Genomic DNA, 55,821 nt, shown 5'->3' on the forward strand with positions numbered 1-55,821 from the left:
GTGGTGCCGTGCTGCCTCGGGCCGGTTCGGCACCGCCGGCTCGCGCCGTCGTGGCTGATCGCCGGCGCGGCGCAGATGTGAAGTAAAGCGGCTGGGGGAAGGCGGCGCCTGCCGCGCCTGGCGCGCAACTCCGCCCGTCTCCCCGAATCCGCCGCGACGGCGACCAGCCGCGACGATGGTTCCCGGCGGTGCCGTGCTGCCTCGGGCCGGTTCGGCACCGCCGGCTCGCGCCGTTGTGGCTGATCGCCGGCGCGGCGGGATTTTTGGTGGCCGCGGTCGGCAGGGCGCGGCGGCGAGTCTTCCGGTGGGAGGGGTCGGAGGGGGCGCGACGGGTCTTTTGGTGGGCGGGGGGTGAGGGGGCGGTGTATCTCCAGGGCGGGCGGGAGGTGAGGGGCGGCGTATCCCCCCGGGCAGGTGGTGGCGTGACGAGCGTTACCCCCCTTGGGTGGGGGCTCACCCTGGACCCGTTGGCCTACCCACCGGTACCTTGAGATCTGAGCAAGCGCTTAGACATGCCGAAGTCCGTGGAGGTGGCGGCCGTGCGCCGTACGTTGTTCGACGAGGATCACGAGGCGTTCCGGGAGACCATCCGCGCCTTCATCGAGGCCGAGGTCGTACCGGTGTACGACGAGTGGTTCGCCGCTGGCCAGGCCCCCCGTGACTTCTACTACAAGCTCGCCGAGCTCGGCGTCTTCGGTATCCGCGTCGACGAGGAGTACGGCGGCGCCGGCATCGACTCCTACAAGTTCGAGGCCGTCCTGTACGAGGAGACCGCCCGTGCGGGCGTCGCCTTCGGCGGCTCGGGCGTGCACGTGCTGCTCGGCCTGCCGTACATAAAGCTGCTGGCGACCGACGAGCAGAAGAAGCGGTACCTGCCCAAGTTCGTCTCCGGCGAGGAGATGTGGGCGATCGCGATGACCGAGCCGGGCACCGGCTCCGACCTCGCGGGCATGAAGACCACCGCCAAGCTCAGCGAGGACGGCACGCACTACGTCCTCAACGGCGCCAAGACCTTCATCACGGGGGGCGTGCACGCCGACCGGATGATCGTGTGTGCCCGGACCTCCGCGCCCACGAAGGAGGACCGCCGGCACGGCATCTCCCTCTTCGTGGTGGACACGAAGGCGGCGGGGTACTCCGTCGGGCGCAAGCTCGACAAGCTCGGCCTGAAGACCTCCGACACCGCCGAGCTGGCGTTCGTCGACGTCAAGGTCCCCGTCGAGGACCTCCTCGGCGAGGAGAACAAGGGCTTCTACTACCTCGGCCACAACCTCGCCTCCGAGCGCTGGGGCATCGCCTTCGGCGCCTACGCGCAGGCCAAGGCCGCCGTCCGGTTCGCCAAGCAGTACGTGCAGGAGCGCGTCGTCTTCGGCCAGCCCGTCGCCGCCTTCCAGAACACCAAGTTCGAGCTGGCCGCCTGCCAGGCCGAGGTGGACGCCGCCGAGGCCGTCGTGGACCGTGCGACGGAGGCGCTGGACGCCGGCGAGCTGACGCCCGCCGAGGCCGCCAGCGCCAAGCTGTTCACCACCGAGGTCGCGCACCGCGTGATCGACCGCTGCCTCCAGCTGCACGGCGGCTACGGCTTCATGAACGAGTACCCGATCGCCCGCCTGTACGCGGACAACCGCGTCAACCGCATCTACGGCGGCACCAGCGAGATCATGAAGACGATCATCGCGAAGGACATGGGCCTGTAGGCCCACCGCAACAACCCGCCAGTAGAAAAGGTGCCATGAACCAGGCACTAAGTGATCTCCTCGACCTGCTCGACCTGGAGCAGATCGAGGAGAACATCTTCCGCGGCCAGTCCCGGTCCGCCGTCGTCCCGCGCGTCTTCGGCGGACAGGTCGCGGCCCAGGCGCTGGTCGCCGCCGGGCGCACCGTCCCGGCGGACCGGCACGCCCACTCGCTGCACGCGTACTTCCTGCGCCCCGGCGACCCGGGCGCGCCCATCGTCTACACCGTCGAGCGCATCCGCGACGGCCGCTCCTTCACCACCCGGCGCGCGGTCGCCGTCCAGCACGGCCGGCCGATCTTCGCCCTCTCGGCCTCCTTCCAGCTGGACGAGGACGGCCTGGAGCACCAGGCCCCGATGCCCGCCGCACCCGACCCGGCGAGCCTGCCCACCTCGGCGGACCGCCTCCGCGGCTACGGCCACCTCGACCCGGCCGTCGTGGAGAAGTTCATCGAGGCCCGCGAGGCGATCGACCTGCGCTACGTCGAGGACCCGCCGTTCGGCAGGTACGGCGAGCCGCGCGAGCCGCACAGCCAGGTGTGGTTCCGCACCAACGGCAAGCTCGACGACGACCCCCTGCTGCACGTCGTACTCGCGACCTACGTCTCCGACATGACCCTCCTCGACTCCGTCCTGCTCGCGCACGGCCGCGGCGGCTGGGCGGTCGGGGACGTGGTGGGCGCCTCGCTCGACCACGCCATGTGGTTCCACCGGCCGTTCCGCGCCGACGAGTGGCTGCTCTACGACCAGGAGTCGCCGTCCGCGCACGGCGGACGCGGGCTCGGCCAGGCCCGGATCTACACCCGGGACGGTTCACTCGCCATTTCCGTGATCCAGGAGGGTGTGGTCCGCGTCCCCCGGGCAGACTGACGGGCGTGACACAAGCGCAGGCGAAGAACGGCGGCGGCGAGAACACCTTCACGGTGATCGTCGCCGCCGTCGCCAATCTCGGGATCGCGCTGGCCAAGACGGTCGCCGGAGTCGTCAGCGGCTCCAGCGCGATGCTCTCGGAGGCGGCGCACTCGGTCGCCGACACCGTCACCGAGCTGCTGCTGCTCACCGCCCTCAAGCGCAGCGAGAAGCCGGCCGACGAGGAGCACCCGCTGGGCTACGGCCCCGAGCGGTACATCTGGGCCATGCTCGCCGCCGTAGCCACCTTCGTCGGCGGCGCGGTCTTCTCCCTCTACGACGGCGTCCACACCCTGGCCGCGGGGGAGAAGCCGGGCGACCCGCTGGTGTCGTACGTCGTGCTCGCCATCGCCTTCGTGCTGGAGGGCCTCTCGCTGCGGACCGGGCTGCGGCAGGCGCGCGGCGCGGCGGCCCGTGTCAAGGCGCCGTTCAGGCGGTACCTCCGGTACACCCCCGACACCGCGGTGAAGGCCGTGGTCATGGAGGACTCGGCCGCGCTCGCCGGACTGGTGCTCGCGGCCGGCGGACTGCTCGGCGGCCAGCTCACCGGCTCCGGCGTCTGGGACGGCCTGGCCTCCCTCCTCATCGGCCTGCTCCTGCTGTACGTCGCCTGGGTGCTGGGCCGGTCCAACGCCGAGCTCCTCATCGGGCGGCCGCTGCCGAAGCCCGTGCGGGAGCGGATCCGGGCGGAGCTGCTGGAGTCCGAGCACATCGTGGCCGTACTGGAGCTGACCACCCTGGTGCAGGGCCCGGAGGAGGCGCTGGTCGCCGCCAAGGTGGACTTCCGGGACGTGTCGACGGCGGCCGAGGTCGAGTGGGCCTGCGAGCGGGCCGAGCAGCGGCTGCGGGCCGCGTTCCCCGCGATCGGCCGGGTGTATCTGGACCCCACCCCGGGCCCGGCCGCGGAGCCTGACCCGACGCCGGCCCCGGCCTCGACCCCGGGTCCGGTTCCGGTTCCGGGCGGGTGACCTCGGCCGATGACGGGCGGTGACCGCCCGAGGTGCCGCCGTCTTTATCCCGAATTAAGCTCTATGAGTGAAATGCCGCACCATGCATGTGCCGCATAGCGGACGTGCCGCGTAGCGGACGTAAGTCCGGCAGAAAGGTATTTCCCATGCGAGTACAGCGCGCGAGGCGTCTCGCCGCGATGTCCGCCGCCGGCCTGTTGCTGGCCGGTGGTGCCGCGATCGGCGCCGCGGGTACCGCCTCGGCGGTCCCCGCCTCCACTCACCAGTCCGTCGTCACCGGTGGCAGCTTCGGCGGCTGCAACGGCTTCAGGGGCGGCGGGTTCAACAACTGCCGTTACGGATACGGCGGCTACGGCTACGGGTACTACCCCACCACTGTCGCGGTCGTCCCCGTCGCGGTCGTCCCTGTCGTCGGCGTCGGCTACACAGCCGGGTTCGGTGGCTTCGGTGGTCTCGGCTTCGGCGGACTCGGGTTCTGAGCGACCGACGACAGCAGACCAGCAACTCAGGGTCTAGGGCCAGGCCACGATGTGCGGCTCCCCGCTGCGGGGGCCGCACATCGGTGGGTCAGGACAGCCCGGCGCCGGCCAGCAGGTACGCGGTCATCGGGTCGTAGTACCGCGGGCTGAGCACATGGTCGTCGAGCGGTACGGCGACCTGGAGGGTGCCCTCCGACTCGGCGAGGAACAGCGCCGGGTCGTTGCAGTCCGCGTACCCGACCGAGTCCAGGCCCACCTGCGCCGCGTAGCCGGCCCAGCCGTGGTCGGCGACGACCAGGTCGGGCTGCGGCCGCCCCGCACGCTCCAGGCCCCCCAGGACGGCCTTCATCGGCTCCCCGGAGTGCGTGTGCCACAGCGTCGCCCCGTGTTCGAGGACGGCCACGTCGGCGAACTGCATGACGTACCCCTCGTCCGTCTGCAGCCCGTCCGGGACGACCACGATCTCGCAGCCGGCGCCGCGCAGCGCGGCCGCGGTCGCGCGGTGCACGTCCAGCAGGCCGCCCGGGTGACCGGTCGCGAACAGCACCCGCTGCCGCCCCTCGGCCGCCTTGCGCAGCCGCGCCGCGAGCCGGTCCAGGCCGTCCACGGTCAGCTCGGGGTCGATGGTGTCCTGGCCGTACCGGTACTCGGGGTCGTCGTTCACCCCGACCCGCTCGGCCATCACGGCCAGCACGTCCTGCTCGTCGGTCCAGCGGTCGCCGAGTTCCAGACCCAGCCACCAGTTGCGCTCGCCGTTTGCCAGCTTGCGGTAGTGGAGCAGGTTGTTCTCGCGGGGGGTGGCGACATCGCCCGCGATACGGGTCTTCACAAGGTGCTCTACGAGCTCGGCGCGGCTGGGCGTCCCGGATATCGGCATGGCTCCATTGTGAGGCAGGGCGCCGCGCGTTCGCCCTGCGTATCGCCCGCTGGGACGCGTGTCACTCACTCCTCCCGGAGGGCGAACCACAGCTCCATCCGCACGTCCGGGTCGTCGAGTTCGGCACCGAGGAGTGCCGCGCACCGGGCGATGCGCTGCCGCACGGTGTTGCGGTGGACGGCGAGGGCGACCGCCGTGCGGTCCCAACTGCCGTGCAGGGAGAGCCAGGTGCGCAGGGTGTCGACGAGGGCCGGGTGCGCCGCGAGGGGGCCGAGGAGGGCGAGCGCGTGGGCCTGGGCCTCTTCCCTCGGGACGAGTCCGGCCAGGCCGGGGCGGCTTTGGTGGCTCAGCAGCGGGGTGCGGGTCGCCCGGGCGCGGGCGACGGCGCGTGCCGCCTGGGTGTCGGCGAGCGCCAGCTGTTGTGCGGGTACGGGAGCGCTGACGCCGAGGGTCCAGCCGGGCTGTGGGCCGGGTTCTCGGTCGGTGGGGAGCAGGACGCGTACGACCTCCCCCGCGGGGTCGATGAGAGCTGAGCCCAGTGAGGTGCCCAGTGCGGTGGCGGCGAGGAGGTCGGGCGGCCGCGGGCTGTGGGTGGCTGGTCGCGCAGTTCCGCGCGCCCCTGGGCAGGGACGGTCGCGTCGGTCGTTCGGCGAGGCATGCACGACGAACCAGGTGTCGCCTCCGCCCAGCAGGGGGGCCACCTCCGCCGCCGTGCCGCCCAGCAGGAGTCGTACGAGGGCCGAGGTGCGGGCCGCGCCCGAGCCGCTCTGCTGTTCGCCGGTGAGGAGGGTGAGCAGGACGGTGGCGACCGAGGCGATGGTGTGGTCGCCCGGCTCGCGGGCGGGGGTGGCCACGCCGAGTGCGAAGCCGGTGCTCAGGGTGTAGGCCGCGAGGTGGGTGCCGGCGATGGCGTGGGTGGCGGAGGTGGGGGTGCCGGGGCCGGAGGGCCGGACCACCTCCGCGAGCTCGGCCAGGGACGAGGTCACCGGTGGCTCCGGGCGCCGGCCCGCCGACGCGATCTCCGTGCCCTCCGGGCCGTACAGCGCCGTCCAGCCGCCGGTCCGCTGGGCCAGCTGCCGCAGCACCGAAGGCACCGGGTCGGGGCGGGCCGCGGCGGCGGCCAGGCCCTGCTGGGCCTCCGTGACGCGGCGCAGTTCGGCCAGGCGGGCCTGGGCCAGCAGCTGCCAGACCGCCCGGGCGACGGCGGTGAAGGGGGTCTGCGGCGGGACCTCCAGGAGAGGGAGGCCGTAGCTGTCGCAGGCCTCGATCAGGGCCCGCGGGACCGTGTCGTGCACGGGGGCCAGCCCGAAGCCGAGGGCGGCGCCGCCCGCCGCGACGATCCGGGAGACGTAGTCGTCGAAGTAGTCCCGCGGTCTCGGATTCGCTCGACCGGTGGCGCCCCCGTCCGAGCCCGCCGCGTCCGGGATGTGCACGCCGGCCGTCAGCAGCAGCTCGCCGCCCAGCAGGTACGGGTACGGGTCGGCCATCTCCGAGGTGTGCGCCGCGTGGATGACGAGGGAGGGGTCGGACGGCCCGGCGATCCGGCGCAGGGCGAGGTCCTCGCGGGCCAGGAGGGCGGCGAGGGGTACGGGCGGCGTGGGCGGGGCCATCGGGTCCGGCACGATGTGCTTTTCCTCCATCAGGCACGGCTCGAATGGATGAAACGTACACTTCGCAGCCGCTTTCCGGCCACCTACTGTCGAGGCACGTCGCCCGCCGGCGAGAACCCCCAGCGAAGGAGGGCCCTGTGGCCGTCGACTACACCGTGATCGTCCTCTACCTCGCCGGCATGCTGGCCATGGGCTGGTGGGGCATGCGCCGGGCCAGGTCGAAGAGCGAGTTCCTGGTGGCCGGGCGCCGGCTCGGGCCCGCCATGTACTCCGGCACCATGGCCGCGATCGTCCTCGGCGGCGCCTCCACCATCGGCGGGGTCGGACTGGGGTACCAGTACGGACTGTCCGGCGCCTGGATGGTCTTCACCATCGGCCTCGGGCTGCTCGCCCTCTCCGTCTTCTTCTCCGCCCGGATCGCCCGCCTCAAGGTGTACACCGTCTCCGAGATGCTGGACCTGCGGTACGGCGGCCGGGCGGGCGTGATCTCCGGCGTCGTGATGTGGGCGTACACGCTCATGCTCGCCGTCACCTCGACCATCGCGTACGCCACGATCTTCGACGTCCTCTTCGACATGAACCGGACCGTCGCGATCGTCATCGGCGGCTCGATCGTCGTCGCCTACTCGACGCTCGGCGGCATGTGGTCGATCACGCTGACGGACATGGTCCAGTTCGTGGTGAAGACGATCGGCGTGCTGCTGCTCCTGCTCCCGATCGCCGTCGTGAAGGCCGGCGGCTTCAGCGAGATGAAGGCGAAGCTGCCGACCACGTACTTCGACCCGTTGGGCATCGGCGGCGAGACGATCTTCACGTACGTGCTGATCTACACCTTCGGCATGCTCATCGGGCAGGACATCTGGCAGCGGGTCTTCACGGCGCGCGGCGACCGGACGGCGAAGTGGGGCGGCACGGTGGCCGGCACGTACTGCCTGGTCTACGCCCTCGCCGGGGCGGTGATCGGGACGGCGGCCAAGGTGCTCTACCCGAAGCTGGGCAGCCCGGACGACGCCTTCGCGACCATCGTCAAGGACGAGCTCCCGGTCGGGGTGCGGGGGCTGGTGCTGGCGGCGGCCCTGGCCGCGGTGATGTCCACGTCCTCCGGGGCGCTGATCGCCTGCGCGACCGTCGCCAACAACGACATCTGGTCGCGGCTGAGGGGACGGGCCGGGTCCGGTGGAGCGGAACACGACGAGGTGCGGGGCAACCGGGTCTTCATCCTGGTCATGGGGCTCGGGGTGATCGGCACGGCCATCGCCCTCAACGACGTGGTCGAGGCGCTGACCGTCGCGTACAACCTGCTCGTCGGCGGCCTCCTGGTCCCGATCCTCGGCGGGCTGCTGTGGAAGCGCGGCACGGTCCAGGGCGCCCTCGCCGCCGTGACCGTCGGCGGCCTCGCGGTGATCGGCCTGATGGCGGGCTACGGCATCCTCGCCAACGAACCCGTCTACTACGGGCTGCTCTCCTCCCTCGTCGCGTACGTCGCCGTCTCCCTGGCGACGAGGCCGACCGACGCGGCGGTGCTGGCGAACTGGCGGGAACGGCTCGCGGGCCGCGGCGCCCCCGAACTCGTGTCCGAACCGGTTCCGGCCCACCAGTAGAGTCGTAGCAGAAGCAGTGCATAGCGGTACGTACGCGATGAAGCGTAGGAAAGAAGGCAGCATCCCATGAGCAGCAACGAGACGCCCCGCGGCCCCGTCGACTCCTCCCGCGTCCCGCGGTACGCCGGTCCCGCGACCTTCGCCCGGCTGCCCCGCCTCGACGAGGTCGGCCGCGCCGACGTCGCCGTGATGGGCGTGCCGTTCGACTCGGGCGTCTCGTACCGGCCCGGCGCCCGCTTCGGCGGCAACGCCATCCGTGAGGCGTCCCGGCTGCTGCGCCCCTACAACCCCGCGCAGGACACCTCCCCCTTCGCCCTCGCCCAGGTCGCGGACGGCGGTGACATAGCCGTCAACCCGTTCAACATCAACGAGGCGGTCGAGACGATCGAGACCGCCGCCGACGACCTTCTCGGCACCGGCGCCCGCCTGATGACCCTGGGCGGCGACCACACCATCGCGCTGCCGCTGCTGCGCAGCGTCGCCAGGAAGCACGGCCCGGTCGCGCTCCTCCACTTCGACGCCCACCTCGACACCTGGGACACCTACTTCGGCGCCGAGTACACGCACGGCACCCCGTTCCGGCGGGCGGTGGAGGAGGGCATCCTGGACACCTCGGCCCTCTCGCACGTCGGCACCCGCGGCCCGCTGTACGGCAAGCAGGACCTGACCGACGACGAGAAGATGGGCTTCGGCATCGTGACCTCGGCGGACATCTACCGCCGGGGCGCCGACGAGGTCGCCGACCAGCTCCGTCAGCGCATCGGCGACCGCCCGCTCTACATCTCGATCGACATCGACTGCCTGGACCCCGCCCACGCCCCGGGCACCGGCACGCCCGAGGCCGGTGGTATGACGTCCAGGGAACTGCTGGAGATCCTGCGCGGACTCGCCTCCTGCAACCTGGTGTCGGCCGACGTCGTCGAGGTGGCCCCCGCGTACGACCACGCGGAGATCACGTCGGTGGCGGCCTCGCACACGGCGTACGAACTGACCACGATCATGACCCGACAGATTGCCGAGGCGCGCTCCAAGTGACCCACGACCACGACCTGGTGCTCCGCCCGACCGAGGCGCAGACGGCCGCAGCCCTCAACCCGCCCGCCGGCCGCAACGGCGGGGACCTGGTCGTGGAGACCCTGGCCGGGCTCGGCGCGACCACCGTCTTCGGGCTGCCCGGCCAGCACGCCCTCGGCATGTTCGACGCCCTGCGCCGCTCCGCCCTGCGCTATGTCGGCCTGCGGGTGGAGAACAACGCGGGCTTCGCGGCCGACGCCTACGGCAGGATCACCGGCGAGGCGGCCCCGCTGCTGCTGTCCACCGGCCCCGGCGCGCTGACCTCACTGGCCGCGCTGCACGAGGCGGCCTCCGCCTCGGCGCCCGTCCTCGCGATCAGCAGCCAGGTCCCCACCGCGGGCCTCGGCGGCGGCCGCCACGGCTACCTGCACGAACTCCCGGACCAGGCGGCCTCCTTCCGGGGCGTGGTGAAGTCGGTCCACACCGTCCGCACCCAGTCCCAGATCCCGTCCGCGATCGCGGCCGCCTGGCAGTCGGCGCTGACCGCCCCGCACGGCCCGGTGTGGGTGGAGATCCCGCAGGACGTGCTCCTCGCCGAGACGTCCGTCCCGGTGGTGACGGCGGTCGACGCGACCCCCGACGAACTCCCGCCGCGCCCCGAACTGACCGCGGTGGCGGCCGACCTGCTGTCCCGGGCCGCCCGCCCGGCGGTCATCGCGGGCGGCGGGGTCGTACGGTCGGACGCCGCGGGGAAGCTGCGGCAGCTGGCGGAGACGCTGAACGCTCCGGTCGTCACCACCTACGGCGGCAAGGGCGCGTTCCCCTGGCACCACCCCCTGTCCCTCCAGTCCTGGCTGGAGGACCGCCACACCACGGACTTCCTGGAGGACGCCGACGTCCTTCTCGTGGTCGGCTCGGGCCTGGGCGAACTCTCCTCCAACTACCACACGTTCAAGCCGCGCGGCCGGGTGATCCAGATCGAGGCGGACCTCGGCAAACTGGAGTCCAACCACCCGGCGCTGGGCATCCACGCGGACGCGCGGCTCGCGCTCCAGGCGCTGCTGGAGACGGTGACCCCGCGTGAGGACGACCAGGCGGCGGACCGGGTACGAGACCTGCTCTCGTGCGTCTCGGAGCGCATCGCCGCCCAGGAACTCACCCTGGAACAGGACGTGCTGGCGTCGGTCCGCCGCGCCCTCCCGGCCGGCTCCCCGTCCTTCTGGGACATGACGATCCTGGCGTACTGGGCCTGGTCGGCCTTCGACGCCCAGGCCCCGAACCTCATGCACTCCGCGCAGGGCGCCGGCGGCCTCGGCTACGGCTTCCCGGCGGCCCTCGGCGCGGCCGCCGCCGACCCGACCCGCCCGGTCCTCGCGGTCTCCGGCGACGGTGGCGCCCTCTACTCCATCGCCGAACTGGCGACCGCCAGGCAGCACGACCTCCCGGTCACCTGGCTCATCGTCGACGACGGTGGCTACGGCATCCTCCGCGAGTACATGAGCGACGCGTTCGGCGAGCCCACCGCGACGGAACTGACCCGCCCCGACTACGTGGCCCTCGCCGAGTCCTTCGGCGTCCCGGGGGTGCGCACGTCCCCGGAGACCCTGGAGACCGACCTGGCGAAGGCGCTGGCCGCGCCGGGCCCCTCGGTGGTCGTACTCCCGGCCCTGCTGCGGATGTTCGCGCCGACGCATCTCGGCTAGGGCGGGTGTCGGAGGCGGCCTCTAGCGTGTTCGCATGACGCATTGGATACGCCGTCCGCTTCCGCCCCATGAGGAGATCAACGTCGTCTTCTTCCGGGGGATGTCGCTGGACGCGCTCACCCGGGGACTTCTCGCCGCTCAGCGCATCCCTCTCGCGTACGGCAAGGGCGCCGACTGGGGCGTGGTCATGCACGACCTGCTGGGCTGGGACAGCGACGACTACGCCCTGGTCGACTACGGGCGGCTGTGCCGGGCCGGTGGTGAACTCGCCGTCTTCGTGACGGAGCCGTGCATCGCCAAGGCGCACGGCCCCGAGTTCGACTACTACCGAGACGGACGTCTGATCAGCGGCCTCAGCTTCGAGACCCCGTCCTACGGGGTGGGCGAGCAGCCCGGCCTGCTGGCCCCCGCCCTCACGGCGGCGAACCTGGCCGGGCCGCACGCGGACTACGACGGCGACGCCGACATACGGATCGCTCGGTCGATCGCGGCCCACTTCTCACTGCCCGACCTCGACCTGCCCGACCTCGACCTGCCCGACTTCGACCTGCCGTGATTCAGCAGGCCCCCGCCCCCACCCCGTCGATCCGCCCGCCGAAGTCGCCGCGGTACTGGGAGCGCCAGTCGCCGTTGAAGACGTCGCGCTTCTCCTGCGGATCCCAGTTGACGAAGCAGGCGCGGGTGGAGGCGACGAAGGAGCCGACGTTGTCGTGGAGGTTGGCCGGCATGTCGCGGTAGCCGCTGCGGGCCGTCCACTCCCAGTAGTCGCCGCCGAAGCCCTCGCCGCTCCAGAAACAGACCGAGCCGTCGGGACAGGAGGGGGAGACGGCCGCGTGGGCGGAGGCGCTCTGGGCGGGGACGACGAGTGCGGTGAGGGCGAGGGCGGCGGCCAGGGACCAGGTGCGAAGCTTCAAGACGATCTCCGGAGAAGGGAGTCGGGGACGCCCCGGCGGAACTGCCGAGGCGCTCCCATGCTGCTCGGCGGTCACGCGGACACGCCCGAGCCCAAGATCGACTTCACCTGTGTGAGGGAAGTAGTAGGACCGGCCCGGACGGCGCCTACCAGATCGCGTCGACCCACTCGGGGTGGTCGATGAACGGGTTCCGGTTGTGCTGGTAGGTGCTGTAGATGACGTTGTTGCGGTTCTCCTCGAAGGAGTCCGGCGGGTCCTCGTCGTTCCACTGCTTGAGGACGGACAGCTTGCCGATGTACGGGTTGGAGCCGTTGCCGACCTTGTCGTCGGGCTCCAGGTTCGCGAAGCCGTCGTCGCCCTCGTAGCGGACGGCCATGTAGAGGATCATGCGGGCCACGTCGCCCTTGACCGCGTCGCGCGGCTCGAAGGAGTCCGAGTCGACCTTGCTGCCACCGCTGTTGGTGAAGGTCGAGCCGCCCTCGTCGAAGTCGAGGTTGCCGCGCTTGCCGTTGACCGCCACGTCCTCGGGACGGATGTGGTGCAGGTCCGTGCCGGGGCCGGTGGACGTGGTGAGGTCGCCGTGCGAGATCGCCCACACGTGCTCGCGGTTCCAGTCGCCGCTGTCCCCGCCGTTGAGGGTCTTGCTGCGCGAGATGCCCGAGTACAGCAGGATCACGTTGCTGTTGTTGTCCGGGTCCTGGTCGGTCTTCTTCAGGGCGTCCCACAGGGCCGAGTACGACAGCTTGGTGACGTTCGCGCTGATGATCGTGTGCAGGGACGACTTGAGGCTCGTCCCCGTCTTGCCGATCGCGTTCTTGTAGTACGTCGAGTCGTACGCGGTGGTCGTGGCGGCGGCCGGGGTCGCCGTCAGCGCCGGGGCGGTGAGGCCCACCAGGACGGCGGCGGTCGCCAGGGCCACCGACTTCCAGCGCCGGATGTGTGTCGCCAGCATAAAGAGTTTCCCATCTACGCGGGTTGACGAGGCGGCAAGAAGGAGGGTGACATGAACATGAGGACGTAGAGGTGAACGGGACGTAAAAAGAGGCCCCCGACCATGCGGTCGGGGGCCTCGGTACTGCCGGTGCGTCAGCTGACGTCCGACGGGTCCAGCCGGTAGAGCGAGGAGGTGCTGCTCTGCGAGGACGAGGAGGAGCCGGAGGACTTCGAGCCCGAACCCGCACTGTCCGTGGTGGACTTGCTGTAGGCGCTCTCCTTCACCGCCGTGCCGTTCTTCTCCACCCAGGCCGTCACCTGCGAGCTGAGCGTGTTGGTGCCGCCCATGCCCATGCCGCCGCTGCCGATCTGGATGTAGTGCAGCTTGCCCGCCTTCACCAGTTCCTTCAGCTTGGCGACCGTCATGGCCCCGTCGGACCCGGTGAAGCCCCACATGGAGATCACGGGCTCCTGCGAGCTCAGCTCGATCTGCGCCGCGGACTGCGAGTTGGAGACCGCGAGCAGCCAGGTGGCGCCGTCCAGGTGCTTCTTCAGATAGGCGATGAGGTCGCTGCTCACGCCGCCGCCCATGCCTCCGCCACCACCCATGCCGCCGCCGAAGCCGCCGCGCGTGTCGCCGGTGCCGGTGCCTCCGCCGGGCATCTCCCCGGTGCCGCCGGGCAGTTCGCCGTTGCCGGTGCCGCCGCTCGGGAGTTCGCCGGTGCCGCCGCCGGGCGTCATCTGCCCGGTGCCGCCGCCGGGGAAGCCACCGCCGTTCGTGCCACCGCCCGGGGCCTCGCCGTTCGTACCGCCCGGGAAGCCGCCGCCCTGCTGGCCGCTCTGGCCGCCCGGCATCTCGCCGCCGCCCGGGAAGCCGCCGCTGCCGCCCCGGTTGCCGCCGCTCCCGCCCGGCCCGCCGCCGAAGCCGCTGCCGGTGGAGGGCCCGGCGGTCGGGTTCGTGCCGCCGCGCATGCCGCCGCCGCTGCCGCTGCCGAACGGCAGGGTCGCCGCGTACGCCGTCGGACCCGCGAGCGCCGCGATCACGGCCGCCGTCAGCGAGGCGGCCAGCAGCCGGGTCCTGTTCCCGGACCGGAAGAGGACCAGACCCACGATGCCGGCCACCGTCAGCACGCCGACCACCGGCCACAGCCAGGTGTTCCAGCCCGAGGCCCGGCGCAGCAGCACGACGGCCCAGATGCCGGTGACGCCGAAGGCGGCCGGCAGGACCCAGACCCAGCGCTTGTCGGTGCGGAACGCCTGCAGCAGCATCGCGCCACCGCCGCCGCACAGCACCGCGATGCCCGGGGCGAGCGCGGTCGTGTAGTAGGGGTGCATGGTGCCCTGTGCGGTCGCGAAGATCACGTAGTGCAAGAGGGTCCAGCCGCCCCACAGGACCAGCGCCATCCGCCGCAGGTCCGTGCGCGGGGCCCGGCCGCACAGCACCAGGCCGCCGACCAGGGCGATGCCCGCGAAGGGGAGCAGCCAGGAGATCTGGCCGCCGAGGATGTCGTTGAACATCCGGCCCAGGCCCGCGGAGCCGGAGAAGCCGCCGCCCCCGCCCCCGCCGCCCCCGCCGTTGCCCTCGCCGCCGAAGACGCGGCCGAGACCGTCGTATCCCATGATCAGGTCCCATGCGGAGCCGTCGGTGGAGCCGCCGATGTAGGGCCGGTCCGAAGCCGGGACCAGGGAGACGGCGACCGCCCACCAGAAGCTGGAGACGGTCAGCACGACCGCCGCGAGGGCCAGGTTGACGGCGCGCTTCGGCCACGTGGCCTTCGACGCGTAGAGGTAGAGCGCGAAGACGGCCGGGAGCGCGATCCAGCCCGCGAGCAGCTTGGTGTTGAAGGCGAGACCGAAGCACGCCGCCGAGCCGAGCAGTGACAGCAGCTTCTCGTCACGGGTGGCGCGGAAGGCGAGCGCCGCGCCCGACACCATCAGGAAGACGAGGATGGTGTCCGGGTTGTTGTCGCGGTTGATGGCGACGGTGATCGGGGTCAGCGCCAGCACCAGCGCGGCGACGGTCGCCGCCCCGTGCCCCCACACCCGCTTCACGGTGGAGTGCAGGATCCAGATCGCGGCGAGCGCGAGCACGATCTCGGGCGCCATCATCTGCCAGGTGCCGAAGCCGAAGATGCGGCAGGACAGGCCCATGACCATGAGCGCGAACGGCGGTTTGTCGACGGTCAGGAAGTTGCCGGGGTCCAGCGAACCGAAGAACCAGGCCTTCCAGCTCTTCGTGCCGGCCCAGATGGCACCGCTGTAGAAGGTGTTCATGTCGGAACTGGACAGGTTCCAGGCGTAGAGCACCGCCGCCAGGACCAGGATCGCGATCAGCGCGGGAAGGGACCAGCGCGGTGCCTTGCCCGGCACGGGAGCCCCGGGGGTCGGCGCGGGGGCCGCCGTGGGCGGGCCCCAGTCGGGGGACACGGGCGGGTGGGGGGTGGGATCGGTGGCAGATGTCACCACGTCACCATGAGCGTGGCCGATGGGCGAGGGCTGTGCCGATCCTGGGCACAGGCTGTGGATGGGTGAGATGTCGGTAAGAGGGCGGCCGGTACGACCGCCCTCCGTAACCGGTGTACCGGTGTGTCAGCGCACGCGGACCGACAGCCGGTAGAACCGTGTCGTCTGGGCCGTGTTCTGGTTGTCGTCGCTGACCAGGAGGACCTTGTACGTGCCCTTCGCGCGGCCGGTGACGACCATGCCCTCGATGTTGTCGAGGAGCGGGTTGGGCTGCGGCTGCTTCGCCGTGGCGCCGAGCGAGGGGCAGGTGGCGATGTCGGTGAGCAGGGTCTTCCTGATCAGCCGCACGCCGGCCTGCCCGGTGAGGTTCTCGACGCGGCTGGTGTCCGTGGCGTGCCGCGGGTCGGCCAGGAAGAGGCGGACGGTGTTGCCGACGCCGGAGGTGAAGCCGCGCTCCAGGACGAGGAGCCGGCCGTCGGGGAGCGCCTGCACCTCGGGGACGCCGAGGATCGGGTCGTCGGTGCGGTAGGCGTACTGGGCCGACAGCCTGAAGTGGTCGCCCTTGGTGCGCTGCCAGGTCTGGAAGCGGACGATCCCGGCGGTGTCGCCGGAGAGGGCGTACTCCATGGAGGCCAGCAGGGTGCGGCCGCCGTTCAAGAGGGTCAGGCCCTCGAAGGTCTGGTTGGAGGTGGCCCGCCCGGCCGGGGAGACGAGCAGCGAGGACGGTACGGGGAGCCGGTCCAGGATTTTGCCGTCGGCCGAGTAGCGGCGGATGGACGGCTCGGTCTCGGAGGTGATCAGGCGGGTGCCGTCCCGGTCCACGACCATGCCTTCGGAGTCGAGCGCGGCGCCGTTCTCGTCGGCGAGCCCGACGACCTTCTTCGGCGCGAGGGTCCTCGCGTCCAGGTCGAAGAGGTACGACCGGTCGGCGAGGGCGGCGAGCGAGCCGTCCTTGTCCACGGCGAGCGCGGAGAGGTTGCCGACGAAATAGCCGCCGAAGGTGGTCTTGTCGAGGGCGTCGGAGAAGCTGTCGAGGGAGACCGAGGACGAACACGCGTGAGCGGAGGCGGTGTTGGTCGCGTCGGTGCCGGTCACGACGGCGTCGGCGGACCCGGCGGCGGACAGACAGGTGGCCGCCGCCAGGCCGGCGGTGACGGTGGCGAGTACGGTTCGCAGGCGCATGGCGGTCACCGTAGGGGGAACCGGTGACGGGGTGGAGACCGCCCCGTGAAGGAAAGGGTCGGTTTCCGGCCGCCGGGACCGCACTTCGGTACGCGAACCGCCGCCGCGCCTCAGGAGGCCGCGAGGTCCTTGTGGACGACCTTCGCGACGGCCTGGATGGTGTTGATGCCGTAGCTCATGGTGCTGTTGTCCTGGGTCAGCACGGTCATCTGGTAGTCGTGGCCGTGGCCGGTGAACGTGCCGAGGCTGTGCACCCGCCAGCCGTGCGTGGCGCGCTGCAGCCAGCCGTTCTTGACGTGCACGGCGACACCGGACGGGGCGCCGTACGGCGTGCCCCACCGCTGGGACGAGACGACCTGCCCCATCAGCTTCAGGATGTAGGCCCGCGAATTGTCGCTGAGCACGGTGTTCTTGGCGGTGACGAGCGCGAGCAGCCGCTGCTCGTCGTGCACGTCGATCTGGGTCAGGCCCCAGTAGCCGTTGGCGCCCGGGGTGGTCTGCGTCATCCCGGCGGCGCTCAGGAAGCCCTTGATCTTCGTCAGGCCGAGCTGCTTCCACAGCTTGGTCGTCGCGTCGTTGTCCGACTTGGTGATCATGGCCTTGGCGAGCGTCTGCTCGGTGGTGGTCAGATACCGGTTGTGCTTCTTCGCGTCCCACAGCAGCGTGGCGAGGACGGTCACCTTGACCGTGCTGGCCGAGTCGTAGTGCGTGGTGGACCGCAGGGTGCAGGTCGTCTTCGTCGAACGGTCGTACAGGCCGACGGCGATCGTCCCCTTGCGGTTCGCGATGGCCGCGGTGATGTCCTTCTTCAGCTTCGTGGCGAGCGCCGCCTTGGTCGACGTGCAGCTGACGGCGGGCGCGGCGGCCGAGGCGGGCGCGGCGACGGCCACGCCGGCTATGAGAAACCCGGTGCCGAGCGCGGTGGCGACCAGCGCTCTCCTTCGTCTGTGAGTCATACCCCCGTTGACACACGGATTCGCGCGAATGGTTGTACGAACGACCGTGGCTTTAGGGAACCGTCACCTGGACCGGGCGCCGCGCCGTCCCCTCCGTGCCCGAGTATGGGCCCCATGAGAAACCCGACCGGGCCGGCCACGGCGATATCCGCGGTCACGGCCGTACTGTTCGCCACCGGTTGCAGCGGCGGCCCCGGCCACGCCACGCCCGCCCCCGCGTCGCCCGCTCCGGCGACCTCCGCGGCCAGGACGTACGACTCCGTCACCAAGGCGCCGGTGTTCCCCGACGGCGAGGTCGTCGCCCAGGCGGCGAACGCCACCGGCGGCCGCGAGATGCAGATCAAGGGGGGCGTCGGCAGCGGCATCCTCTCGGTCCAGGTGAACTGCGAGGGCAAGGGCAGACTGACCGTCACCGTCGAACCGCTCGGCCTCGACTTCCCGTTCGGCTGCGTCGACGGTCAGGTCAACACCATCGGCAACGAGATGAACATGAACGGCGGCACGACCCGCCCCCACACACCGGGCACGATCCAGGTGGCCGCGACGACCGGCGTCCACTGGGCGATCACCGTCGGACACCGGGACGTGCCAGGCCGATCGGATTCCTAGCCGGTTCGTCGGGTCGGTGGGGTGGACGACATGGTGGGGGAGTTGGGCCACATCGCGTACCTCGCAGAGGGCCCGCCGTGAAGCTCACCGCCCAGAGATCGAGGACGATCTCGTCGGTCGGTGTGGTGCAGCAGACCAGGGTCGCGCCGGGCTCGGGGGGTTCCAGGGGTGGGGTGGTGCAGGTGACGTCGCCGGTGAGGAGGGGGGTGACGCAGGTGTGGCAGACGCCGGTGCGGCAGGACCAGCGGGTGGGGACGTCGCAGGCCTCGGCGACTTCGAGGAGCGAGGCGTGGGCGGGGGACCACGGGGTGGTGATGGCGCTGCGGGTGAAGGTGACCAGGGGGCCGGTGCCCGGCGGGCCGGGCGGCTGGTGCGGGCGGACCGGTGCGGTGGGGGTGATCCGGGGTTGACGGCGCCGAGCGCCTCGAACCGCTCCGTGCGGATCCGCTCGGGGCGCAGGCCGAGCTCGCGCAGGTGACCGGAGAGGTCGTTCATGAAGGCGGTCGGCCCGCAGAGGTAGGCGTCGGCGTCGGCGGGCACACCCAGCGCGGTGAGCGAGGCGACGGTCGGGCGGCCCCGGGTGATCCGGTCGTCGCCGGGCGGCGGTGCCTGCGAGGTGCAGTGGATGTGCTCATGGCCATGGCGGGTTCGCCCAGCCGCATGCCGACGCGGTAGCAGGTGACGCGGGGCTGGGTCACCTCGAACTCGGCTTCGCCGACGCGGTACCGGTCGCCGATGCACACCTCGTCGTCGGGCAGGCCGTCGACGGTGAAGTTCTCCCCGAACATCCCGAGGGCGAGGTCGTCGCGGCCGAGCTGCTCGCGTCAGTACCGGTAGGACTCCAGCTGGTGGACGAGGACGGCCCGGATCTCGCCGCCGTGCCCGGCCAGGTCGCCCTGGCCGTCCCCCTCGACGTTCAGCCGCCGCACCATGCGGCTGCCGTCCACGGGAGACTTCCACGCCCCGGTGCGGACCGTCCTGCCCTGCCAGGGGACGTCCTGCGGCATCCCCACGTCCCCTGAGCACGCATCCTGGTACGTCCGCCGGGAGCCGCGAACGCAGAGAGCTGTTCCCTGTTACCGAATGCGGACGGAACGCGATGAACAACCCCCCGCCCGGGTGCCGTCTCACCGGGCGCAGGACAGAGCGTCCTGACGACTCATGGGGGATTTCGATGATGACCACGCGCCGTGCCCGCCGTACCGTCCGCTCCGCCGCCCTGGTGGCCGTCGCCGCCGCCGCGGCTCTCTCGCTGACCGCCTGCCAGAGCGGGGGGAGCACGGACGGCGCCGCAGGCCCGGACCGGAAGGTCTCCGCCGCCACCCCCCCGCGCCACCCCCCGCGCCACCGCCGCAGACCCCTCCGGAGCCACCGGGACCGGCACCGGCACCGGCAAGACCCCGGCCGACGTGCGGACCCGCACGCTCGCCCCCTCCCGCCCGACCGCACCGGCCGCCACGGCCAGGACGGCGGCCCCGGTCCGCACCCGGACCCTGGCGGACGGCAGCAAGGCCGAGATCTACCGGCTCGGCGCCGAGCACTACCGTGCCAGGATCGTCGGCCGCGGCGCGGTCCTGGCCACGATGGAGACCGCGAGGACGGACGCCGGACTCGACGCCAACGACATGTTCGTCGTGCTCACCCTGGGCGGCGAGGTCCACTCGTGGCTGGGCGGCGGACACACCGGACCGGGCACCTTCCGGCTCGCGGGCGGCTGGACGGCCAAGGTCACGAAGACCGGCGAGCTCCGGTACCGGGCGCAGATCATCGGCAACGACGGCTCCGTGGACGGCACGCTGGAGGCGAACCAGCAGGACGCCGGGCTCGACGCCAACGGCGTCCACGTCGTGCTCAGCGCCGGCGGTGTGATCAGCGCCCACGAGTAGACGCCCGCGGCATAGACGCCCGCGATGTGGGCGCCCACGAGCAGGCGCCCGCGGTGAGCCCTCCTCGCCCCGCCCCCCCCTGATTTGTTGCGGAGGGATGAAATCCGCTTCGTTTCGTGTTGTGGCGATGCGGAAGAACAGGGCGAACGGAGGGCACCCGCGTGGCAGCGCAACAGGGGGAGCGGCGGCAGGACGGCTGGGCGCGCAGGCTGGTGGGGTACGCCTGGCGGCATCCCCGCGACGTCGTGCTGGCGCTCGGGTCCTCGCTGGCCGGTATGGCGGTGCTTGCCGTCGTACCCCTGATCACCAAGGTGATCATCGACGACGTCATCGGTGCCCACAGCCGGTCCATGGGGCCCTGGGCCGGTGCCCTGATCGGTGCCGCCGTCCTCGTCTACGCGGCCACCTTCGTGCGCCGCTACTACGGCGGCCGGCTCGCCCTCGACGTCCAGCACGACCTGCGGACCGAGATGTACGACACCCTCACCCGGCTCGACGGACGGCGGCAGGACGAGCTGTCCACGGGCCAGGTGGTGGGGCGCGCCACCAGCGACCTCCAGCTCATCCAGGGGCTCCTCTTCATGCTGCCGATGACCATCGGCAACGTGCTCCTCTTCCTGATCTCCCTCGCGATCATGGCCTGGCTGTCGCCGCCGCTCACCCTGGTCGCCCTCGCCGTCGCCCCGGCCCTGTACTGGATAGCCAAGCGCAGCCGCAGCAGGCTGCACCCCGCCACCTGGTACGCCCAGGCCCAGGCCGCCGCCGTGGCCGGGGTGGTCGACGGCGCGGTGAGCGGCGTTCGCGTGGTGAAGGGCTTCGGGCAGGAGGAGCAGGAGACCGGGAAGCTGAAGACGGTCGGGCGCAGGCTCTTCGCCGGACGGCTGCGCACGATACGGCTGAACAGCAGGTTCACCCCGGCCCTCCAGGCCGTCCCGGCGCTCGGCCAGGTCGCCATGCTCGCGCTCGGCGGCTGGCTCGCCGTCCGCGGTCACATCACCCTCGGCACCTTCGTCGCCTTCTCCTCCTATCTCGCCCAGCTGGTCGGCCCGGTCCGGATGCTCGCCGTGGTCCTCACCGTCGGCCAGCAGGCCCGCGCCGGCACCGAGCGCGTCCTGGAACTGATCGACACCCGGCCCACCATGACGGAGGGCACCAAGACCCTCCCCGCCGACGCGCCCGCGACCGTCGAGTTCGACGACGTGTCGTTCGGGTATGACCACGAGCGCCCGGTCCTGAGGGGGCTCAGCTTCGAGATCCGGCCGGGCGAGACGCTCGCCGTCGTCGGTTCCTCCGGCTCCGGCAAGTCCACGGTCTCGCTCCTCCTGCCGCGCTTCTACGACGTCACCCACGGCGCCGTCCTCGTCGGCGGCCACGACGTGCGGGAGCTGACCCACGACTCGCTCCGGGCCGCGATCGGCCTGGTCCCGGAGGACTCGTTCCTGTTCTCCGACACGGTCCGCAGCAACATCGCGTACGGCCGCCCCGACGCGACCGAGGACGAGATCCGCGCCGCCGCGCGCGCCGCCCAGGCCGACCGTTTCATCAGCGAGCTGCCCGACGGCTACGACACCAAGGTCGGCGAGCAGGGCCTCACCCTCTCCGGCGGCCAGCGCCAGCGCATCGCCCTCGCCCGTGCCCTGCTCACCGACCCCCGTCTGCTCGTCCTGGACGACGCCACCTCGGCCGTCGACGCCCGCGTGGAGCACGAGATCCACGAGGCCCTCGCGCACGTGATGCGCGGCCGCACCACCCTCCTCATCGCGCACCGCCGCTCCACCCTCAACCTCGCCGACCGGATCGCCGTCCTCGACGACGGCCGGCTCGCCGACATCGGCACCGACGAGGAGCTCCAGCAGCGGTCCGCCCTCTACCGCAGGCTCCTCACCGACCCCGACGAGCTGGGCGGGGTCTCCCCGGGCCACGCCCTGCCCCTCGAACCGCGCGAGGACACCTCCGTACGGGACGAGCTGGACGCCGAGTTCGACGCCGAGCGCGGCGTGACCCCGCGGCTGTGGACCGGCGACCGTACGCCCCGCGACCTCGCCCTCGCCGGCACCCCCGCCACCCCCGAACTCCTCGCCCAGGTCGAGGCGCTGCCCCCGGCGACCGACGTCCCCGACATCGACGAGGCCGGCGCGGTCCGCCCCGAGGACTCCTACGGCCTGCGCCGCCTGCTCCGCGGCTTCGGCGCGCCCCTGCTCGTCAGCCTCGCGCTGGTCGCCGTGGACGCCGGCATGGGCCTGCTGCTCCCGGTGCTGATCCGGCACGGCATCGACCAGGGCGTCAGCAAGCTGGCGCTCGGCGCGGTCTGGGCGGCCGCGCTGCTCGGCCTCTTCGCGGTGCTGGTCCAGTGGGCGGCCCAGATCGGCGAGACCCGGATGACCGGCCGTACCGGCGAGCGGGTCCTCTACTCCCTCCGCCTGAAGATCTTCGCGCAGCTCCAGCGGCTCGGGCTGGACTACTACGAGCGGGAGCTGACCGGCCGGATCATGACGCGGATGACGACCGACGTGGACGCGCTGTCCACCTTCCTGCAGACGGGCCTGGTCACCGCGTTCGTCTCGGTCGTCACGTTCTTCGGCATCATGGTCGCCCTGCTGGTGATCGACGTGCAGCTCGCGCTCGTCGTCTTCACCACCCTGCCGCCGCTGATCGTCGCGACCTTCTTCTTCCGCCGGGCGAGCGTGAAGGCGTACGAACTCGCCCGGGAGCGGGTGTCGGTGGTCAACGCCGACCTCCAGGAGTCGGTGTCCGGGCTGCGGATCGTGCAGGCCTTCCGGCGGGAGCGGGACAGCGGCCGCCGCTTCACCGAGCGCAGCGAGAGCTACCGCAGGGCCCGTATCCGGGGCCAGTGGCTGATATCGGTCTACTTCCCGTTCGTCCAGCTGCTGTCGTCGGTGGCCGCGGCGAGCGTGCTGATGGCGGGCGCCCACCGGGTGGAGGCGGCCACCCTCACCACCGGCGCGCTGGTCGCCTACCTGCTCTACATCGACCTGTTCTTCGCCCCCGTCCAGCAGCTCTCCCAGGTCTTCGACGGCTACCAGCAGGCGACCGTCTCCCTCGGCCGCATCCAGGAACTCCTGCAGGAGCCGACGTCGACGAAATCGGCGGACAGGCCGCGGGAGGTCGGTTCCCTGCACGGCGACATCGCCTTCGAGAACGTGCACTTCGCGTACGGCGCCGCCGACGAGGGCGAAGCGGCCCTGGGCGGCATCGAACTGACCATCCCGGCCGGGCAGACCGTCGCCTTCGTCGGCGAGACCGGCGCGGGCAAGTCGACCCTGGTCAAGCTGGTCGCGCGGTTCTACGACCCGACGGGCGGCCGGGTGACGGTCGACGGCACGGACCTGCGCGACCTGGACCTCACCTCGTACCGCCACCGCCTCGGGGTGGTCCCGCAGGAGGCGTACCTCTTCCCCGGGACGGTCCGGGACGCCATCGCCTACGGCCGCCCGGACGCGACCGACGCCGAGGTGGAGGCGGCGGCCCGCGCGGTCGGCGCCCACGAGATGATCGCCACCCTCGACGGCGGCTACCTGCACGAGGTGGCCGAGCGCGGCCGCAACCTCTCCGCGGGACAGCGCCAGCTCATCGCCCTCGCCCGCGCGGAGCTGGTCGACCCGGACGTGCTGCTCCTCGACGAGGCGACGGCCGCCCTCGACCTGGCGACCGAGGCCCAGGTCAACATGGCCACCGACCGGCTGACGGGCCGTCGAACCACCCTCGTGGTCGCCCACCGGCTGACCACCGCGGCCCGCGCCGACCGGGTGGTGGTCATGGACCACGGCCGGGTCGCCGAGGACGGCACCCACGACGAACTGCTGGCCCGCGACGGCCGGTACGCCGAACTGTGGCGCACCTTCATCGGCCGGCCCGAGGAGGAGGAGCCGGGGGAGCCGGTGGGCGCGACCCGCTGAGTCCGCCTCCCTGACGGCCGTGCAACCATCCGACACATGTTCGGCGTCCGTACATCAGTACGGTCATGGGTGGGGCGCGGCTGCGGTACGGGAGGGAACGACTGTGGACAGTGGTGCGATACGCCGGCGGCTGGCGCTCGGTGCGGCCGTGCTGGCCGCCGCCGGGGCGCTCGCGCTCGTGGCACCGGCCGAGGCCCAGGCCGTGACGGCCACGAACTGCGCCGGCCGCGAGGTGCGGACCCTGTCCTTCGCCGGCGGCGCCGTGCACGTCTACCGGCAGGGCGGCTACGTCTGCGCGACCACCCTGCCCAAGGACTCCGGCGGCAGGCGGACGATGTCCGTCAGCGTCCAGGCCCGCGGCAACCGCCCGGTCGTCGACAAGGGCAGGTACAGCCACCGCGCGGGCCCGGTCACGGTCCACGCGGGACACCGCTGCGTGTGGGTACGGGGCACGGTGGGGCGGAACTCGGTGAGCTCGGGCTGGATCCTGTGCTGAGGGAGGACGAACCGGCGATGCGCCTGCGACGGCAGGTCCGGTGGTTCCTGTGGGGGCTGTGGGGTGCGTGTCTGGTGTTCTGCGTCTGGTTCCTCGCGGCGGCGATCGCGCTGTTCCGGCAGGCCGAGTCGTGGTGACCGGGGTTGTGGCCGGGGTGGCGTCCGCGGGATGACCGCGACGCCCGCCCGCCTCGTGGCCCGGCGCCCCGGCGACCGCGTTCACAACCGCCGGGCGCAGCCCACCGGGTGCTCCCCGCCCAGCTGGACGTAGAGCGCGGTCGACGCCGGGCAGGCGTCCCGTGAGGCGACCGCCCGGACCACCCGGTACTGCGGCTTCCGTGTCCCCGAGCCGTCGCAGGCGGTCTCGCGGACCTGGCCGTGGCCCGAGCCGTAGACGCAGTCGCCGACGACGGTGCGCGGCCCGCCGCCCCCGCCCGGGTCGCCGGGGTGCGGCGGCTCCAGGTTGCGCATGCAGGCGTAGCCCTGCGGGATCGTTCCGTCGCCGTCCTCGACGCCGCCCGTGTGCTGGGCGGCTATGTGGAGCACGAAGTCGGTGGTGGCCGGGCACAGCGGCCCGTCGGCCACGGTGCCGTCGTACCGGGCGATCACCCGGGCCGCCGCGCGCTCCCCTGCGCAGGGCACCTCGGTGAAGCCGGCGGTCCCGAACGAGCTGCACTCGCCGACCGCGAGGAACCGCGCGCCGTACCCGGACGGCGCCGGGCTCGCCGTCGACCGAGCGCTGCCCGCCGGCGCCCCGGACGACGACGTCCGGCAACCGGCCGGCAGCAGCACGACGGCCACCGCCACCAGAACTCCCGCAAAGCGTCTGTTCCGCATCCCGACCCCTCTGCCAGCGTGGCCCGCGATCACGGTCCGCGTCAGCTGTACGGGAGGCTTTCCGCCCGTTGGGGGTGTTACGCCCGGTTCCGTGGCGTACGTCTAGTACGTCAGTCCGTGGCCGATCGGATACAGCACCCGGGCCGGATCGTCCGCCCGCTGCACCGGCACCGGCAGGGCGCCCCGCGGTGCCACCTCGCCCGCGATCACCCGTGCCGCGGCCCGCAGTTCGACGTCGGTCCAGGAGTAGGCCGCCACGTACGCCTTGACGGAGGGGAGTTGCGCGACGTCGTAGGGATTGCGCACCGCCACCGCCACCACCGGCACACCGGTCGCGACCAGCCGTTCCACCAGCTGCTGCTGCCCGCTGCCCGCCGTCACGTTGTACGTCCCGACGACCACCGCGTCCGCCGAACGCGCCGCCGCGACGGCCCGGTCGGCGGTCGCGGGGGAGGGGGCCGTACCCGTGGGCAACGCGGTCGCCGTGAAGCCCAGTCCGGTCAGGGCGGCGGCGAGCACACCGGTCGGCGGGCCGGTCGTGCCGGACGGCGCGTCCGGGTCGGCGCCGACGACCAGCACCTTGCCGTGCGTACGGCGCGACAGGGGGAGCAGTCCGCCCTCGTTGACGAGCAGCGTGGTGGTGCGCTCGGCGATGCGGTCGGCGGCGGCGAGGTGCTGCGCCGTGCCGACCACCCGGCCGACATCCTTCGTGTCGACGTAGGGCCGGTCGAGCAGTCCCAGCCGGGACTTCAGCCGCAGGATCCGCAGGACCGACTCGTCCAGCCGGGCCTCGGTCAGCTCGCCGCCCTGTACGGCCTTCAGGACGGCGTTCCAGGCGACGTCCAGGGTGGGTGGGTTCAGGAGCTGGTCGACGCCGGCCTTCAGGGCCAGCACGGGCACCCGGTCGTCGCCGTACTTCGTCCGGACCCCCTCCATGCCCAGGGAGTCGGTCACCACCACCCCGTCGTAGCCGAGTTCGCCGCGCAGGATCCCGGTGAGGACGGGGTGCGAGAGGGTGGCCGGGTCGCCGGAGCCGTCCAGGGCGGGGAACTGGATGTGCGCGGTCATGACCGAGTCGATGCCGGCCTCGATCGCCGCCCGGAACGGGACCGCGTCCAGCTTCTCCCACAGCTCCCGGCTGTGCGTGATCACCGGGAAGCCGGTGTGGCTGTCGACGGCGGTGTCGCCGTGCCCCGGGAAGTGCTTGGCGGTGGCCGCCACGCCCGCTTCCTGGTATCCCCGCACCTCGGCGGCGACCAGTGCCCCGACCGCGTCCGGACCGGCCCCGAAGGACCGGACGCCGATGATCGGGTTGGCCGGGTTCACGTTCACGTCGGCGTCGGGGGAGTAGTCCTGGCGGACGCCCATCGCCCGCAGCTCCGTGCCGGAGATCCGGCCGAGTGCGCGGGCGTCGGCCAGGGAGCCGCCGGCCCCCATGGCCATGGCGCCCGGGAAGAGGGTGGCGGGCTTGCCGATCCGGCAGACGGCGCCGTGCTCCTGGTCGGTGGCGATGAGCACGGGCAGGCCGCGCGGCTGCGCCAGCGCGGCCCGCTGGATCCCGTTGGACAGCTCGGCGATCTGCCGTGGGTCGCGGGTGTTGTGCGTCCAGGTGAAGTAGATGATCCCGCCGACCCGGTACTTCGCGATCAGCTCGGCGGCGGTGCGGACGCCGATCTCCTCGAGGTTGGCGTCGATGTCGGCCTGGTCCGGGTCGGTGGCCGAATGCCCGTAGACCCGCATCACGAACAGCTGCCCGACCTTCTCCTCGACCGTCATCCGGGAGACGATCGCGCGGAGTCTCTTGTCGTCGGGGCTCGTGCCGTCGGAGCCGGCCGCGTTCGCGCCGGTGCCGACGGCCAGTCCCGCGGTGACGCCCGCGGTCGCGGTGAGGACGGTGCGTCTGGAGGGCACGTGCGCTCCTTCCGGTGGATCAACCGGCTGAAGGAAACTTCCGTGGGTCACCAGTGTTCGGAAAGTTTCTTTCCGTCAAGGGAAAGCACGGTAACCGGAGAGGGGCCGCCATCGGCGCATTGGAGGGGGCACGTCGATGGCGGCGGGCCGGCGGCCGTGGTGCGGCGGAGAGGGTAGGCCGGACCTCGCAGCCAGCAGCGAGGGCCGGCACCGCACCACGGAGACTCTTCCGACAGCCTGCGCTTTGGACGGAGGGGGCGGGGGAGAGGTTCCCGCGCGTACGGGAATTCCCGGAAGTCGGGAGAAGGAGGACTGGCGGGACGAATGTGAGGTGGTCCGGCAGAAGCGCCCCGTCAGGGGCGCTGGGGGTCCCCCGGCCGAAGGCTGGGGGAGGAACCGCGCGACCGGCCCCCACCGGCCCGCACCCCACGAACCACCTGTTCCACCTTGTGGAACCCCCCGCACCTGAATCCCCCGAGCAGCGATCATGGGCGGCATGCCCCTCGTCGACATCCCCGGTTCCAAGTCCGTCACCGCCCGTGCCCTCTTCCTGGCGGCCGCCGCCGACGGAGTCACCACCCTCGTCCGCCCCCTCCGCTCCGACGACACCGAGGGCTTCGCCGAGGGCCTGACCCGGCTCGGCTACCGCGTCGGCCGCACCCCCGACACCTGGCAGGTGGACGGCCGCCCGCAGGGCCCCGCCCTCCCCGAGGCCGAGGTCCACTGCCGGGACGGCGCCACCACCGCCCGCTTCCTGCCCACCCTCGCCGCGGCCGGCCACGGCAGCTACCGCTTCGACGCCTCCGAGCAGATGCGCCGCCGCCCCCTCGCCCCGCTCACCCGCGCCCTGCGCGACCTCGGTGTCGACCTGCGCCACGAGGCGGCGGAGGGCCACCACCCGCTGCGCATCGAGGCGGCCGGGGTCGAGGGCGGCGAGGTGACGCTCGACGCCGGGCAGTCCTCGCAGTACCTCACCGCCCTGCTCCTGCTCGGCCCGCTCACCCGCAGAGGCCTGCGGATCCGGGTGACGGACCTGGTGTCCGCTCCCTACGTGGAGATCACGATCGCGATGATGCGGTCGTTCGGCGTTGAGGTGGCGCGCGAGGGCGAGGTGTTCGTCGTCCCGTCCGGCGGCTACCGGGCCACCACCTACGCGGTCGAGCCCGACGCCTCGACCGCGAGCTACTTCTTCGCCGCCGCGGCCGTGACCGGGCGGGAGGTCACCGTGCCGGGGCTCGGGCGGGGCGCGCTCCAGGGCGACCTGGGGTTCGTGGACGTACTGCGGCGGATGGGCGCGGACGTGGAGATCGGCACGGACCGGACCACCGTGCGCGGCACCGGCACGCTCCGCGGCCTCACCGTGGCCATGCGGGACATCTCCGACACCATGCCCACCCTCGCGGCCGTCGCCCCCTTCGCGAGCGGTCCCGTCCGGATCGAGGACGTGGCCAACACCCGGGTGAAGGAGTGCGACCGGCTCGACGCCTGCGCGGAGAACCTGCGCCGGCTCGGGATCGAGGTCGCCACGGGCGAGGACTGGATCGAGATCCGGCCGGGCACCCCCGCCCCGGCCGAGATCAAGACCTACGGCGACCACCGCGTCGTGATGTCCTTCGCGGTGACCGGCCTGCGCACGCCCGGGATCTCCTTCGACGACCCGGGGTGCGTGAAGAAGACGTTCCCCGGCTTCCACGAGGCGTTCGGGGAGCTGGCCGCGGGGTGGGGGATCCCGGTCGCCGGCGCGTGACCGCGGGGGTCAGGCCGACTCGTTGAGCAGCCGGGCCAGGTGCTCCCGCCCCGCCGCCAGCAGTCCGGGCAGCGGCGGCGCCGCCTCGTACCAGCGCTTCTCGTACTCCCAGCACAGCCAGCCGTCCCAGCCGTGCCGGGAGAGCACCTCCACGCACTCGGAGAGCGGGAGGACCCCGGCGCCGAGCGGCAGCGGGGTGGTGTCGTCGGCCGAGGCGATGTCCTTGACCTGGACGTAGCCGAGGTACGGGGCGAGCGCCGCGTAGCTCTCCGCGGGCTGCTCACCGCCCAGCCAGGTGTGCATGACGTCCCAGAGCGAGCCGACCATGCGGTGGCCGACCGGGCCGAGGACCCGGATCGCGGCGGCGCCGGTGCGGTGCGAGTCGTGGGTCTCCAGCAGGACCCGGACGCCGAGCGCGGCGGCGTCCTCGGCGACCGTGCCGAGCCGCCGTGCGGCGATCGCGTCGGACTCGGCGGCCGGCAGGTCCGGGTCGGCGCCGGGGAAGACGCGGACGTAGGAGGCGCCCAGGTCGTGGGCGAGCTGGAGGAGTTGGCGCGTCTCGTCGAGGACCGGGGTGTCGTCGCCCGGCGCCGCGAGACGGGCGTACCCGGCGACGCCGAGGACCTCCACCCCGGTCGCCTTGAACTCGGCGGCCACGTCGGACCGCGCGGCCGGGCCGAGGCCGGGATGGACCGGCTCCTCGGGATGGGCGCGCAGCTCCACGCCGTGGTAGCCGTTGGCCGTGGCGAGCGCCAGCACGTCGGGCACCGGCAGTCCGGGGACCCCGAGGGTGGAGAAGGCGAACTTCATGCCCACCAACCTACTTCTCACCCGCCGGTTCCGTGCAGGTCCAGTCGCCAGTCCTGGCCGACCAGGTCCTTGCCGAAGGAGCGGTGCGGCTTCTCGGCGGTGAGGACGAAGCCGTGGCGCTGGTAGACGCGGCGGGCGGCGGACAGCACGTCGTTGGTCCACAGGACCAGCTCCCGGTAGCCGACCCCGCGCGCGAAGTCGGTCACGGCGGTGACCAGCCGGTCGCCGATGCCGAGCCCGCGGGCCTCCGGCTCCACGAGCAGCAGCCGCAGCCGCGCGGTGCCCGGGGCGTCGTCCCGTACGCACATCACGCAGCCCACCGGCCGCCCGGCCCACTCGGCGATCCAGGTCCGCTCCAGGTGCGGGTCGTGGTCCTCGGCGTAGTCGGCGACGATCCGGGCGACCAGGCCCTCGTAGTCGGTGTTCCAGCCGTACTCGGCCGCGTACAGGGCGGCGTTGCGCTGCACGATCCAGCCCAGGTCGCCGGGGTGCGGCTCGCGCAGCACGACCTCGCCGGAGCCCTCGGGGGCGTGGCCGTCGCCGAGGATCGTGCGGATGGTGCGCATCGCCTCGGCCAGGCGGGCCCGCTCGCCCGCTTCGACGGCGCCCAGCAGCGAGCCGACCGATTCCCGGGCCCGCTCGTCCAGCAGCCCGGCGGCGGACCGGCCGTCCGGGGTGAGGGAGACGCGCCGCCGTCGCGGGTCCTTCTCCGAGGGGGCGCGCTCGATCAGCCCGGCCTCCTCGAATTTGTTGAGGATCCGGCTCAGGTACCCGGCGTCCAGCGCGAGGTCGGCCCGCAGGTCCGCCGCGTCGGTGTCGGCGGCGTGCGCGAGCTCGTACAGCACCCGGGCCTCGGTGAGGGTGTACGGGGCGTAGAGGTGGCGGCCGTAGTCGAGGGCGCCGATGAGGTTGGTGTAGAAGCGGTTGAAGGCGCGGATGTCCTGGACGGTCATGGCTGGACCCCGATGTTTGACTGAGTCAGAGATACCGTGCCCCGAGGCTATCCCGCCACCCCGTCCGGCCGGAAGGTGCCGGCCCGAACGGTGGCCCCCCGGGCTTTACTTGTTCTCTTTTGCTTGGTCGTGGTCCTGCTTTTGACTTCGTCGCGCCCGCGCCGTAGGTTTATACACGAACGTCACTTATGTCCGTTTCAACGAGCATGTGACGTAGTCCGCCGGACAGCCCGGACGGGTGCGGAGAACCGGCATCTCGGGCGGCGGACGCGCCCAGGGCTGCGCGCAGGCTCTGGAGCGCATGCAGGGCGGTCGGCCCTTGCTACACGGCGGCCGTCGTCACACAACCACACCCTCGGAGAGGGGCGAAACCATGCGCGCGCACACCACACGTATGAAGAGGGTCGCCATTGCTGCGATTTCGGCACCCATTCTGGCGCTCGGCGCCGGAGCCGGAATTGCCAGCGCGGCCACCCACGCGGCGCCCGACCACGTCGTCACCTACCAGGACAACGGTGGTGGCGGTGGCGGCGGCGGTCACGGCGGCGGCGGTGGCGGTGGCCACGGCGGCGGCGGTGGCGGCCATGGCGGCGGAGGCTACGGCGGCGGCGGTCACGGCGGCGGCGGCTATGGCGGCGGCGGCTACGGTGGCGGCGGCTACGGTGGCGGCGGTCACCGTGGCGGCGGCTACGGCGGCTGGGGCGGCTGGGGCGACAACGGCTACGGCGGCTATGGCGGCTATGGCGGCTACGGCGGTCACGGCGGTCACGGCGGCGGCTACGGCGGCGGCGGCTATGGCGGCGGCGGCTACGGTGGCGGCGGTTACGGTGGCGGCGGTCACGGTGGCGGCGGCTACGGTGGCGGCGGTCACGGTGGCGGCGGTGGCGGTGGCCACGGCGGCGGCGGTGGCGGCCGGTGAGTGACACTGCCTGACAGAACAAAGGACGGATCCGGGTGCCCGACCCTCGGGCACCCGGATCCGTGCGTCGGCCTCCGGCCGGGCCTTGCTCGGCAGCGATGACGTCCGGGGCATCTGAGCCGTGCCCCCCGGTGCCGTGTCCTGCTGCCTGTCCTGTTGCGCCCCCTGGGGGCGCTGGGGTCGTCTCCGGCCGAAGGCCGCGGGAGGAACCGCGTGACCGGCCCCGACGGCGCCGCAGGCGGCGGGTCGCGGCGCTTTCGGCGGAGCGCTCAGCTCCGCGGCACCCCCGACGACCCCCGCACCATCAGCTCTCCCCGCACCGTCGCGATCCCGCCCGGCGGCGGCTCCTCACGGCCCATCGCGATGCGGCCGGCCCGCGCCCCCGCCTCCGCGAGCGGCAGCCGGACCGTCGTCAGCGACGGCACCGCGTCGATGCTGAACGGCAGGTCGTCGAAGCCGGCCACCGACACGTCCGCCGGGATCCGCAGCCCCGACTCCCGCAGCGCGGCGCACGCGCCCAGCGCGACCGAGTCGTTCGCCGCCACCACCGCGGTGAGCGTCGGGTCCCGGCGCAGCAGTTCCAGCGTCGCCTCGTACCCCGCCCGCCGGTCGTAGCGCCCGTGCACGGTCCAGCGAGGATCCTCCTCGATGCCGGCCTCGGCGAGCGCGGCCCGGTGGCCCTCCAGGCGGTGCCGGGTGGTCGTACGCTCCTCGGGGCCCGCGATGTAGCCGAGGCGCCGGTGGCCGAGCCCGATGAGGTGCTCGGTCAGCTCCTTGCCGCCGCCGCGGTTGTCGAAGGTCAGTGCCACCGCGTCGGTGTCCGGCGCCGGCGGCCGCCCGCACAGCACCACCCGGGTCCCGGCGTCCGCCAGTTTGCGCAGCTTCGCCGCCACCGCCGCCGCGTGCGGCGCGTCCTCCACGGCCCCGCCGGTCAGGATCACCGCCGCCGCCCGCTGCCGCTGCAGCAGGGTCAGGTAGGTCAGCTCCCGCTCCGGCGACCCCCCGGTGTTGCAGGTCACCGCCAGCCGCTCGCCGCCCGCGCGCCCGCCCGGACCGCCGATCTCGGACTGGATCGCGCTCGCCATGATCCCGAAGAACGGGTCGGCGATGTCGTTGACCAGGATGCCGACCAGGTCGGAGGTGGCCGCCGCGAGCGCGCTCGCCGGCCCGTTGAGGACGTAGTCCAGCTCGTCCACCGCCCGCAGCACCCGCTCCCGCGTGGACGCCGCCACGGGGTAGTTGCCGTTCAGTACGCGCGACACTGTCGCGGGCGAGACCTGGGCGCGGGCCGCCACGTCCGCCAGGGTCACCGTCATCTCGTCGTCCTCCGGTCACGCATCTCGTCGTACGCCGTCGTACGCAGCCTGATCGGCAGTCCGATCAACAGCTTGCTCATAGGAAGCCCCCTTGCCGTGCAGACCATAAGGCCATTCACTCCTGTCGTTCGCCCCCTCGAACAACTCGACCCCATCACGGTCTTGTACAGACCAGGGGTCAAAGGCTAACTTCAGACCGTATAGAAAGCGCTTGCTGCGTTGCTGAGACGCACGCGGACGAAGGGAAACACGTGAACCGCAAGACGGTGCGTATCGCCATGAACGGCGTCACCGGGCGCATGGGCTACCGCCAGCACCTCGTCCGCTCGATCCTCGCCCTGCGCGAGCAGGGCGGCCTCGACCTCGGCGAGGGCACGGTGCTGTGGCCGGAACCGGTCCTCGTCGGCCGTCGCGAGCACGCGCTCCGCGAGATCGCCGACCGCCACGGCCTGTCGGACGAGCACATCTCCACCGACCTGGAGGCCGTGCTCGCCGACCCCACCATCGACATCTACTTCGACGCCCAGGTCACCTCCGCCCGCGAGGAGGCCCTCCAGCAGGCCATCGCGGCCGGAAAGCACATCTACACCGAGAAGCCGACGGCCACCGGCCTGGAGGGCGCCCTGGAGCTGGCCCGGCTCGCGCACGCCAAGGGCGTCAAGTCCGGCGTCGTCCAGGACAAGATCTTCCTGCCCGGCCTGCTGAAGCTGAAGCGGCTCATCGACGGCGGCTTCTTCGGCCGGATCCTCTCGGTCCGCGGCGAGTTCGGCTACTGGGTCTTCGAGGGCGACTGGCAGGAGGCGCAGCGCCCGTCCTGGAACTACCGCGCGGAGGACGGCGGCGGCATCGTCGTCGACATGTTCCCGCACTGGGAGTACGTGCTGCACGAGCTGTTCGGCCGGGTCAAGTCCGTCCAGGCCCTCACCGCCACCCACGTCCCGCAGCGCTGGGACGAGAACGGCAAGCCCTACGACGCGACGGCGGACGACGCCGCGTACGGCATCTTCGAGCTCGACGGAGGTGCCGTCGCCCAGATCAACTCCTCCTGGGCGGTCCGCGTCAACCGGGACGAACTGGTCGAGTTCCAGGTGGACGGCACCGAAGGCTCAGCGGTCGCCGGCCTGCGCAACTGCCGTGCCCAGCACCGCAGCGCGACCCCCAAGCCGGTCTGGAACCCGGACATCCCCGCCACCTACGCCTTCCGCGAGCAGTGGCAGGAGATCCCCGACAACACGGAGTTCGACAACGGCTTCAAGGCCCAGTGGGAGCTGTTCCTCAAGCACGTCTACGCCGACGCCCCCTACCACTGGGACCTGCTGGCCGGCGCCCGCGGCGTACAGCTCGCCGAGCTGGGCCTGAAGTCCTCGACGGAGGGCCGCCGCATCGAGGTACCGGAGATCGAGCTGTGACCATCCACCTTCCCGCGCCGGACGGGTCGTTGCGGGCGTACGAGCCGCGCACCGAGCCGCTCGCGCTCACCCCCGGCACCCCCTTCACCTCCCGTACGGTCCTGTCGGCGGCGCACGTGGTCGCCGACCCCTTCGCGGACACCAACCCCGACGCGCCCGCCGCCGTCGACTGGGACGCCACCCTGGCCTTCCGCCGCCACCTGTGGGCGCACGGCCTGGGGGTCGCCGAGGCGATGGACACCGCCCAGCGCGGCATGGGCCTGGACTGGCCGGGCGCGGCCGAGCTGATCCGCCGCAGCACCGCCGAGGCCCGCGCCGTCGGCGGCAGGATCGCCTGCGGGGTGGGGACGGACCAGATCACGGGCGGCTCCCTCGCGGAGATCCGGGCCGCGTACGAGGAACAGCTCGCCCTCGTCGAGGAGTCCGGCGCCCAGGCCGTCCTGATGGCCTCCCGGGCGCTCGCGGCGGCCGCCTCCGGCCCCGAGGACTACCTCGACGTCTACGGCCACCTGCTGCGCCAGGCCGCCGAGCCGGTGGTCCTGCACTGGCTCGGCCCGATGTTCGACCCGGCGCTGGCGGGCTACTGGGGCTCGGCCGACCTCGACGCGGCCACCGACACCTTCCTCCAGGTCATCGGCGCCCACCCCGACAAGGTCGACGGCATCAAGGTCTCCCTGCTCGACGCGCAGCGCGAGATCGACCTGCGCCGCCGCCTGCCGCAGGGCGTCCGCTGCTACACCGGCGACGACTTCAACTACCCCGAGCTGATCGCGGGCGACGAGCAGGGCTTCAGTCACGCCCTGCTCGGCATCTTCGACCCGCTGGGGCCGCTGGCGGCCGAGGCGGTCCGGATCCTGGACACCGGGGACACGGCGGCCTTCCGCGGCCTCCTGGACCCCACCGTGGAGCTCTCCCGGCACCTCTTCCAGGCCCCCACCCGCTTCTACAAGACGGGCGTCGTGTTCCTGGCCTGGCTGGCCGGCCACCAGTCCCACTTCACGATGGTCGGCGGCCTGCAGTCGGCACGCTCCCTGCCGCACTTCGCGCGTGCCTACGAACTCGCCGACGGCCTGGGCCTGTTCCCGGACCCGAAGCTGGCCGAGGACCGTATGAGGACCCTCCTGGCCCTGTACGGGGTCAACCGGTGACCGGCGACCTGTCCCGCTTCTCCATCAACCAGATGACCGTCAGGCAGCTCTCACTGCCCGAACTGGCCGACGCCTGCCTGGGTCTGGGCGTGCCGGGCGTCGGCCTGTGGCGCGAGCCGGTCCGGGCGTACGGCGTCGAGGCGGCCGCGAAACTGGTCCGCGAGGCCGGCCTGACGGTCACCACCCTGTGCCGGGGCGGCTTCCTCACGGCGACCGACCCCGGCGAGCGCGCCGCCGCGCTCGCCGACAACCGCCGGGCGGTCGAGGAGGCCGCGATCCTCGGCACGGACACGCTGGTCCTGGTCTCCGGCGGGCTGCCGGCCGGCTCCCGGGACCTGCACAGCGCCCGCGAGCGCATCGCCGACGCCCTCGCCGAACTCGGCCCCTACGCCGAACGGCACGGCGTCCGGCTGGCCATCGAGCCCCTGCATCCCATGTTCGCCTCCGACCGCTGCGTGGTCTCCACCCTCACCCAGGCCCTGGACCTCGCGGAACGCTTCCCGGCCCGGCAGGTCGGCGTCACCGTCGACACGTACCACATCTGGTGGGACGACCGGGCGCCCGCCGAGATCGCCCGGGCCGGCGCGGGTGGCCGCATCCACACCTTCCAGCTCGCCGACTGGACCACCCCGCTGCCGGAGGGCGTCCTCAACGGCCGCGGCCAGCTCGGCGACGGCGCGATCGACATGCGCGAGTGGAAGGGCTACGTGGAGGCGGCCGGCTACACCGGCCCCATCGAGGTCGAGCTCTTCAACGACGGGCTGTGGGCGAGGGACGGGCGGGAGGTGCTCGCGGAGACGGCGGAACGCTTCCTGACCCACACGGCGTAGTCCGGCGAGGCGGCCGGAGAGGCGAACCCGTTCTCCGGCCGCCGGTCGCACCCCGGCCCGGCTCCGCTCGTGGTCGCAGGCCGGAGCGGGCCGGTGGACCGACCGGGGAGACACCGCGCGCTCCGCACGGGAACGGGCCGGGCGGCCGGGTGAACCGCCGCGGGACGTGAAGCGTGCGGACGAGCGCAGGGGCGCGTGGTCGGGTTGACCCTCGACCTTGTGCAGGGCCCAGAGTGCCGGGTGTGGAGAACGACATGCGCAGCATCGGGGAGCTGGCCCGCGACAGCGGCCTGGGCGTGAGCGCCCTGCGGTTCTACGACCGTGCCGGTGTGCTGGTCCCCGCCTGGGTGGACCCGGTGAGCGGCTACCGCTGGTACGAGCCCGGGCAGCTGGCGGAGGCCCGGCTGCTGGCCCGCCTGCGCCGGGCCGGCATGCCGCTGGCGGACATCCGGCTGGTGCTGGCCGGCTGGTCCGGCCCGGACACCGGTCTGGTCCGGAAGCTGCTCACGGCACACCTGCGCCGTCTCGAACAGGGGCTGTCCGACGCCCGCGGTGAGTTCTCCGCACTCCGAGCGCTACTCGATCAACGGGAGAACGTCATGACCTCGCGCCGCATCGCCGCCGTCCGCCTGTCCCTCGCCGCGCCGGAGCTGGCAGCCGTGCTGGACACGGTTCGTTTCGCGGCCGGCACCGACCCCGAGCTGCCGATGCTCGGCGGGATCCTGTTCGACATCGAGGGCGGCAGCCTGCACGCCGTGGCCACCGACCGGTACCGGATGGCGGTCGCGCGGGCCGCCGTCACCGGGTACGAGGGGGGCCGGGTGCAGGTCGTCGTGCCCACTCCGCTTGCCGACGCGATGCGTGCGCTGTTGGACGGCGAGGGAGCCGCGCGGCTCTCGCTCGACGGTGACCGCGTGACCCTGGAGGCCGCGGACCGGCAGGCGGCCGGCCGGTGCCTCGACCACGACTTCCCCGACTACCGCCGCCTCCTGCCCCGGTCCGGCGGACGCCGCACCGTCGTCGAGGTGGCGGCCTTGCGGCAGGCGCTTAAGACGGGGCCGGTCCGCTCCGGAGAGGCCGGGGCACCCGACCTCAGTGTGCTCAGGGTGGCGGACGGCGGCGCGGTGACCCTCTGCGCCGATACCGACGACGACCCGGACCGCGTCGCCGTCAACCGTGAGTTCCTGCTGGCCGCGCTGACCGCCGGGGCCCGGGACCGGCTGGTTCTGGAGCTGGGCGCGCCCACGGCGCCGATCGCGATCCGCCGGCTCGAGGACGAGGGCGCCTTCTCACTCCTGATGCCGGTCCGGCTGGAGAGCTGACGGCACCCGTGAGGGCTTCTTCGCACAGGTTCGCACAGGTCCTTTTTATGTTCCCTGCTCAGGATCGGCGCCCCTTTTCCGTTTGCGGTGGCTCACCTGTCGGTTCGGCTTTCACCCGTTTCCCCAATGCCGAGCAAAGGTCCGGAAATCTCGGTCGCCGCGGCTCCCGCCCCAGTACGGTGCAGGTCAGGAGGAGTGCCTACCGGCTCGGTCACTGCCGAGGTCCGCCGACCGTGTCGGCCGCTTTGCGTTCGCATGGATCCGATGCCATTGATATTACTTACAAACTCATTTCTTATAATGCCTGATGGGGATGTTGTCCGTTTCGCAATCCACAGGGAAATGATTCTGATTCGGTAATCGTCCGGCAGGTTGCCACCGGGAGGCCGGCAGGTCGTGCCTTGATGGACGTGCTCCCCGACCGGGGAGCCGGGAGTGACTCCCGACCTGTTCCCGCACCAGGGGTGTGTCATGAAGGCTCGTATCGCCGCAGTCTCGCTCGTCTCCGCCGCGCTGGTCGCCGGTGCCGCCGGTGCCGCCGGTGCCGCGCCGGCCCACACGCCCGCGCCGAGGCCGTCCATCTCGCTCTTCGCCGACAGCGTCCATGTGAAGAGGGACCACGGCGTCGTCTTCGCCGGGCGCACCACCGGCCTGCGCGAAGGGAGCCGGGTCACCCTCCAGGTGAAGGACGGCCGGCACTGGCGCTCGCTGCCCGTCACCACGACCGTCCGGCACTCCGCCTACAAGCTCTCCGACAAGTTCCGGAAGCGCGGCTTCGACACCGTGCGCGTCGTCGACGGCCGGACCGCCTCCCGGCCGGTGACGGTCGAGGTCCGCTGACCCGGAGGAATCCTGTTCCCGCGTACAACCCTCCCCCCGTCCCGCCGGTCTCACTTGGCGTCAGGGCTTTCGGAGGGGGATCCGGGGGGATCGCGGGGGTTCTGATGCGGAGGGGGAAGAGCCGAGGGGGTTCGGTCGACGGACCGGGCCCCCTCGAGGCATGTCCCGCCCCCTTTGACGAGTCGCCGGGGCCCGGCACCACGGGTGCCGTCGCGGCCGATTCCTGAGTTGTTCCCGGGGGACGGGTGCCCCAGGCTGCTCCTGAGCGGAACTATTGTTCGACTCGGGGGGCGGTTCTCGTGCTGCGCATCCACTTCACGCCTCAGGACCTGACCCGCGTCCGGGTGGCGAGCGCCCCCGACCCGCTCTGGGAGATCGCCTGCAGCCTGCACCGGTTACAGACCTCGCGGGGCCGCTGGGCCTACGCCGACTGGTACCGCGAGACCCGGACCACCCTCACCGGCACCCCCCTCGGCGTGGCCGTGCGCCGGCTCCTGATCCCGATCCTGCCCCGGGCCCGCTACCTGCCCGACTTCCTCACCCCGCACGAGGCCGCCGACGGCCTGGACCGCGGGCTCGCGGCCGTCGTCGACACGCCGCCCGGGCGGGTCGCCCACGAGGTCCGGATGCTGGACCGGTTCAGCGGCGCCCCCGACTGGGCGCCCCGGCTGGTGGAGCGCCGGACCAGGGAAGAACTGGCCAAACTTCTGCGCACGTACCACGAAACGGTCATCGCACCCCACGAGAGCCGTGTCGCCGCCGCAGTCGCCGGGGAGCGTGCCCTGCTCGCGCGCGACGCCCTCGACACCGGAGCCGACGGACTGCTCCGCGGTCTGTCGCCCGCCGTCCGCTGGCAGCCGCCGGTGCTCCAGGTCGACTACGTCGAGGACCGGGACCTGCATCTCGCCGGCCGCGGGCTGAGCCTGGTCCCCTCGTACTTCTGCTGGCAGTCACCGGTCTCGATGGCGGACGACACCCTGCGGCCCGTCCTGGTCTACCCCGTGCACGGGGCCCGCCGCACCGTTCCCGACCTCCCGCCCGACGCCACGCTCGCCGCACTGCTCGGCCGTACCCGCGCGGCCGCCCTGCGGTTCCTCGTGCTCGGCGCGACCACCTCCGAACTGGCCCGCCTGCTCGGCGTCTCGACGCCCACGGCCACCCATCACACGACCGTCCTGCGCGACGCCGGCCTGGTCGTCAGCCGACGGCGCCACAACACCGTGCTGCACACCCTCACACCGCTCGGGGCCGCGTTGCTCAGGTCGGCCTCGGGGCACGTCCCACGGGCCACATGAGTGTGCCCCCGTACCACTGGAGCGGCGAACTCCGGCGTCCGGCGCGGGACTTTAGACCCCTGTCGAAGGGTGTGGCCCGCGGGACACGTGCTCTGCGAGCGTTTCGGGTGCCCGATCCACCTCACATCCGAACCAGATGGGGGAAACCATGAGGAAGGCCATCGCCGCCGGTGCGTTCGCGCTCGTCGCCGCCGCCGGCTGTCTGGTGTTCGCGCCCGCCGCGTCCGCCGCCCCGGACGCCTGCGTGACGTCCACGCTCACCACCTCGGCGTACGAAGGCACCGGCGGCACCCACGTCAAGAAGTCGGCCAGCAGCAGCTGCAGCGACCTCAACCTCACCTACGTCAACGACACGACGGTCTACGGCTACGACGGTTACGCCGGCCGCCTGTACCACAGCTCCACCGGCACCTGGAAGACGTGCGACGCGGGGTACATCTGGCTCTACGACGGCTCCTACGCCGTCAACAGCGAGCTGCTGTGCACGGACGTCTCCGACAACACCACGTTCACCGTGGCGAGTGCGGCGAACGGCGGCGACACCGTCCACGTCGTGCACTGACCCGGCCCCAGGGTCTCCGGTCCCCGGCGGGTCCGGAGGCCCTGTCCGCCACGTACGGGACACGCAGGACACGCAGGACACGCAGGACACCCAGGACACGTAGAGGAGGGGACAGGAGTGGTCCGGATGTTCCGGCGCCCGGCCCTGGTGGGCGCGGCGCTCGTGGCGGCCGTCGCGGTGCTCGGCACCGCGTGCTCCACCGACGCCGCCCGGCAGCCCGGCCCGCCCGCCGCGACCGTGGCCCCGGCCCGGCTCGGCCGCACCCTGCCGGCCGACCCGGTGCGCATGGTCCTGCCGGCCACGGGGGCCGAGACCCGGTGGACCCAGGGCCTGTACGTGTTCGGGCAGCAGGTGACCCGGGCCGCCGCCGCCGACTGCGCCCGCAAGGGCGGGTTCGCCCTGCCCGCCGAGGCACCCCTCGCGTTCATCCGCTTCTTCGCCCTGCCCGACCTGGACTTCGTCGCCCGGCACGGCCTGAGCACCAGTGCCGACGTGCCGGCGGCCGCCGCCCCCACCACGGCCCGCAACGGCAGCGCGGCACAGGTGCGCCGCTGCCGGGCGCAGGGCGCGCAGGCCGCGGCCTTGCTGAGCGACCTCTACCTGCCCCTGGAACAGCGGTGGTTCGGCGAACTCGGCGCCGTGGACGGCGCCCCCGCCACGGTCCGGGCCCGGCGCGGCCTGCCCGGCTGCCTGGCCGGGCACGGGGCACCGGCCAAGGACGAGAGGGCGTTCATGGGGGTGGCCGACGCCCGCCAGCAGGCCGCCGCCCCCGCCGACCTCGCCGCCACGGAGCGCGCCATGGGCCGTGTGTACGCGGACTGCATGCGTCCCGTCGAGGCCGTCCGCGACCCCGCCCGGCTGAGCCTGCGCACGCGGTTCCTCACGGACCACGCCACCGAGGTCCGCACCCTGCGCCGGAAGCTTCTTCCCGCGCTGCGGGCGGCGGAGGGGCGCTACGGCGTGACCCTGGTGTTCCCCGAGCCCTGACCGGGATCAGCCGGAAGCGCTCCCGTCGGCGGCGCCGTCGTGGCCGGCCGCGCCCCTGAAGGGGCGTACTGCCTGAGCGGGGTTCAGAAGAACACGCCGCACCGCAGCAGCACGTTCGCGTACGGGCGGGCCTCGCCGGTTCGTACGATCAGGCGCGCCTGCGCGGACAGGTCCTTCAGCTGCTCGTGCGGGACCAGGGCCAGGTCGGGGAAGTGGCCGTCCAGCAGCGCTGCGGTGGCCGGATTGGCCCCGCGCATCTCGGTGGCCGCGGTGGCGCCCTCCACGACCAGTTCGGCCAGCAGGCCCTCCAGCACCTCCGCGAAGGACGGCACCCCGGCCCGGAACGCGAGGTCCACGACCCGCGGCCCGTGCGGGATCGGCATCCCGGCGTCGCACACCAGCACCCCGTGCCCGTGCCCCAACTCGGCCAGCGCCCCGGCGAGATGACGGTTGAGGATCCCGGCCCGCTTCACAGCGCGTCGACCTCCGCCGCGGTCGGGTACGACTCCTGCGCGCCCCGCCTGGTCACCGCGGCCGCCCCGACCCGCGCCGCGTACGCCGCCGCCTCGGCGAGCGACGCGCCCGCCCCGAGCCGTACCGCGAGGGCCGCCGTGAACGCGTCCCCGGCGCCCGTGGTGTCCACCGCGTCCACCCTGACGGACGGCACGGAGGCGACGCCGTCCCGGTCGGCCACCAGCGCACCCGCCGCGCCCAGCGTCACCACCACCGACCTCGGGCCCCTGGCGAGCAGGAGCCGCGCCCAGTCGGCCGGTTCCCCGCCCGCGGCCGCCTCTCCGAGGAGCACCTTCGCCTCGTGCTCGTTGACGATCAGCGGGTCACAGGCCGCGAGGACCTCGTCCGGAAGGGGCCGCGGCGGGGACGGGTTGAGCACGAACCGGCTGCCGGGGGTCAGGTTCCGGACCACCTCCACCACCGTCTCCAGCGGGATCTCCAGCTGCGCGGAGACCACCCGGGCGGCCCGGAGGAGGCCGCCCGCGGCCCGTACGTCCTCCGGTACGAGCCGGCCGTTCGCGCCCGGCGAGACCACGATGCTGTTGTCCCCGGAGGGATCCACGGTGATCAGGGCGACGCCCGTGGGCGCCCCGCCCGCCAGCACGCCCGCCGTGTCCACCCCGGCGGCCCGCTGCGAGTCGAGCAGCAGCCCGCCGTGCGCGTCGTCGCCGACCCGGGCCAGCAGGGCGGTGCGGGCACCGAGCCGGGCGGCCGCGACCGCCTGGTTCGCGCCCTTGCCGCCGGGGTGCGTGGCGAGGTCGCCGCCGAGCACGGTCTCACCGGCGGCCGGCCGCCGCTCGACCCCGATCACCAGGTCGGCGTTGGCCGATCCCACGACCAGGAGGTCGTAGTCGTACATGAAGTGACTCCCTAAGAGAACGAGTTGAGGCGGCCGGGCCCGGCAGGTGCGGCCCGGCCGCCTCCTTGGTACCTCAGCCCGTGAACCCGGCCACGTTCTCCTTCGTGACCACCTTCACCGGCACCTTGATCGTCGACTCGACCTTCTTGTCCTGGATCGCCTTCAGGGCGTTGTCCACGGCGATCTTCCCGAGCTGCGAGGGCTGCTGGGCGACCGACGCGTACAGCGTGCCGTTCTTGACCGCGGTCAGGCCGTCGGGGGTGCCGTCGAAGCCGACCACCGAGACCGACTTGCCGGCCTTGGAGCCGAGCGCCTTGATCGCGCCGAGGGCCATCTCGTCGTTGGCGGCGATGACGCCCTGGACGTCCGGGTGGGCCTGGAGCAGGTTCGACATCACGTCGAGCCCCTTGGTCCGGTCGAAGTCGGCCGGCTGCTGGGCCACCACCTGGATGCCGGGGAAGGCCTTCAGGCCGTTGGCGAAGCCCTGCGCGCGTTCGCGGGCGGCGGAGGTGCCGGCCTGGCCCTGCAGGATCACGATCTTGCCGTGGCCGCCGAGCTTGTCGCCGATCGTCTTGGCGGCCAGCTCACCGCCGGTGACGTTGTCGGAGGCGACCAGCGCGTCGGTCTTGGCGTTGTTGACGCCCCGGTCGACGGCGATGACCGGGATGTCCGCCTTGTTGGCGGCCTTCACGGAGTTGCTCGCCGCGTCCGAGTCCACCGGGTTGACGATGACCGCGCCCAGTCCCGAACTGGTGAAGTTCTGGAGCTGGTTGGCCTGCTGCGAAGCGTCGTTCTGGGCGTCCGTGACGGTCAGGTCCACGCCCAGCTTCTTCGCCTCGGCCTGCGCGCCGGAGCGGATCTGCACGAAGAACGGGTTGTTCAGGGTGGACAAGGACAGGCCGACCTTCGGGTTGCCCGAGGAGGAACCGGTGTGCAGCAGGGAGGTCGCGGCGACGAGCCCGACGGTGACGGCGGCGGCGAGCGCGTACGTCCCCGCCTGCTTGCCCTTGTTGCCACCGGTACCGGCGGCCACCGGGGTCGCGCCGGCCTTGCGGCGCACGGTGTCCAGGAGCACGGCGAGCGCGATGACGACACCGATGACGACCTGCTGCCAGAACGCGGAGACGTTCAGCAGGTTGAGGCCGTTGCGCAGCACCGCGAGGATCAGCGCGCCGATCAGCGTGCCGGAGGCCTTGCCGGTACCGCCGGCCAGCGACGCGCCGCCGATCACCACCGCCGCGATGGCGTCCAGTTCGTAGCCGTTGGCGGCCTGCGGCTGCGCGGAGGAGAGCCGGGAGGCCAGCACGATGCCGGCGACGGCCGCGAACAGTCCGGACAGCGCGTAGATCGCGAGCTTCTGCTTGTTGACCCGCAGCCCGGACAGCCGGGCGGCCTCCTCGTTGCCGCCGATCGCGTACATCGAACGCCCGATGTACGTCCGGCCGAGCACGAACGCGGCGATCAGCCCCATGACGACCATCACGAGAACCGGTACCGGCAGCCAGCCGCCGAGCGTGTCACCGAGGTGCGAGACCGAGGCGGGGAAGGCGATCGGGGAGCCGTCGGAGATGACCAGCGCGAGGCCGCGCCCCACCGAGAGCAGGGCGAGCGTCGCGATGAACGGCGGCAGCTTGCCGTACGCGATGAGGAAGCCGTTGACCAGACCGGCCACTATGCCGGTGGCGACGGCCAGCAGGACGGCCAGGAAGACCGGGACCCCGTGCGAGGTGGCGCTCCAGGCCAGCACGGTGGCCGACAGGGCGGCGACCGAGCCGACCGACAGGTCGATGCCCGCCGCGACGATCACGAAGGTCGAGCCGAAGGCGAGGATGGCGACCACGGCCGCCTGGACGCCGACGTTCAGCAGGTTGTCGGTGGTCAGGAAGTCACCCGACAGCGCCGACATGGCGATGACGAGGACGATCAGCGCGGTGAGCGCGCCGTTGTCGAGGAGCAGCCGGCGTACGCCGGAGACGCCACCGGCGCCCGCGTTCTTGCTCTTGAGGGTGTCAGTGGCCACGTCCGGCCTCCTTGTCGGTTGTGGTGGTGGGGGTGGAGACGGCGAGGGCCATCACGGAGTCCTGGGTGGCCCGGTCGGCGGAGAGCTCGCCCGCGATCCGGCCCTGCGCCATCACCAGCACCCGGTCGCTCATCCCGAGGACCTCGGGCAGGTCGCTGGAGATCATCAGGACGGCGGCCCCGGCGGCCGTCAGCTCGTTGATCAGCTGGTAGATCTCGACCTTGGCGCCGACGTCGATACCGCGCGTCGGCTCGTCGAGGATCAGCACCTTCGTGTCGGCCAGCAGCCACTTGCCGATGACGACCTTCTGCTGGTTGCCGCCGGAGAGCGTGCGCACGTGCTGGCCGAGCCCGGCCATCCGTACGCCCAGCTGCCCGGCGATCCGCTCGGCGGCGACATGCTGCCCCCGGAGGTCGACGATCCCGGCCCGGGTCGCCCGGCGCAGGGTCACCAGCCCGAGGTTCTCCTCGACGGAGGCGTCCAGGACCAGTCCCTGCCCCTTGCGGTCCTCGGGGACGAGCCCGATCCCGGCGGCCATGGCCGCGTTGACGTCGTGCCGCTTCAGCGCCGTACCGGAGACCTGCACGGCCCCCTTGTCGTACGGATCGGCACCGAACACGGCCCGCACGACCTCGGTACGGCCGGCACCGACCAGACCCGCGATGCCAACGACCTCACCGGCGTGCACCTGGAAGCTGACGTCGTGGAAGACACCGTCCCGGGTCAGCCCGTCCACGGACAGCAGCACGGCACCGGTCTCGGCCCGCTCGCGCGGGTACTGCTGCTCGATGGACCGCCCGACCATGAGCCGGACCAGTTCGTCCTCCGGAGTGGTGGCGGGCACCTGGCCCACGCTCCTGCCGTCCCGGATCACGGTCACCCGGTCCCCGATCTCGGCGATCTCCTCCAGGTGATGGGTGATGAAGACGATCCCCACCCCGTCCTCGCGCAGCTGCCGCACGATCGCGAAGAGCTTCTCCACCTCCTCCGAGGTGAGCACGGCGGTCGGCTCGTCCATGATGAGCACGCGCGCGTCCAGGCTGAGCGCCTTGGCGATCTCGACCATCTGGAGACGGGCGATACCGAGTTCCCGCACCCGGGCACGCGGTGAGACGTGCACGCCGACCCGCTGGAGCAGGGCCTCGGCGTCGGCCTCCATCCGCTTCCGGTCGATCATCCCGAGGCGGCGCGGCTGCCGGCCCAGGAAGATGTTCTCGGCGACCGTGAGATCGGGCACCAGGTTGAACTCCTGGTAGATGGTGGCGATCCCGAGGCGCTCGGAGTCCTGCGCACCATGGATGCGCACCTCCTCGCCGCCGGCCAGGATCCGCCCCTCGTCGGGCGTGTAGGCGCCGGAGAGCATCTTGATGAGGGTGCTCTTGCCCGCTCCGTTCTCACCGAGGAGTACGTGCACCTCGCCCCGGCGCAGATCGAAGTCGACGCCGTCGAGCGCGACCACGCCGGGGAAGGATTTGCGTATGCCCTCGATGCGCAGCAACTCGTCCGGGTTGCTCACGACGTGCTCCTTTGCACAGGGGTCTGGTTCATTCCGGGACGCGCGCCGCAGGAGCGGCGCACGACGAGCCGGGCGGGGAGGGTGACGGACTGCGGAGGCCGCCCCTCGATACGGTCGATCAGTGCGCGGACGGCGGCCCGCCCCAGCTCACCGGTCGGCTGGGCGATCGCCGTGACCGGCGGATCGGTGTGCACGAACCACCGGATGTCGTCGAACGCGGCGAGCGCGATGTCGTCCGGCACCCGCAGGCCACGCGCGCGTACGGCGTCGAGCGCGCCGAGCGCCATCAGGTTGTCGGCGGCGAAGACCACCTCGGGCGGTTCGGGCAGGTCGAGGAACCCCTCGGTGACCCGCCGCCCGCTCTCGGCCTGGAAGTCGCCCTGGCCTATGTAGGCCTCGGGGAGGGGGACGCCGTACTCGGCGAGTGCCTCCCCGAAGGCCCGCACCCGCTCGCTGCCGGTGGTGGTGGCCGCGGGGCCCGCGATGATCGCGAGCCGCCGGTGCCCCAGCCCGTACAGGTGCGCGACGAGGTCCCGTACGGCGGTCTGTCCGTCCGCCCGGACCACGGGCACGTCGACGCCCGGGATCCACCGGTCGACGAACACCATCGGCGTCCCGCCGCGCGCCGCCTCCAGCATCAGCGGCGAGCCGCCGTCGGTGGGGGAGACGAGCAGCCCGTCGATACGGCGGTCGAGCAGTGTCCGTACGTGATGGTCCTGCAGCTCGGGGCGTTCGTCGGCGTTGCCGATGATCACGCTGTAGCCGTGCGCGCGCGCCTCTTCCTCGACCGAGCGGGCCAGCTCCGTGAAGTACGGGTTGAGTACGTCACTGATGACCAGGCCGAGAGTGCGCGTCTGGTCGGTGCGCAGGGAACGGGCGACGGCGTTCGGGCGGTAGCCCAGCGACTCGACGGCGGCCAGCACACGGGTTCGGGCGTCGGCGCTGACCGACGGATGGTCGTTCAGGACACGGGACACCGTGGCGGCGGAAACGCCCGCCGCGGCGGCCACGTCCTTGATACTCGCCATCGCCGCTCCACCTCCTCGTGGAACTCATGGAATCGATTTCATGCACTGCGTAGAGAGGATTGGAATCGATTACACGGGTGTGAGGCAAGGCCCCGGAGGTGGCCGAAATCCAATCGTGACCGACGGGTGAACCGGAGGGGGCTGACCCACGTGCCGCCTGGCCTGTGGAATTCCGGTCATGACGCGAACCGAACGACGTGAGGGCGCGCTCCTGCTGTGCGTCGCCCTCATGGAAGGCTCCCTGATCGCCGGCGGGAAGCTCTCCCCGGCCTGGGCGGTCACGGTGTCGGTGCTGTACCTGGGGTTTTTGGCGGTCTACGTGCGCGACCTCGTCCGGCGTCGGCGGGGCCGCTAGGCGGTCGCCGCCACGGCGCCGTCCAGGTGTCCTATGACGGCCGGCACGTCGGCGTTCTCCGTGTGCCGGATCAGCTCCAGGGCCGGCCGGACGATGCCGCCGGGACGCGCGATCAGCCGGGCGAGCACGGTGGCCCGGGTGTCGAGGCGTTCGACGGTGGCGGCGCGCTCCGCCGCGTTCTGGCCGGCCAGCAGGACCGCGTTGTACCAGGCCTCCGCGCGGGACTCGCGGATGCTGAAGTCGAGGATCTGCTCGTCGGTGCGGCCGCCGACCTTGTCCAGCAGCGACAGCAGGGGCGACAGCGCGTCCACGGAGTCCTGCACCGCCAGCACCACGCGCGCGAGAATGTCGTTGATCAGCAGGAAGTCGTGCCGCAGGTCCTGGATGTCCCCGCCCGGGACGGTCTCCGCGGCGGCCACCGCCAGGTCGAGATTGATGTGCGCGTTCACGCCCAGGACCAGGTGCTGGACGATGACGGTGTCGGCGTCGTCGAGCAGCCCGAAGGTCTCGCGCCAGCAGCGCGGCCCGCTCCGGTCGCGGCGCCAGGCGTCGTACGCGGCGAAGTAGCGGTTGCCGAAGAGCGTGTCGAAACGGTCCATGCGGGGGCCGTCCTCGAACAGCCCGGCGTGGACGGCGGCGCGGATCTCGACGGTCACCTGCCGGTACAGGGCCGCGAAGTACCCGATCCGGTCACCGCCCTGCTCGGCCTCCCGCACGATCCCGGCGAGCCCGTCCACCACGTCGTCGATGTTCTGTGCCGCCATGCCCAGTTCCCCTTCCCGGCAGACCGGTCTGCAGCCCCGTCCTACCACCGCGCGGCGGCGGGCGGGGCCGAACCCGGAGACGAGGCCGGGCGGCGGAACTCACCAGCGGACCGCGCCGAAGTCCACCGGGCGGGGCCTGAGTTCGCGGGTACGGGCCGTCAGGTGCCGGATGCGTGCGGCCATTTCGTCCTGGGGGAGGCGGCGGCGGTCGCCGTGTCCCGGCAGCAGCCACTCGAAGCGCAGCCGGTCGGCGGTCCGGGCCAGGGAGGCGGCCAGTTCGCGGATGGAGTACCAGGTGACGCTGTCCGCCACCTCGATGTCCGCCGTCGTACGCGACCAGTAGAAGCTGTCGCCGCTGAAGCAGTACCGCTCGTCGGCCAGGTAGAGCACGCTGCCCCGGGTGTGCCCGGGGAGGGGGAGCGCGAGGACGCCGTCGGCGACCTCGGCCGGTTCGGTGCCGCGCAGCACCCGGTCGGCGTCCGGCGCGGCGGCGAGGTCGCCCTCGTGGATCCAGAGCCGGGCGCCGAAGCCGTCGGCGTAGCTGCGGCCGTGCGCCGCGTGGTCGCGGTGGGTGAGGAGTACGTCGGTGACGGGCCCCCGCGCCGCGTAACGGGCGGCGAGCGCCGGGCTCCAGCGCGGGGTGTCGATCATCATCGACGTGCCGTCGGGGCGGCGCAGGAGGTAGGAGTTGGCGCCCGCGGTGTGCGGCGAGTTGTGGCCGCACAGCAGCACGGCGCCGGTGTCGGGACCGGAGTCCTCCAGGGGCATCGGGAAGGGATCCCGGGCCGGGTCCAGCCGCCCGCCCGGTGGCCGGACGGACCGGGTGGGGCAGGCGTGCGCCGCCGCGTGCAACCGCGCCGTCTCCGCCGCGTCACCCGGCTGGCGCAGTACGGCCGAGCGTCCGGCCACCTCCCCGACGAGCCCCGGGGCCAGCTGCCGTGCCACGTCGCAGTTCGTGCAGCGCCCGTCCACCCGCCAGCCGTGCCCGGCCTGTCCGGTCCCCATGACCCCGTCCCCTTCCGTTCCCGTACCGCCCGGTCGTCCCAGGGGTATCCCGGGCGGCTGGGGAAGCGGAAGGGGGCCGGGGACTGGTGCCTGCGGCCGGGGGCTGCTCCGCCGTCGGCGGCTCACATCTCCTTCGGCTTGAACACCGCGAAGGTCGCGCCCTGCGGGTCGGCGACCACGGCCATCCGGCCGGCCATCATCTCGAACGGCGGGGCGAACACGGTGCCGTTGCGCTTGACCAGGGCGTCCACCGTGGAGTCGACGTCGTCGACCGCGAAGTAGGTGAGCCAGTGCGGCGGGACACCGGGACGGTCGTCGCCGAGCTGGGCGGCGCCGCCGACGCCCCGGCCGCCGACGTTCAGCGACCAGTAGGTCCCGTCGGCGCCCTCCATCGGCTGGATCTCGATCCCGAAGGACTCCCCGTAGAAGCCGGTGGCGGCGAGTACGTCGCTGGTGTTCAGCTCGTTCCAGATCAGTGCGCCCGGCTCGTTGACCACGCCCGCGCCGTGGAAGTCGCCCGGCTGCCACACCCCGAACACCGCGCCCTGCGGATCGGCGGCGATCAGCATCCGGCCGATGTCGCCGACATCCATCACCGGGGCGATCAGCGTGCCGCCCGCCGAGACGATCGTGTCCTGGGTGGCCTGTGCGTCGGTGCTGGCCAGGTAGGTGGTCCAGACGGTGGGCGGCTCCGGCTGCCCCTCGGGAGCCATGGTCGAGCCGATGCCGGCCACCGGCTTGCCGTGCAGCGTGCAGACCGCGTAACCGCCGAAGTCGGCCCCGCCGACCTCGCCCTGCCAGCCGAACAGGTCACGGTAGAAGTCCAGCGCGGCCTGCTGGTCCTGCGCCATCAGATCGACCCAGCAAGGGGTCCCGGTCGGGTACGGAGTAGTGACTTCGGGCATCTCCAGCTCTCCCTGCGCGCGAAAAATTTCCCCGCCGCCCACCTTCACCGTCCTGGCCGGTTCCCGCCACCGGAACGGCCGGGGTTTTACGGTCCGCTCACCGGGAGGCGCTCCCCGCCCGCGTCACGCCCCCCGGCTCCGCGGCGGCGCCACGAACTCGGGCTGGTCGAGCAGACGCAGCCAGCTGCCGTCGGGCTGGCGCCTGACGACCTGGGCCCGCGCTCCGGTCCCGTCCTTCGGCGGGGTCGAGGTGAGGGCGATGTCGCCGCTGAGCAGCGTCGGCAGCGGCTGTTCCGGCTCGAAGCGGGGGCGGTCGGCCAGCACCTTCTCCCACAGCGCGCGGATCGCCTCCCGCCCCACCGTCCGTTCGCCGGGCGGGAAGGCCAGCACCGCGTCCTCCTCGTAGAGCGCGGCCACCCCGGCCGCGTCACCGGCGTTGGACCGCTCGACGAACAGGCGGGTGATGTCCTCCGGCCGCATGGCCTTCTCGTACTCCGTCATGGGACGCCTCCTCGGTTCGGACCTCGTCGCCTTCCAGGGTGGTCGGGCGCCTGCCAGAAGTCCAACAGATGGATCTTCTACGAACTAGAATCCTCAGTCATGGAGGTGCCGGTCATGGAGGTGCCGGTCATGGAGGTGCCGGTCATGGAGGTGCGGTCATGGAGCTGAGGCAGTTGGAGTACTTCGTCGCGGTCGCCGAGGAGCGGAACTTCACGCGGGCGGCCGAGCGGGTGCGCATCAGCCAGTCCGGAGTCAGCGCCCAGATCCGCCAGCTCGAACGGGAGCTCGGTGCCGAGCTGTTCGACCGGTCGGCCCGCACGGTCACCCTCACCGTCGCGGGGCGGGCCGCGCTCGACTACGCCCGCGCCGCACTCACCGCGGCCGGGGCGGTCGGCCAGGCGGTGGGAGAGGTGACCGACCTGATCCGGGGCCGGCTCACCGTCGGGATGGTCATCGGCTGCACCCTCACCCCGCTGTTCGACGCCCTCGCCGCGTTCCACGAGGCGCATCCCGGCGTAGAGCTCCTGCTGCTGGAGGACGGTTCCGACCGGCTCGTCGACGGTGTCCGCGGCGGGACCGTGGACCTGGCGCTCGTCGGGACCGCGAGCGCCACCCCCGACGGGCTGGACGCGCTGACCGTCATCAGCGAACGGATCGTCGCCGCCGTCCCGGCCGGGCACCCCCTGGCCGGCCGGGAGCGCGTCACCCTGCGGGACCTGATGAGCCATCCGATCGTCTGCATGCCGACCGGGACCGGCCTGCGCGCGGTGTTCGACCAGGCCTGCGCCACCCGGAATCTCCGGCCCACGATCGCCCTGCAGGCCAGCGCCCCGGACGCCATCGCCGACCTCGCCGTCCGCGGGCTCGGCGTGGCCGTCCTCAGCGAGTCCATGGCCGCGGGCCGACGGGACCGGCTCGTCGCCCGCACCGTCGACGACGTCGCGACACCGGCGTTGCTGGCCCTGGTCTGGAGGAGTGCGCACAACCCCGCGGTGCGCGAGCTGCTCGTGCACAGCCGACGGGAGTTCACCCGGGCCGGCTTCGCCCTGGGCGGTGTCGATACGGAATGAGCTGGAGGGGGGGTGCGGTCACGCCGTCTTCGGCTGTGGGTGCCAGGTGCCGTCCAGCGGGACGCCGGCGGCCGCCGCGACCCGGTCACGGGATTCCAGCAGGCGGGTACGGAGCCCACCATGAAGACGCTCTGACTCAGATGCGGCTGCCCGTGGCCACCGAGTCGGCCGCCGCGACCACGTCGGCGACCAGGTCCGCCGTGTCCTCCGTGCCCGCGGCGAGCCGGACCAGACCCGGCGGGACCGCGGCGGCGATCTGCTCCTCGTCGAGCATGCCCCGCCACATGGACGCCGGGTGCACGGCCAGCGACTCCACGCCGCCGAGACTGGCCGACCGGCGGGCGTGGCGCAGCCGGCCGAGGAACGCGTCGGCCGCCTCGAAACCGCCGGTGAACTCGACGCTCAGCACCCCGCCGAACCCGCTCATCTGACCGACCGCCAGCTTGTGCTGCGGGTGGGAGGCCAGGCCGGGATAGTGCACCCGGCTCACGGCGGGGTGGGCGTCCAGAGCCTCCGCGAGCGCCTGGCCGTTGGCGTTGTGCCGGGGCATCCGCAGCGGCAGGGTGCGCATACCGCGCAGCAGCAGCCACGCGTCGAACGGCCCGAGTACGGCGCCGGTGAGCAGACCGGTGTCCCAGACCTTGTCGAGGAGTCCGGCCGGACCGGCCAGCACGCCGGCGGAGACGTCGGTATGGCCGTTGAGGTACTTGGTCGCGCTGTGCCAGACCAGGTCGACGCCGAAGTCCGCCGGGCGCTGGTTCAGCGGGGTGGCGAAAGTGTTGTCGGCCATGGTCAGCACGTCCTGGGCGCGGGCCAGGTCCGTGACGGCGCGCAGGTCGGTGATCTGGAGCAGCGGATTGCTCGGGGTCTCGACCAGGATCAGGCGGGTCCGTGGGGTCAGCGCATTCGCGAACGCGGCCGGATCGGTCTGGTCGACCAGCGTGGTCGTCACGCCGAACCGGGGCAGCAGGTTCAGCAGCAGCGACGCCGTACCGCCATACGTGGACCGCTGCCCGACGACATGGTCGCCGGCGGAGACCAGGGCCAGTACGGCGGTGGTGAGCGCGGCCATACCCGACGCCGTCACCATGGCCGCCTCGGTCCCCTCCAACTCCGCGACGACGGCCGCGACCTGGGCATGGTTCGGGTTGCCGAAGCGGGTGTAGAAGTCCTGGCCGCGCGGGTCGACGGCGGCCCGCGCGAAGGTCTCGCCGTCCGGGGCCGAGAAGGCCGCCGTCTGGTAGATGGGCGGTGCCACGGCGCGCCGCGGAAGGACGTCGCGATCGGCGTGGACGGTGACTGTGCTGCTGCCCGGCATGGCTGCGTGCCCTTCCGCGGTCGGTCGGTGTGACGCGGTCAAGCGTGACCGACGGAAACACGAAAGGGATCGAATCTCGGCAACATTGGCAGCACATTGCGCCGCGATAGGGGTGCTGAATTGTGCTAGTGGACGAACTCGCGCAATTTCATGCTCACACGGTGATCGTGCCGCGGATGCAGACGGTCGTGGCACCACTCACCCACACCGTGCCGTCCGCGTCGGCGGTGACCTCGATGGCCGCGGCCCGTCCCACTCGCGCGCCCTGCGAGACCCGGTAGGCGGCGGGAGCCGCGCCGGTCGAGGTGAGCCACTGTCCGACGGCGGCGTTCATGCTGCCGCAGGCGGGGTCCTCGGGCACTCCGCAGCGCGGAGCGAAGGTCCGCATCTCGAAGTCGTACGGGGACCCGTCCGGGTGGGCCCCGATCGCGCCGACCATCGCGTCCGGGATGCGGGAGAGGTCGGGTTCGAGGGCCAGCACCTCGTCGGCGGTGGCCAGCCGGACCACGGCCCACCCCGGCCCGTTGTCCACCCACTGGTGGGCGAGGACCCGATCCCGTCCGATGCCGAACGCCCCGACTATCCGCTCCAGGTACTCGTCGTCGAGCGCGCCGTCCCGCACCAGCGGCGGCGCGGCGAAGGACAGCACACCCTCCCCGCGGCGCACGGTGACGAGACCGGCGCCGCACTCCTGCACGATCCGGTCCGCGAGCCGCGGCACACCGCCACCGTCCAGCCAGGCGCACGCGGAGCCAAGGGTGGGGTGACCGGCGAACGGCAGCTCACCGTCCGGCGTGAAGATCCGCAGCCGGTAGTCCGCCTCGGCGACGGTGGGGGCCACCACGAACGTGGTCTCGGACAGATTCGTCCACCGCGCCACGAGCTGCATCTGCTCGTCCGTCAGATCCACCCCGTCGAGAACGACCGCGACCGGGTTGCCGCGATAGGGGCTCGTCGAGAAGACGTCGACCTGGACGAACGAGCGGTTGCGCGGCGGCATGGTCATCACGGCCCTTTCGGTGACGGAGCCGGCTCCATCACAACCGCATCCCGCGCCGCCAGGACATGGCCAGTGGCAACAAAGTGGACTGGCTCAGGCCGCGGCCAGCTCGCACCACACGTACTTCCCCCGGTCGCCGAACCTCGACAGCGGCTGCCACCCCCACAGATCCGAACAGGCCCGTACGAGCGCCAGCCCCCGTCCGTCCTCCACCTCCCCGAGCCGCTCCAACGGCACGGGCGGCTCGGGCGGTTCGGGGTCCGCGTCCCACGCGCCGATGCCCTCTTTATCGATTCCGAGGCTCAGCTCAGCGTCTATCGAACGCGCTTCCGTAGGGTTGAGGCTGTATCGCTCACCCCCGAACGGTCGCGGGACTTCATCCACAAGCTGGCGAAAGAGCTGTGAGGCACCCCATGGACACCTGGCGGAAGTCGTCGTACTCAGGCGAAGGCGACGGCAACGACTGCGTCGAGATAGCCCCCACCCCCACCCGCACAGCCGTCCGCGACTCCAAAGCCCCCGCCCGCGCCACCCTCACCTTCCCGACGGGGGCCTTCGCCGCGTTCGTTGCGGAGCTCAAGTCTGCGGGGTCAGCGGGACGGTAGGCGCCGCGCCCTGCAGCGCCGTGACCCGCTCGATGAGCAGCGCCGCCAGCACGGCCGCCGCGAGCATGAGGGCCTCCGTCACCACGAGGCAGGGCAGCGAGCCGGGGGCCACCCGGCTTACCGCCGTGAGCAGCAGCGCGTGCGCGACCCAGGCGCCCCACCACAGGTTCACCAGGGTTGTCTCCCGCTGCTCCCAGGACGCGGAGCCGGCGCGCCCGATGTCGAGCACGATCCGGCGCGGGGCGATGAGGTTGACCACTGGTATGAACCAGGCGCCGATCAGCCAGCCCCGGCTCGGGACCGCGGCCTCTGGGGACAGCGCCTGGGCGTTGCGCCGGGAACGGGCCAGCCACACGAGGAACAGGACGGTCGCGAGCGTCATCAGATTCACGAAGATCATGGAGACGAGGCCGGACCTGTTCAGGTACGCGGCCGTGGGGTGCAGGTGGCGGTCCCGGACGGCCACCGCGCGGAACACGTCCGCCACGGCCGCCGCAACTATGAGGGCCTGCGCGGAGCGGGCGAGGAACCGGGGAGTCGTGCGGGCGGCGCTCGTCATCGTCTTCGGCCTGTCTCGATAGGTCTGCGGCACCGCGACGGAGGCCGGCTCGGAGTGATCATAGGGCCCGGTCGCGTCCGAAAGTCAGGTCGTCGGCGGGCCGGGACGGAGCAGGCCGGTCGGGGTCGGGGGCCGAACCATGCCAAGGCACGCCTCCCGGCATCATGACGCGTGGCGCCGCCGCGGAGGTTGCACCCGCGCGACGCCCTGAAATCCACACCCCGTCCCCGACTGTCAGTCCCCGCCAGTACCGTCGGATCATGGCTGACCAGGCGGGAACCCCCACAGGCGAACGACGGCTCGCCACCGTCGAAGGCGTGCTCGAACGCATCACGTACGCGAACGAGGAGAACGGTTACACGGTCGCCCGCGTCGACACCGGCAGAGGTGCCGGTGATCTCCTCACGGTCGTCGGCGCGCTGCTCGGTGCCCAGGTGGGGGAGTCGTTGCGGCTGGAGGGGCGGTGGGGGTCGCATCCGCAGTACGGGAAGCAGTTCACCGTCGAGAACTACACGACCGTGCTGCCGGCCACCGTGCAGGGGATACGGCGTTATCTGGGATCCGGGCTGGTCAAGGGCATCGGGCCGGTGTTCGCCGACCGGATCACCCAGCACTTCGGGGTGGACACCCTGCGGATCATCGAGGAGGAGCCGAAGCGGCTCGTCG

At 72.4% G+C, this 55,821-nt stretch carries 53 protein-coding genes and 2 pseudogenes (1 of these 55 only partly in view); 27 read left to right on the forward strand and 28 right to left on the reverse strand.

The annotated features are described in order from the left end of the window. Positions 1 to 539 precede the first annotated feature (539 nt). The 4 genes from AB0472_RS29610 to AB0472_RS29625 all read left to right on the forward strand — a co-directional run bounded on the left by AB0472_RS29610 (position 540) and on the right by AB0472_RS29625 (position 4,091). The gene (locus tag AB0472_RS29610; protein ID WP_366360984.1) at positions 540 to 1,697 is read left to right on the forward strand and encodes an acyl-CoA dehydrogenase family protein; all 1,158 of its coding nucleotides are present in this window, start codon (positions 540 to 542) and stop codon (positions 1,695 to 1,697) included. 35 nt (positions 1,698 to 1,732) lie between these two features. Beyond that, positions 1,733 to 2,605, forward strand: a complete 873-nt coding sequence (locus AB0472_RS29615; protein ID WP_366360760.1) for an acyl-CoA thioesterase II — start codon at positions 1,733 to 1,735, stop codon at positions 2,603 to 2,605. Positions 2,606 to 2,610: 5 nt separating this feature from the next. Further along, complete coding sequence (locus AB0472_RS29620; RefSeq protein WP_366360762.1) at positions 2,611 to 3,612, forward strand: cation diffusion facilitator family transporter; 1,002 nt, start codon at positions 2,611 to 2,613, stop codon at positions 3,610 to 3,612. Positions 3,613 to 3,758: 146 nt separating this feature from the next. Beyond that, positions 3,759 to 4,091, forward strand: a complete 333-nt coding sequence (locus tag AB0472_RS29625) for a hypothetical protein (RefSeq protein WP_366360764.1) — start codon at positions 3,759 to 3,761, stop codon at positions 4,089 to 4,091. Positions 4,092 to 4,179: 88 nt separating this feature from the next. Here AB0472_RS29625 and AB0472_RS29630 read toward each other — a convergent pair whose 3' ends face one another. Both AB0472_RS29630 and AB0472_RS29635 read right to left on the reverse strand, forming a co-directional pair. Beyond that, complete coding sequence (locus tag AB0472_RS29630; RefSeq protein WP_366360766.1) at positions 4,180 to 4,968, reverse strand: phosphatase; 789 nt, start codon at positions 4,966 to 4,968, stop codon at positions 4,180 to 4,182. Between the two features lie 65 nt (positions 4,969 to 5,033). Continuing rightward, positions 5,034 to 6,590, reverse strand: a complete 1,557-nt coding sequence (locus AB0472_RS29635) for a helix-turn-helix domain-containing protein (protein ID WP_366360768.1) — start codon at positions 6,588 to 6,590, stop codon at positions 5,034 to 5,036. 125 nt (positions 6,591 to 6,715) lie between these two features. Between AB0472_RS29635 and AB0472_RS29640 the strand changes: the two genes are divergently transcribed. The 4 genes from AB0472_RS29640 to AB0472_RS29655 all read left to right on the forward strand — a co-directional run bounded on the left by AB0472_RS29640 (position 6,716) and on the right by AB0472_RS29655 (position 11,452). Further along, a complete protein-coding gene (locus AB0472_RS29640) occupies positions 6,716 to 8,179 on the forward strand; it encodes a sodium:solute symporter (RefSeq protein WP_366360770.1) in 1,464 nt (487 codons plus the stop codon). Positions 8,180 to 8,245: 66 nt separating this feature from the next. Continuing rightward, on the forward strand, positions 8,246 to 9,214 hold the full coding sequence (gene speB, locus AB0472_RS29645; RefSeq protein WP_366360772.1) for an agmatinase: 969 nt from the start codon (positions 8,246 to 8,248) through the stop codon (positions 9,212 to 9,214). Then, positions 9,211 to 10,896 (forward strand): thiamine pyrophosphate-binding protein, encoded by a 1,686-nt coding sequence (locus tag AB0472_RS29650; RefSeq protein WP_366360774.1) that lies wholly within the window; start codon positions 9,211 to 9,213, stop codon positions 10,894 to 10,896. The genes speB and AB0472_RS29650 overlap by 4 nt, the downstream gene beginning before the upstream one ends. A gap of 34 nt (positions 10,897 to 10,930) precedes the next feature. After that, positions 10,931 to 11,452, forward strand: a complete 522-nt coding sequence (locus tag AB0472_RS29655; RefSeq protein ID WP_366360776.1) for a hypothetical protein — start codon at positions 10,931 to 10,933, stop codon at positions 11,450 to 11,452. Between the two features lies 1 nt (position 11,453). Here AB0472_RS29655 and AB0472_RS29660 read toward each other — a convergent pair whose 3' ends face one another. The 5 genes from AB0472_RS29660 to AB0472_RS29680 all read right to left on the reverse strand — a co-directional run bounded on the left by AB0472_RS29660 (position 11,454) and on the right by AB0472_RS29680 (position 17,344). Continuing rightward, positions 11,454 to 11,810, reverse strand: coding sequence for a peptidase inhibitor family I36 protein (locus AB0472_RS29660; RefSeq protein WP_366360778.1), 357 nt, complete (start codon positions 11,808 to 11,810; stop codon positions 11,454 to 11,456). 145 nt (positions 11,811 to 11,955) lie between these two features. Beyond that, the gene (locus AB0472_RS29665) at positions 11,956 to 12,762 is read right to left on the reverse strand and encodes an endonuclease (RefSeq protein ID WP_366360780.1); all 807 of its coding nucleotides are present in this window, start codon (positions 12,760 to 12,762) and stop codon (positions 11,956 to 11,958) included. Between the two features lie 134 nt (positions 12,763 to 12,896). After that, on the reverse strand, positions 12,897 to 15,206 hold the full coding sequence (locus AB0472_RS29670) for a glycosyltransferase family 39 protein (protein WP_366360782.1): 2,310 nt from the start codon (positions 15,204 to 15,206) through the stop codon (positions 12,897 to 12,899). 126 nt (positions 15,207 to 15,332) lie between these two features. Then, a complete protein-coding gene (locus AB0472_RS29675) occupies positions 15,333 to 16,388 on the reverse strand; it encodes an esterase-like activity of phytase family protein (protein WP_366360784.1) in 1,056 nt (351 codons plus the stop codon). A gap of 110 nt (positions 16,389 to 16,498) precedes the next feature. Then, complete coding sequence (locus tag AB0472_RS29680; RefSeq protein ID WP_366360786.1) at positions 16,499 to 17,344, reverse strand: serine hydrolase; 846 nt, start codon at positions 17,342 to 17,344, stop codon at positions 16,499 to 16,501. A gap of 114 nt (positions 17,345 to 17,458) precedes the next feature. On the opposite strand from AB0472_RS29680, the gene AB0472_RS29685 reads away from it, so the two are divergent. Further along, complete coding sequence (locus AB0472_RS29685; protein ID WP_366360788.1) at positions 17,459 to 17,953, forward strand: hypothetical protein; 495 nt, start codon at positions 17,459 to 17,461, stop codon at positions 17,951 to 17,953. Here AB0472_RS29685 and AB0472_RS29690 read toward each other — a convergent pair. From AB0472_RS29690 to AB0472_RS29700, 3 genes are read right to left on the reverse strand one after another with little or no spacing between them, the layout of a single operon-like run. Continuing rightward, positions 17,910 to 18,467 carry a 2Fe-2S iron-sulfur cluster binding domain-containing protein gene (locus tag AB0472_RS29690; protein ID WP_366360986.1) on the reverse strand — a complete coding sequence of 186 codons (558 nt, stop codon included), beginning with the start codon at positions 18,465 to 18,467 and terminating at the stop codon, positions 17,910 to 17,912. The genes AB0472_RS29685 and AB0472_RS29690 overlap by 44 nt on opposite strands. Next, entirely contained in the window at positions 18,445 to 18,741 is a 297-nt protein-coding gene (locus tag AB0472_RS29695; RefSeq protein WP_366360790.1) for an MOSC domain-containing protein, read from the reverse strand. The genes AB0472_RS29690 and AB0472_RS29695 overlap by 23 nt, the downstream gene beginning before the upstream one ends. Before the next feature lie 36 nt (positions 18,742 to 18,777). Continuing rightward, entirely contained in the window at positions 18,778 to 18,960 is a 183-nt protein-coding gene (locus tag AB0472_RS29700; protein ID WP_366360792.1) for a hypothetical protein, read from the reverse strand. A 402-nt stretch (positions 18,961 to 19,362) separates the two neighbouring features. Between AB0472_RS29700 and AB0472_RS29705 the strand changes: the two genes are divergently transcribed. From AB0472_RS29705 to AB0472_RS29715, 3 genes are all read left to right on the forward strand, one after another. After that, the gene (locus tag AB0472_RS29705) at positions 19,363 to 19,839 is read left to right on the forward strand and encodes a hypothetical protein (protein WP_366360794.1); all 477 of its coding nucleotides are present in this window, start codon (positions 19,363 to 19,365) and stop codon (positions 19,837 to 19,839) included. A 161-nt stretch (positions 19,840 to 20,000) separates the two neighbouring features. After that, the gene (locus tag AB0472_RS29710) at positions 20,001 to 23,756 is read left to right on the forward strand and encodes an ABC transporter ATP-binding protein (protein WP_366360796.1); all 3,756 of its coding nucleotides are present in this window, start codon (positions 20,001 to 20,003) and stop codon (positions 23,754 to 23,756) included. A 103-nt stretch (positions 23,757 to 23,859) separates the two neighbouring features. After that, the gene (locus AB0472_RS29715) at positions 23,860 to 24,252 is read left to right on the forward strand and encodes a hypothetical protein (protein WP_366360798.1); all 393 of its coding nucleotides are present in this window, start codon (positions 23,860 to 23,862) and stop codon (positions 24,250 to 24,252) included. Between the two features lie 218 nt (positions 24,253 to 24,470). On the opposite strand, the gene AB0472_RS29720 is transcribed toward AB0472_RS29715, so the two are convergent. Continuing rightward, positions 24,471 to 25,088: a hypothetical protein gene (locus AB0472_RS29720; protein ID WP_366360799.1), complete on the reverse strand. Its 618-nt coding sequence runs from the start codon at positions 25,086 to 25,088 to the stop codon at positions 24,471 to 24,473. Between the two features lie 102 nt (positions 25,089 to 25,190). Beyond that, positions 25,191 to 26,999, reverse strand: a complete 1,809-nt coding sequence (locus AB0472_RS29725) for a glycoside hydrolase family 3 protein (RefSeq protein ID WP_366360801.1) — start codon at positions 26,997 to 26,999, stop codon at positions 25,191 to 25,193. A 496-nt stretch (positions 27,000 to 27,495) separates the two neighbouring features. Between AB0472_RS29725 and aroA the strand changes: the two genes are divergently transcribed. Beyond that, positions 27,496 to 28,746, forward strand: coding sequence for a 3-phosphoshikimate 1-carboxyvinyltransferase (gene aroA / locus AB0472_RS29730; RefSeq protein WP_366360803.1), 1,251 nt, complete (start codon positions 27,496 to 27,498; stop codon positions 28,744 to 28,746). 9 nt (positions 28,747 to 28,755) lie between these two features. Here aroA and AB0472_RS29735 read toward each other — a convergent pair whose 3' ends face one another. Both AB0472_RS29735 and AB0472_RS29740 read right to left on the reverse strand, forming a co-directional pair. Beyond that, positions 28,756 to 29,556: a sugar phosphate isomerase/epimerase family protein gene (locus tag AB0472_RS29735; protein ID WP_366360804.1), complete on the reverse strand. Its 801-nt coding sequence runs from the start codon at positions 29,554 to 29,556 to the stop codon at positions 28,756 to 28,758. Between the two features lie 17 nt (positions 29,557 to 29,573). Continuing rightward, complete coding sequence (locus AB0472_RS29740; RefSeq protein WP_366360806.1) at positions 29,574 to 30,509, reverse strand: helix-turn-helix domain-containing GNAT family N-acetyltransferase; 936 nt, start codon at positions 30,507 to 30,509, stop codon at positions 29,574 to 29,576. 373 nt (positions 30,510 to 30,882) lie between these two features. Here AB0472_RS29740 and AB0472_RS29745 point away from each other — a divergent pair, with 373 nt between their 5' ends. Further along, positions 30,883 to 31,428, forward strand: coding sequence for a hypothetical protein (locus AB0472_RS29745; RefSeq protein ID WP_366360808.1), 546 nt, complete (start codon positions 30,883 to 30,885; stop codon positions 31,426 to 31,428). A 269-nt stretch (positions 31,429 to 31,697) separates the two neighbouring features. On the opposite strand, the gene AB0472_RS29750 is transcribed toward AB0472_RS29745, so the two are convergent. Further along, complete coding sequence (locus AB0472_RS29750; RefSeq protein ID WP_366360810.1) at positions 31,698 to 32,744, reverse strand: LacI family DNA-binding transcriptional regulator; 1,047 nt, start codon at positions 32,742 to 32,744, stop codon at positions 31,698 to 31,700. Positions 32,745 to 32,995: 251 nt separating this feature from the next. On the opposite strand from AB0472_RS29750, the gene AB0472_RS29755 reads away from it, so the two are divergent. The 8 genes from AB0472_RS29755 (at position 32,996) to AB0472_RS29790 (ending at position 41,137) form a co-directional block, all read left to right on the forward strand. Beyond that, positions 32,996 to 34,153 carry a Gfo/Idh/MocA family oxidoreductase gene (locus tag AB0472_RS29755; protein WP_366360811.1) on the forward strand — a complete coding sequence of 386 codons (1,158 nt, stop codon included), beginning with the start codon at positions 32,996 to 32,998 and terminating at the stop codon, positions 34,151 to 34,153. Then, positions 34,150 to 35,301, forward strand: coding sequence for a dihydrodipicolinate synthase family protein (locus AB0472_RS29760; protein WP_366360813.1), 1,152 nt, complete (start codon positions 34,150 to 34,152; stop codon positions 35,299 to 35,301). The genes AB0472_RS29755 and AB0472_RS29760 overlap by 4 nt, the downstream gene beginning before the upstream one ends. Before the next feature lie 32 nt (positions 35,302 to 35,333). Beyond that, positions 35,334 to 36,131, forward strand: a complete 798-nt coding sequence (locus tag AB0472_RS29765) for a sugar phosphate isomerase/epimerase family protein (protein ID WP_366360988.1) — start codon at positions 35,334 to 35,336, stop codon at positions 36,129 to 36,131. Between the two features lie 254 nt (positions 36,132 to 36,385). Next, on the forward strand, positions 36,386 to 37,453 hold the full coding sequence (locus tag AB0472_RS29770) for a MerR family transcriptional regulator (protein ID WP_366360815.1): 1,068 nt from the start codon (positions 36,386 to 36,388) through the stop codon (positions 37,451 to 37,453). A gap of 471 nt (positions 37,454 to 37,924) precedes the next feature. Further along, on the forward strand, positions 37,925 to 38,293 hold the full coding sequence (locus tag AB0472_RS29775; RefSeq protein ID WP_366360817.1) for a hypothetical protein: 369 nt from the start codon (positions 37,925 to 37,927) through the stop codon (positions 38,291 to 38,293). A 299-nt stretch (positions 38,294 to 38,592) separates the two neighbouring features. Continuing rightward, a complete protein-coding gene (locus tag AB0472_RS29780) occupies positions 38,593 to 39,588 on the forward strand; it encodes a winged helix-turn-helix domain-containing protein (protein WP_366360819.1) in 996 nt (331 codons plus the stop codon). Between the two features lie 148 nt (positions 39,589 to 39,736). After that, positions 39,737 to 40,150: a hypothetical protein gene (locus AB0472_RS29785; protein WP_366360821.1), complete on the forward strand. Its 414-nt coding sequence runs from the start codon at positions 39,737 to 39,739 to the stop codon at positions 40,148 to 40,150. Between the two features lie 126 nt (positions 40,151 to 40,276). Further along, positions 40,277 to 41,137 (forward strand): hypothetical protein, encoded by an 861-nt coding sequence (locus AB0472_RS29790; protein WP_366360823.1) that lies wholly within the window; start codon positions 40,277 to 40,279, stop codon positions 41,135 to 41,137. A gap of 83 nt (positions 41,138 to 41,220) precedes the next feature. On the opposite strand, the gene rbsD is transcribed toward AB0472_RS29790, so the two are convergent. From rbsD to AB0472_RS29815, 5 genes are all read right to left on the reverse strand, one after another. After that, entirely contained in the window at positions 41,221 to 41,610 is a 390-nt protein-coding gene (rbsD, locus tag AB0472_RS29795) for a D-ribose pyranase (protein ID WP_366360825.1), read from the reverse strand. After that, positions 41,607 to 42,509, reverse strand: coding sequence for a ribokinase (locus tag AB0472_RS29800; protein WP_366360827.1), 903 nt, complete (start codon positions 42,507 to 42,509; stop codon positions 41,607 to 41,609). Before AB0472_RS29800 ends, rbsD begins: the two co-directional genes overlap by 4 nt. Positions 42,510 to 42,582: 73 nt before the next feature. Further along, positions 42,583 to 44,529, reverse strand: coding sequence for a substrate-binding domain-containing protein (locus AB0472_RS29805; RefSeq protein ID WP_366360829.1), 1,947 nt, complete (start codon positions 44,527 to 44,529; stop codon positions 42,583 to 42,585). Beyond that, the gene (locus AB0472_RS29810) at positions 44,519 to 46,045 is read right to left on the reverse strand and encodes a sugar ABC transporter ATP-binding protein (protein WP_366360831.1); all 1,527 of its coding nucleotides are present in this window, start codon (positions 46,043 to 46,045) and stop codon (positions 44,519 to 44,521) included. The genes AB0472_RS29805 and AB0472_RS29810 overlap by 11 nt, the downstream gene beginning before the upstream one ends. Then, positions 46,042 to 47,073, reverse strand: coding sequence for a LacI family DNA-binding transcriptional regulator (locus AB0472_RS29815; RefSeq protein ID WP_366360833.1), 1,032 nt, complete (start codon positions 47,071 to 47,073; stop codon positions 46,042 to 46,044). The genes AB0472_RS29810 and AB0472_RS29815 overlap by 4 nt, the downstream gene beginning before the upstream one ends. Before the next feature lie 178 nt (positions 47,074 to 47,251). Here AB0472_RS29815 and AB0472_RS29820 point away from each other — a divergent pair, with 178 nt between their 5' ends. After that, a complete protein-coding gene (locus tag AB0472_RS29820; protein ID WP_366360835.1) occupies positions 47,252 to 47,428 on the forward strand; it encodes a hypothetical protein in 177 nt (58 codons plus the stop codon). Here the strand turns inward: AB0472_RS29820 and AB0472_RS29825 are convergent. The 4 genes from AB0472_RS29825 to AB0472_RS29840 all read right to left on the reverse strand — a co-directional run bounded on the left by AB0472_RS29825 (position 47,425) and on the right by AB0472_RS29840 (position 50,603). Further along, positions 47,425 to 48,192 carry a DUF5995 family protein gene (locus AB0472_RS29825; protein ID WP_366360837.1) on the reverse strand — a complete coding sequence of 256 codons (768 nt, stop codon included), beginning with the start codon at positions 48,190 to 48,192 and terminating at the stop codon, positions 47,425 to 47,427. The genes AB0472_RS29820 and AB0472_RS29825 overlap by 4 nt on opposite strands. A gap of 99 nt (positions 48,193 to 48,291) precedes the next feature. Further along, positions 48,292 to 49,197, reverse strand: coding sequence for an MBL fold metallo-hydrolase (locus AB0472_RS29830; RefSeq protein ID WP_366360839.1), 906 nt, complete (start codon positions 49,195 to 49,197; stop codon positions 48,292 to 48,294). Between the two features lie 122 nt (positions 49,198 to 49,319). Beyond that, positions 49,320 to 50,102, reverse strand: a complete 783-nt coding sequence (locus tag AB0472_RS29835) for a VOC family protein (protein ID WP_366360841.1) — start codon at positions 50,100 to 50,102, stop codon at positions 49,320 to 49,322. A 123-nt stretch (positions 50,103 to 50,225) separates the two neighbouring features. After that, complete coding sequence (locus AB0472_RS29840) at positions 50,226 to 50,603, reverse strand: nuclear transport factor 2 family protein (RefSeq protein ID WP_366360843.1); 378 nt, start codon at positions 50,601 to 50,603, stop codon at positions 50,226 to 50,228. A 158-nt stretch (positions 50,604 to 50,761) separates the two neighbouring features. Between AB0472_RS29840 and AB0472_RS29845 the strand changes: the two genes are divergently transcribed. Continuing rightward, a complete protein-coding gene (locus tag AB0472_RS29845) occupies positions 50,762 to 51,673 on the forward strand; it encodes a LysR substrate-binding domain-containing protein (RefSeq protein ID WP_366360845.1) in 912 nt (303 codons plus the stop codon). A 136-nt stretch (positions 51,674 to 51,809) separates the two neighbouring features. On the opposite strand, the gene AB0472_RS29850 is transcribed toward AB0472_RS29845, so the two are convergent. From AB0472_RS29850 to AB0472_RS29860, 3 genes and pseudogenes are all read right to left on the reverse strand, one after another. Next, a complete protein-coding gene (locus tag AB0472_RS29850) occupies positions 51,810 to 52,991 on the reverse strand; it encodes an aminotransferase class I/II-fold pyridoxal phosphate-dependent enzyme (protein ID WP_366360847.1) in 1,182 nt (393 codons plus the stop codon). A 154-nt stretch (positions 52,992 to 53,145) separates the two neighbouring features. Further along, entirely contained in the window at positions 53,146 to 53,997 is an 852-nt protein-coding gene (locus AB0472_RS29855) for a PhzF family phenazine biosynthesis protein (RefSeq protein ID WP_366360849.1), read from the reverse strand. A gap of 87 nt (positions 53,998 to 54,084) precedes the next feature. Further along, positions 54,085 to 54,294: pseudogene (locus AB0472_RS29860) on the reverse strand (hypothetical protein); the annotation flags it as partial. Here AB0472_RS29860 and AB0472_RS29865 point away from each other — a divergent pair. Both AB0472_RS29865 and AB0472_RS29870 read left to right on the forward strand, forming a co-directional pair. Beyond that, positions 54,271 to 54,396: pseudogene (locus AB0472_RS29865) on the forward strand (transcriptional regulator); the annotation flags it as partial. The pseudogenes AB0472_RS29860 and AB0472_RS29865 sit on opposite strands and share 24 nt — an antisense overlap. 8 nt (positions 54,397 to 54,404) lie before the next feature. Then, a complete protein-coding gene (locus AB0472_RS29870; RefSeq protein WP_366360851.1) occupies positions 54,405 to 54,596 on the forward strand; it encodes a DUF397 domain-containing protein in 192 nt (63 codons plus the stop codon). Here AB0472_RS29870 and AB0472_RS29875 read toward each other — a convergent pair. Next, entirely contained in the window at positions 54,568 to 55,155 is a 588-nt protein-coding gene (locus tag AB0472_RS29875) for a DUF4328 domain-containing protein (RefSeq protein ID WP_366360853.1), read from the reverse strand. The genes AB0472_RS29870 and AB0472_RS29875 overlap by 29 nt on opposite strands. Positions 55,156 to 55,415: 260 nt before the next feature. On the opposite strand from AB0472_RS29875, the gene AB0472_RS29880 reads away from it, so the two are divergent. Further along, positions 55,416 to 55,821: the 5' end (the start) of an ATP-dependent RecD-like DNA helicase gene (locus tag AB0472_RS29880; RefSeq protein WP_366360855.1), read on the forward strand. The gene runs 1,883 nt beyond the window's last position; the window shows 406 of its 2,289 coding nt (coding positions 1-406); the start codon lies at positions 55,416 to 55,418; the stop codon falls past the right edge of the window.

The sequence above is a fragment of the Streptomyces sp. NPDC086777 genome (assembly GCF_040702065.1).
In the GTDB taxonomy this organism is placed as follows: domain Bacteria; phylum Actinomycetota; class Actinomycetes; order Streptomycetales; family Streptomycetaceae; genus Streptomyces.

What these genes read in the sequence shown, in the direction of transcription:
- AB0472_RS29615 (WP_366360760.1), top strand. Translation starts at nt 1,733, where the DNA reads ATGAACCAGGCACTAAGTGATCTCCTCGACCTGCTCGACCTGGAGCAG.
- AB0472_RS29625 (WP_366360764.1), top strand. Translation starts at nt 3,759, where the DNA reads ATGCGAGTACAGCGCGCGAGGCGTCTCGCCGCGATGTCCGCCGCCGGC.
- AB0472_RS29630 (WP_366360766.1), bottom strand. Translation starts at nt 4,968, where the DNA reads ATGCCGATATCCGGGACGCCCAGCCGCGCCGAGCTCGTAGAGCACCTT.
- speB (WP_366360772.1), top strand. Translation starts at nt 8,246, where the DNA reads ATGAGCAGCAACGAGACGCCCCGCGGCCCCGTCGACTCCTCCCGCGTC.
- AB0472_RS29655 (WP_366360776.1), top strand. Translation starts at nt 10,931, where the DNA reads ATGACGCATTGGATACGCCGTCCGCTTCCGCCCCATGAGGAGATCAAC.
- AB0472_RS29665 (WP_366360780.1), bottom strand. Translation starts at nt 12,762, where the DNA reads ATGCTGGCGACACACATCCGGCGCTGGAAGTCGGTGGCCCTGGCGACC.
- AB0472_RS29675 (WP_366360784.1), bottom strand. Translation starts at nt 16,388, where the DNA reads ATGCGCCTGCGAACCGTACTCGCCACCGTCACCGCCGGCCTGGCGGCG.
- AB0472_RS29680 (WP_366360786.1), bottom strand. Translation starts at nt 17,344, where the DNA reads ATGACTCACAGACGAAGGAGAGCGCTGGTCGCCACCGCGCTCGGCACC.
- AB0472_RS29685 (WP_366360788.1), top strand. Translation starts at nt 17,459, where the DNA reads ATGAGAAACCCGACCGGGCCGGCCACGGCGATATCCGCGGTCACGGCC.
- AB0472_RS29695 (WP_366360790.1), bottom strand. Translation starts at nt 18,741, where the DNA reads ATGTTCGGGGAGAACTTCACCGTCGACGGCCTGCCCGACGACGAGGTG.
- AB0472_RS29700 (WP_366360792.1), bottom strand. Translation starts at nt 18,960, where the DNA reads ATGCCGCAGGACGTCCCCTGGCAGGGCAGGACGGTCCGCACCGGGGCG.
- AB0472_RS29720 (WP_366360799.1), bottom strand. Translation starts at nt 25,088, where the DNA reads ATGCGGAACAGACGCTTTGCGGGAGTTCTGGTGGCGGTGGCCGTCGTG.
- aroA (WP_366360803.1), top strand. Translation starts at nt 27,496, where the DNA reads ATGCCCCTCGTCGACATCCCCGGTTCCAAGTCCGTCACCGCCCGTGCC.
- AB0472_RS29735 (WP_366360804.1), bottom strand. Translation starts at nt 29,556, where the DNA reads ATGAAGTTCGCCTTCTCCACCCTCGGGGTCCCCGGACTGCCGGTGCCC.
- AB0472_RS29740 (WP_366360806.1), bottom strand. Translation starts at nt 30,509, where the DNA reads ATGACCGTCCAGGACATCCGCGCCTTCAACCGCTTCTACACCAACCTC.
- AB0472_RS29745 (WP_366360808.1), top strand. Translation starts at nt 30,883, where the DNA reads ATGCGCGCGCACACCACACGTATGAAGAGGGTCGCCATTGCTGCGATT.
- AB0472_RS29750 (WP_366360810.1), bottom strand. Translation starts at nt 32,744, where the DNA reads ATGACGGTGACCCTGGCGGACGTGGCGGCCCGCGCCCAGGTCTCGCCC.
- AB0472_RS29765 (WP_366360988.1), top strand. Translation starts at nt 35,334, where the DNA reads ATGACCGTCAGGCAGCTCTCACTGCCCGAACTGGCCGACGCCTGCCTG.
- AB0472_RS29770 (WP_366360815.1), top strand. Translation starts at nt 36,386, where the DNA reads ATGCGCAGCATCGGGGAGCTGGCCCGCGACAGCGGCCTGGGCGTGAGC.
- AB0472_RS29775 (WP_366360817.1), top strand. Translation starts at nt 37,925, where the DNA reads ATGAAGGCTCGTATCGCCGCAGTCTCGCTCGTCTCCGCCGCGCTGGTC.
- AB0472_RS29785 (WP_366360821.1), top strand. Translation starts at nt 39,737, where the DNA reads ATGAGGAAGGCCATCGCCGCCGGTGCGTTCGCGCTCGTCGCCGCCGCC.
- AB0472_RS29790 (WP_366360823.1), top strand. Translation starts at nt 40,277, where the DNA reads ATGTTCCGGCGCCCGGCCCTGGTGGGCGCGGCGCTCGTGGCGGCCGTC.
- AB0472_RS29800 (WP_366360827.1), bottom strand. Translation starts at nt 42,509, where the DNA reads ATGTACGACTACGACCTCCTGGTCGTGGGATCGGCCAACGCCGACCTG.
- AB0472_RS29815 (WP_366360833.1), bottom strand. Translation starts at nt 47,073, where the DNA reads ATGGCGAGTATCAAGGACGTGGCCGCCGCGGCGGGCGTTTCCGCCGCC.
- AB0472_RS29820 (WP_366360835.1), top strand. Translation starts at nt 47,252, where the DNA reads ATGACGCGAACCGAACGACGTGAGGGCGCGCTCCTGCTGTGCGTCGCC.
- AB0472_RS29825 (WP_366360837.1), bottom strand. Translation starts at nt 48,192, where the DNA reads ATGGCGGCACAGAACATCGACGACGTGGTGGACGGGCTCGCCGGGATC.
- AB0472_RS29830 (WP_366360839.1), bottom strand. Translation starts at nt 49,197, where the DNA reads ATGGGGACCGGACAGGCCGGGCACGGCTGGCGGGTGGACGGGCGCTGC.
- AB0472_RS29835 (WP_366360841.1), bottom strand. Translation starts at nt 50,102, where the DNA reads ATGCCCGAAGTCACTACTCCGTACCCGACCGGGACCCCTTGCTGGGTC.
- AB0472_RS29840 (WP_366360843.1), bottom strand. Translation starts at nt 50,603, where the DNA reads ATGACGGAGTACGAGAAGGCCATGCGGCCGGAGGACATCACCCGCCTG.
- AB0472_RS29845 (WP_366360845.1), top strand. Translation starts at nt 50,762, where the DNA reads ATGGAGCTGAGGCAGTTGGAGTACTTCGTCGCGGTCGCCGAGGAGCGG.
- AB0472_RS29850 (WP_366360847.1), bottom strand. Translation starts at nt 52,991, where the DNA reads ATGCCGGGCAGCAGCACAGTCACCGTCCACGCCGATCGCGACGTCCTT.
- AB0472_RS29855 (WP_366360849.1), bottom strand. Translation starts at nt 53,997, where the DNA reads ATGACCATGCCGCCGCGCAACCGCTCGTTCGTCCAGGTCGACGTCTTC.
- AB0472_RS29870 (WP_366360851.1), top strand. Translation starts at nt 54,405, where the DNA reads ATGGACACCTGGCGGAAGTCGTCGTACTCAGGCGAAGGCGACGGCAAC.
- AB0472_RS29875 (WP_366360853.1), bottom strand. Translation starts at nt 55,155, where the DNA reads ATGACGAGCGCCGCCCGCACGACTCCCCGGTTCCTCGCCCGCTCCGCG.